This window comes from Paraburkholderia sp. J10-1 (assembly GCF_905220165.1).
Lineage (GTDB): Bacteria > Pseudomonadota > Gammaproteobacteria > Burkholderiales > Burkholderiaceae > Paraburkholderia.
The window spans coordinates 57,672-113,795 of the sequence record NZ_CAJMYW010000015.1 but is presented as its reverse complement, the minus strand read 5'-3'; the positions used below and the strand labels follow the sequence as shown (position 1 = coordinate 113,795).

The 56,124-nt window shown below is 63.0% G+C and carries 54 protein-coding genes (2 of these 54 running past the window's edge); 22 read left to right on the top strand and 32 right to left on the bottom strand.

Annotation, left to right across the window (positions count from 1 at the left end):
- The 4 genes in view from U5A65_RS32550 to U5A65_RS32535 are tightly spaced (at most 55 nt apart) and all read right to left on the bottom strand, a layout consistent with a single transcriptional unit that may run on beyond the window.
- On the bottom strand, positions 1 to 787 hold the 5' portion of the coding sequence (locus tag U5A65_RS32550) for an NAD(P)/FAD-dependent oxidoreductase (RefSeq protein WP_321948920.1). 470 nt of this gene lie to the left of the window's left edge; only the first 787 of its 1,257 coding nucleotides appear in the window; the start codon lies at positions 785 to 787; its stop codon lies beyond the left edge, outside the window.
- A gap of 17 nt (positions 788 to 804) precedes the next feature.
- Positions 805 to 1,839 carry a sugar ABC transporter substrate-binding protein gene (locus tag U5A65_RS32545; protein ID WP_415766015.1) on the bottom strand — a complete coding sequence of 345 codons (1,035 nt, stop codon included), beginning with the start codon at positions 1,837 to 1,839 and terminating at the stop codon, positions 805 to 807.
- A 55-nt stretch (positions 1,840 to 1,894) separates the two neighbouring features.
- Positions 1,895 to 2,218 (bottom strand): non-heme iron oxygenase ferredoxin subunit, encoded by a 324-nt coding sequence (locus tag U5A65_RS32540; RefSeq protein ID WP_321914982.1) that lies wholly within the window; start codon positions 2,216 to 2,218, stop codon positions 1,895 to 1,897.
- Positions 2,219 to 2,254: 36 nt separating this feature from the next.
- Positions 2,255 to 3,313, bottom strand: coding sequence for a fatty acid desaturase (locus U5A65_RS32535; protein WP_321939160.1), 1,059 nt, complete (start codon positions 3,311 to 3,313; stop codon positions 2,255 to 2,257).
- 251 nt (positions 3,314 to 3,564) lie between these two features.
- Here U5A65_RS32535 and U5A65_RS32530 point away from each other — a divergent pair, with 251 nt between their 5' ends.
- From U5A65_RS32530 to U5A65_RS32515, 4 genes are all read left to right on the top strand, one after another.
- Positions 3,565 to 4,596, top strand: a complete 1,032-nt coding sequence (locus U5A65_RS32530) for a LacI family DNA-binding transcriptional regulator (protein ID WP_321948919.1) — start codon at positions 3,565 to 3,567, stop codon at positions 4,594 to 4,596.
- A gap of 129 nt (positions 4,597 to 4,725) precedes the next feature.
- Positions 4,726 to 5,517, top strand: a complete 792-nt coding sequence (locus tag U5A65_RS32525; RefSeq protein WP_321948918.1) for a DeoR/GlpR family DNA-binding transcription regulator — start codon at positions 4,726 to 4,728, stop codon at positions 5,515 to 5,517.
- Entirely contained in the window at positions 5,514 to 6,728 is a 1,215-nt protein-coding gene (locus U5A65_RS32520; protein ID WP_321948917.1) for an MFS transporter, read from the top strand. Before U5A65_RS32525 ends, U5A65_RS32520 begins: the two co-directional genes overlap by 4 nt.
- A gap of 125 nt (positions 6,729 to 6,853) precedes the next feature.
- Positions 6,854 to 8,149, top strand: a complete 1,296-nt coding sequence (locus U5A65_RS32515; RefSeq protein ID WP_321948916.1) for an MFS transporter — start codon at positions 6,854 to 6,856, stop codon at positions 8,147 to 8,149.
- 25 nt (positions 8,150 to 8,174) lie between these two features.
- On the opposite strand, the gene U5A65_RS32510 is transcribed toward U5A65_RS32515, so the two are convergent.
- Both U5A65_RS32510 and U5A65_RS32505 read right to left on the bottom strand, forming a co-directional pair.
- Entirely contained in the window at positions 8,175 to 9,272 is a 1,098-nt protein-coding gene (locus U5A65_RS32510; protein ID WP_321948915.1) for a lactonase family protein, read from the bottom strand.
- Positions 9,273 to 9,325: 53 nt separating this feature from the next.
- Positions 9,326 to 10,885, bottom strand: a complete 1,560-nt coding sequence (locus tag U5A65_RS32505) for a methyl-accepting chemotaxis protein (protein ID WP_321914991.1) — start codon at positions 10,883 to 10,885, stop codon at positions 9,326 to 9,328.
- 423 nt (positions 10,886 to 11,308) lie between these two features.
- On the opposite strand from U5A65_RS32505, the gene U5A65_RS32500 reads away from it, so the two are divergent.
- On the top strand, positions 11,309 to 12,664 hold the full coding sequence (locus U5A65_RS32500) for an MFS transporter (RefSeq protein ID WP_321914992.1): 1,356 nt from the start codon (positions 11,309 to 11,311) through the stop codon (positions 12,662 to 12,664).
- 12 nt (positions 12,665 to 12,676) lie between these two features.
- On the opposite strand, the gene U5A65_RS32495 is transcribed toward U5A65_RS32500, so the two are convergent.
- The 3 genes from U5A65_RS32495 to U5A65_RS32485 form a co-directional block, all read right to left on the bottom strand.
- Entirely contained in the window at positions 12,677 to 13,900 is a 1,224-nt protein-coding gene (locus tag U5A65_RS32495) for an MFS transporter (RefSeq protein ID WP_321948914.1), read from the bottom strand.
- A gap of 14 nt (positions 13,901 to 13,914) precedes the next feature.
- The gene (locus U5A65_RS32490; RefSeq protein WP_321948913.1) at positions 13,915 to 14,367 is read right to left on the bottom strand and encodes a MarR family winged helix-turn-helix transcriptional regulator; all 453 of its coding nucleotides are present in this window, start codon (positions 14,365 to 14,367) and stop codon (positions 13,915 to 13,917) included.
- 108 nt (positions 14,368 to 14,475) lie between these two features.
- A complete protein-coding gene (locus tag U5A65_RS32485; protein ID WP_321948912.1) occupies positions 14,476 to 14,640 on the bottom strand; it encodes a hypothetical protein in 165 nt (54 codons plus the stop codon).
- 370 nt (positions 14,641 to 15,010) lie between these two features.
- On the opposite strand from U5A65_RS32485, the gene U5A65_RS32480 reads away from it, so the two are divergent.
- The 5 genes from U5A65_RS32480 (at position 15,011) to U5A65_RS32465 (ending at position 18,623) form a co-directional block, all read left to right on the top strand.
- The gene (locus U5A65_RS32480; RefSeq protein WP_415766029.1) at positions 15,011 to 16,072 is read left to right on the top strand and encodes a porin; all 1,062 of its coding nucleotides are present in this window, start codon (positions 15,011 to 15,013) and stop codon (positions 16,070 to 16,072) included.
- Positions 16,073 to 16,777: 705 nt separating this feature from the next.
- Positions 16,778 to 17,284: a 2,4'-dihydroxyacetophenone dioxygenase family protein gene (locus U5A65_RS32475; RefSeq protein ID WP_321914998.1), complete on the top strand. Its 507-nt coding sequence runs from the start codon at positions 16,778 to 16,780 to the stop codon at positions 17,282 to 17,284.
- Positions 17,285 to 17,314: 30 nt separating this feature from the next.
- Positions 17,315 to 17,467 carry a hypothetical protein gene (locus tag U5A65_RS32470; RefSeq protein ID WP_321948910.1) on the top strand — a complete coding sequence of 51 codons (153 nt, stop codon included), beginning with the start codon at positions 17,315 to 17,317 and terminating at the stop codon, positions 17,465 to 17,467.
- Positions 17,468 to 17,473: 6 nt separating this feature from the next.
- Complete coding sequence (locus U5A65_RS41010; protein ID WP_415766027.1) at positions 17,474 to 17,722, top strand: alpha/beta fold hydrolase; 249 nt, start codon at positions 17,474 to 17,476, stop codon at positions 17,720 to 17,722.
- The gene (locus U5A65_RS32465; protein ID WP_321948909.1) at positions 17,697 to 18,623 is read left to right on the top strand and encodes a 3-hydroxyacyl-CoA dehydrogenase; all 927 of its coding nucleotides are present in this window, start codon (positions 17,697 to 17,699) and stop codon (positions 18,621 to 18,623) included. The genes U5A65_RS41010 and U5A65_RS32465 overlap by 26 nt, the downstream gene beginning before the upstream one ends.
- Before the next feature lie 17 nt (positions 18,624 to 18,640).
- Here U5A65_RS32465 and U5A65_RS32460 read toward each other — a convergent pair whose 3' ends face one another.
- Together U5A65_RS32460 and U5A65_RS32455 are read right to left on the bottom strand one after the other, a co-directional pair.
- Complete coding sequence (locus U5A65_RS32460; protein WP_321948908.1) at positions 18,641 to 19,666, bottom strand: AraC family transcriptional regulator; 1,026 nt, start codon at positions 19,664 to 19,666, stop codon at positions 18,641 to 18,643.
- 297 nt (positions 19,667 to 19,963) lie between these two features.
- Positions 19,964 to 20,344 carry a DUF4148 domain-containing protein gene (locus tag U5A65_RS32455; protein WP_321915003.1) on the bottom strand — a complete coding sequence of 127 codons (381 nt, stop codon included), beginning with the start codon at positions 20,342 to 20,344 and terminating at the stop codon, positions 19,964 to 19,966.
- Positions 20,345 to 20,852: 508 nt separating this feature from the next.
- On the opposite strand from U5A65_RS32455, the gene U5A65_RS32450 reads away from it, so the two are divergent.
- Positions 20,853 to 21,389, top strand: a complete 537-nt coding sequence (locus U5A65_RS32450; RefSeq protein WP_321915004.1) for a sigma-70 family RNA polymerase sigma factor — start codon at positions 20,853 to 20,855, stop codon at positions 21,387 to 21,389.
- Positions 21,386 to 22,174: an anti-sigma factor gene (locus tag U5A65_RS32445; protein ID WP_321948907.1), complete on the top strand. Its 789-nt coding sequence runs from the start codon at positions 21,386 to 21,388 to the stop codon at positions 22,172 to 22,174. Before U5A65_RS32450 ends, U5A65_RS32445 begins: the two co-directional genes overlap by 4 nt.
- A 158-nt stretch (positions 22,175 to 22,332) precedes the next feature.
- Here U5A65_RS32445 and U5A65_RS32440 read toward each other — a convergent pair whose 3' ends face one another.
- Positions 22,333 to 22,653: a DUF4148 domain-containing protein gene (locus U5A65_RS32440; protein ID WP_321948906.1), complete on the bottom strand. Its 321-nt coding sequence runs from the start codon at positions 22,651 to 22,653 to the stop codon at positions 22,333 to 22,335.
- A 296-nt stretch (positions 22,654 to 22,949) separates the two neighbouring features.
- Here U5A65_RS32440 and U5A65_RS32435 point away from each other — a divergent pair, with 296 nt between their 5' ends.
- Positions 22,950 to 25,622 carry an excinuclease ABC subunit UvrA gene (locus U5A65_RS32435; RefSeq protein ID WP_321948905.1) on the top strand — a complete coding sequence of 891 codons (2,673 nt, stop codon included), beginning with the start codon at positions 22,950 to 22,952 and terminating at the stop codon, positions 25,620 to 25,622.
- A gap of 92 nt (positions 25,623 to 25,714) precedes the next feature.
- Here U5A65_RS32435 and U5A65_RS32430 read toward each other — a convergent pair whose 3' ends face one another.
- Positions 25,715 to 25,918 carry a DUF2970 domain-containing protein gene (locus tag U5A65_RS32430; RefSeq protein ID WP_110382942.1) on the bottom strand — a complete coding sequence of 68 codons (204 nt, stop codon included), beginning with the start codon at positions 25,916 to 25,918 and terminating at the stop codon, positions 25,715 to 25,717.
- Positions 25,919 to 26,325: 407 nt separating this feature from the next.
- Between U5A65_RS32430 and U5A65_RS32425 the strand changes: the two genes are divergently transcribed.
- Positions 26,326 to 27,747: a PLP-dependent aminotransferase family protein gene (locus U5A65_RS32425; RefSeq protein ID WP_321948940.1), complete on the top strand. Its 1,422-nt coding sequence runs from the start codon at positions 26,326 to 26,328 to the stop codon at positions 27,745 to 27,747.
- Here the strand turns inward: U5A65_RS32425 and U5A65_RS32420 are convergent.
- The 4 genes from U5A65_RS32420 to U5A65_RS32405 form a co-directional block, all read right to left on the bottom strand.
- Complete coding sequence (locus tag U5A65_RS32420; RefSeq protein WP_321915008.1) at positions 27,720 to 29,033, bottom strand: HlyD family efflux transporter periplasmic adaptor subunit; 1,314 nt, start codon at positions 29,031 to 29,033, stop codon at positions 27,720 to 27,722. The genes U5A65_RS32425 and U5A65_RS32420 overlap by 28 nt on opposite strands.
- Positions 29,034 to 29,067: 34 nt before the next feature.
- The gene (locus tag U5A65_RS32415) at positions 29,068 to 30,591 is read right to left on the bottom strand and encodes an efflux transporter outer membrane subunit (protein ID WP_321948904.1); all 1,524 of its coding nucleotides are present in this window, start codon (positions 30,589 to 30,591) and stop codon (positions 29,068 to 29,070) included.
- 56 nt (positions 30,592 to 30,647) lie between these two features.
- On the bottom strand, positions 30,648 to 31,085 hold the full coding sequence (locus tag U5A65_RS32410) for a MarR family transcriptional regulator (protein ID WP_321948903.1): 438 nt from the start codon (positions 31,083 to 31,085) through the stop codon (positions 30,648 to 30,650).
- A 105-nt stretch (positions 31,086 to 31,190) separates the two neighbouring features.
- On the bottom strand, positions 31,191 to 32,753 hold the full coding sequence (locus tag U5A65_RS32405; RefSeq protein WP_321915011.1) for a DHA2 family efflux MFS transporter permease subunit: 1,563 nt from the start codon (positions 32,751 to 32,753) through the stop codon (positions 31,191 to 31,193).
- 469 nt (positions 32,754 to 33,222) lie between these two features.
- Here U5A65_RS32405 and U5A65_RS32400 point away from each other — a divergent pair, with 469 nt between their 5' ends.
- From U5A65_RS32400 to U5A65_RS32390, 3 genes are all read left to right on the top strand, one after another.
- On the top strand, positions 33,223 to 33,645 hold the full coding sequence (locus U5A65_RS32400) for a VOC family protein (protein ID WP_321915012.1): 423 nt from the start codon (positions 33,223 to 33,225) through the stop codon (positions 33,643 to 33,645).
- Positions 33,646 to 33,959: 314 nt separating this feature from the next.
- The gene (locus tag U5A65_RS32395; protein WP_321915013.1) at positions 33,960 to 34,670 is read left to right on the top strand and encodes an SDR family oxidoreductase; all 711 of its coding nucleotides are present in this window, start codon (positions 33,960 to 33,962) and stop codon (positions 34,668 to 34,670) included.
- A gap of 81 nt (positions 34,671 to 34,751) precedes the next feature.
- Positions 34,752 to 34,985: a 4-oxalocrotonate tautomerase family protein gene (locus tag U5A65_RS32390; protein WP_321915014.1), complete on the top strand. Its 234-nt coding sequence runs from the start codon at positions 34,752 to 34,754 to the stop codon at positions 34,983 to 34,985.
- Positions 34,986 to 35,120: 135 nt separating this feature from the next.
- Here the strand turns inward: U5A65_RS32390 and U5A65_RS32385 are convergent, their stop codons facing one another.
- Positions 35,121 to 36,374 carry a serine hydrolase domain-containing protein gene (locus U5A65_RS32385; RefSeq protein ID WP_321948902.1) on the bottom strand — a complete coding sequence of 418 codons (1,254 nt, stop codon included), beginning with the start codon at positions 36,372 to 36,374 and terminating at the stop codon, positions 35,121 to 35,123.
- 267 nt (positions 36,375 to 36,641) lie between these two features.
- Between U5A65_RS32385 and U5A65_RS32380 the strand changes: the two genes are divergently transcribed.
- Positions 36,642 to 37,718 carry a GGDEF domain-containing protein gene (locus tag U5A65_RS32380; RefSeq protein ID WP_321948901.1) on the top strand — a complete coding sequence of 359 codons (1,077 nt, stop codon included), beginning with the start codon at positions 36,642 to 36,644 and terminating at the stop codon, positions 37,716 to 37,718.
- A 191-nt stretch (positions 37,719 to 37,909) separates the two neighbouring features.
- Positions 37,910 to 38,176 carry a DUF4148 domain-containing protein gene (locus U5A65_RS32375; RefSeq protein WP_321915017.1) on the top strand — a complete coding sequence of 89 codons (267 nt, stop codon included), beginning with the start codon at positions 37,910 to 37,912 and terminating at the stop codon, positions 38,174 to 38,176.
- Between the two features lie 77 nt (positions 38,177 to 38,253).
- Here U5A65_RS32375 and yicI read toward each other — a convergent pair whose 3' ends face one another.
- From yicI to U5A65_RS32315, 12 genes are all read right to left on the bottom strand, one after another.
- Positions 38,254 to 40,584, bottom strand: a complete 2,331-nt coding sequence (gene yicI, locus U5A65_RS32370; RefSeq protein ID WP_321948900.1) for an alpha-xylosidase — start codon at positions 40,582 to 40,584, stop codon at positions 38,254 to 38,256.
- 54 nt (positions 40,585 to 40,638) lie between these two features.
- Positions 40,639 to 41,718 (bottom strand): sn-glycerol-3-phosphate ABC transporter ATP-binding protein UgpC, encoded by a 1,080-nt coding sequence (locus tag U5A65_RS32365; RefSeq protein WP_321948899.1) that lies wholly within the window; start codon positions 41,716 to 41,718, stop codon positions 40,639 to 40,641.
- An 18-nt stretch (positions 41,719 to 41,736) separates the two neighbouring features.
- Positions 41,737 to 42,549 (bottom strand): carbohydrate ABC transporter permease, encoded by an 813-nt coding sequence (locus U5A65_RS32360; protein WP_321948898.1) that lies wholly within the window; start codon positions 42,547 to 42,549, stop codon positions 41,737 to 41,739.
- Between the two features lie 84 nt (positions 42,550 to 42,633).
- A complete protein-coding gene (locus tag U5A65_RS32355; RefSeq protein ID WP_321915021.1) occupies positions 42,634 to 43,572 on the bottom strand; it encodes a sugar ABC transporter permease in 939 nt (312 codons plus the stop codon).
- Positions 43,573 to 43,659: 87 nt separating this feature from the next.
- A complete protein-coding gene (locus tag U5A65_RS32350; RefSeq protein WP_321948897.1) occupies positions 43,660 to 44,871 on the bottom strand; it encodes a sugar ABC transporter substrate-binding protein in 1,212 nt (403 codons plus the stop codon).
- Between the two features lie 262 nt (positions 44,872 to 45,133).
- Entirely contained in the window at positions 45,134 to 46,180 is a 1,047-nt protein-coding gene (locus U5A65_RS32345; protein ID WP_321915023.1) for a substrate-binding domain-containing protein, read from the bottom strand.
- A gap of 167 nt (positions 46,181 to 46,347) precedes the next feature.
- Positions 46,348 to 47,493: a hypothetical protein gene (locus U5A65_RS32340; RefSeq protein ID WP_321938899.1), complete on the bottom strand. Its 1,146-nt coding sequence runs from the start codon at positions 47,491 to 47,493 to the stop codon at positions 46,348 to 46,350.
- A 645-nt stretch (positions 47,494 to 48,138) separates the two neighbouring features.
- Positions 48,139 to 48,531, bottom strand: coding sequence for a hypothetical protein (locus U5A65_RS32335; RefSeq protein ID WP_321948896.1), 393 nt, complete (start codon positions 48,529 to 48,531; stop codon positions 48,139 to 48,141).
- Between the two features lie 82 nt (positions 48,532 to 48,613).
- Positions 48,614 to 49,297, bottom strand: coding sequence for an RraA family protein (locus U5A65_RS32330; RefSeq protein WP_321938897.1), 684 nt, complete (start codon positions 49,295 to 49,297; stop codon positions 48,614 to 48,616).
- Positions 49,294 to 50,334: an amidohydrolase family protein gene (locus tag U5A65_RS32325; RefSeq protein ID WP_321915027.1), complete on the bottom strand. Its 1,041-nt coding sequence runs from the start codon at positions 50,332 to 50,334 to the stop codon at positions 49,294 to 49,296. Before U5A65_RS32325 ends, U5A65_RS32330 begins: the two co-directional genes overlap by 4 nt.
- Before the next feature lie 34 nt (positions 50,335 to 50,368).
- Positions 50,369 to 51,697 carry an MFS transporter gene (locus U5A65_RS32320; RefSeq protein ID WP_321948895.1) on the bottom strand — a complete coding sequence of 443 codons (1,329 nt, stop codon included), beginning with the start codon at positions 51,695 to 51,697 and terminating at the stop codon, positions 50,369 to 50,371.
- 169 nt (positions 51,698 to 51,866) lie between these two features.
- Complete coding sequence (locus U5A65_RS32315) at positions 51,867 to 52,766, bottom strand: LysR family transcriptional regulator (RefSeq protein ID WP_321915029.1); 900 nt, start codon at positions 52,764 to 52,766, stop codon at positions 51,867 to 51,869.
- A gap of 347 nt (positions 52,767 to 53,113) precedes the next feature.
- Between U5A65_RS32315 and U5A65_RS32310 the strand changes: the two genes are divergently transcribed.
- A complete protein-coding gene (locus U5A65_RS32310) occupies positions 53,114 to 53,500 on the top strand; it encodes a hypothetical protein (RefSeq protein ID WP_321915030.1) in 387 nt (128 codons plus the stop codon).
- A 253-nt stretch (positions 53,501 to 53,753) separates the two neighbouring features.
- Positions 53,754 to 53,966: a hypothetical protein gene (locus U5A65_RS32305; protein ID WP_321915031.1), complete on the top strand. Its 213-nt coding sequence runs from the start codon at positions 53,754 to 53,756 to the stop codon at positions 53,964 to 53,966.
- Between the two features lie 116 nt (positions 53,967 to 54,082).
- Here the strand turns inward: U5A65_RS32305 and U5A65_RS32300 are convergent, their stop codons facing one another.
- Entirely contained in the window at positions 54,083 to 54,373 is a 291-nt protein-coding gene (locus tag U5A65_RS32300; RefSeq protein ID WP_321938889.1) for a hypothetical protein, read from the bottom strand.
- Positions 54,374 to 54,686: 313 nt separating this feature from the next.
- On the opposite strand from U5A65_RS32300, the gene U5A65_RS32295 reads away from it, so the two are divergent.
- Entirely contained in the window at positions 54,687 to 55,682 is a 996-nt protein-coding gene (locus U5A65_RS32295; RefSeq protein ID WP_321948894.1) for a GlxA family transcriptional regulator, read from the top strand.
- A gap of 6 nt (positions 55,683 to 55,688) precedes the next feature.
- Here the strand turns inward: U5A65_RS32295 and U5A65_RS32290 are convergent, their stop codons facing one another.
- Positions 55,689 to 56,124, bottom strand: the 3' end of a protein-coding gene (locus U5A65_RS32290) for a GlxA family transcriptional regulator (protein WP_321915034.1). It continues 518 nt past the right edge of the window; 436 of the gene's 954 nt are visible here — the last part of the coding sequence; the start codon falls outside the window, past its right edge — the gene reads right to left on this strand; it ends in the stop codon at positions 55,689 to 55,691.

The window sequence follows — 56,124 nt, the reverse complement described above, 5'->3', positions numbered from 1 at the left end:
CGACGGCAATGCCGTTGTCGATCGCGAGGCCTGCTTCCTGCGCCAGCGCCACGCGCGGCGCCACGCCAATGCCGACCACGGCTGCGTCGCAAGGCACGACAGTGCCATCGCCGAGCACGACGCCATTGACGCGCCCTTCGCCCTCGAAGCGCCGCACCTGCACGTCAAAACGCACGTCCACGCCTCGTTCGCGATGCAGGTCCACGAGGCACTGCGCCACCTCCGCGGGCACCGCGCGCATCAACGCGCGCGGCGCCGCTTCAAACACGGTGACTTCGCAACCGCGCTGTCTGGCCGAAGCCGCGACTTCAAGTCCGATGAAGCCCGCGCCAATCACCGCAATGCGCCGTCCGGACCCAAGCTCGGCTGCGATGGCGAGCGCGTCGCCGGCATTGCGCAACACATGCACGCCCGCGAGGTCTGCGCCGGGCACGCTCATGCGGCGAGGCTCCGCGCCGGTCGCGATCAGCAGGCGATGGTAGGAAAGCGTTTCGCCATGCGCGAGCGTAACCGTCTGCGCGGCGCAGTCGATCGCGCGCGCGGCGCAGCCGCTGCGCAGATCGACGCGCTGCTCGCGATAAAACGTCTCGCGATGTATCGCGCCCTGCTCCGGCGTGCGCTCGCCCACCAGCACCGCCTTCGAAAGCGGCGGCCGCTCGTACGGTTGTGCGGATTCATCGGCGATCAGCGTAATCGCGCCTTCCCAGCCGCCTTCGCGCAAAACTTGCACGGCACGTGCGCCGCACTGCCCGCCGCCGATCACCACCATGGCATCGTCCGCATTCATTTCGACTCCTTGCGCGCTCAACGATACTGCCCCGCGAGCGCAGACACCTGCTGGATATTCTGCGGCGTGATGAAGCCCGGCCCGGAGCTGATATTGCGCGCCTCATACACGGGCTTGAGCCCATAGTCCTTCAGGCGCTGCTGGAATTTCGGGTTCTGCTCGAGCACGGTGCGCGCCTGCAGCACGTCGTTGCTGTGGTTCTGGTGCATGATCGCCAGCAGCGCAACCGGGATATAACCCTGCAAATACGGCTGCTGATCGGTGCAGAACTTGATCGTGCCGTCCTTGATGCCCTTTGCGACGTCCGTGTCGATATCGAAGGTCGCAAACCAGATCTTGCCCGCAAGGCCGAGACTCTTCACCGCGCGTATCGTCGGGTCGGCCGAGGTCGGGCCGAGCGTGAGCACGGCCTGCGTGTTCGGGTGGTTGCGCAGATACGCGCTCACCTTCGATTCTATGCCTGTGGGGTCCGTGCCTGCATCGAGCACCGAAGTTTTCATGTTTGCGCCGATCGCGTCGGCAAAGCCTCGGCAGCGTTCGAACGAGAGCGGGTTCGTCGCGTAGTGGTTCACGCACAGGAAGGTCTTCACGCCGTCTGCTTTCGCGCGCAGCCCCGCTTCCTTGCCGGCGAGATATTCGGGCTGGCCCACGTGCATGAGCGCGCCAAGCTCTGCGCTCTGCTGCTCCGTGCCCGTATTCGCGGTGATAAAGGGAATGTTCTTCGACTTCAGGCGCGACACGGCGCCCTTGAGCAGATCGAAATCCGCTATGGTCGTGACCACGCCGTCGTAATTGCGCGCCGCCGCCTGATTCACGAGCTGCACCATATCGGCGATATCGCCATTGGGCGGATTACGGTAGTCGGTCTGAACATTGAAGTCATCATCGGCCTGCTTGATGCCGTTCTTGACGGTGTTCCACCATGCGTCCGAATCGGGCGCGTGCGAAATGAAGTCGAAATGGGCGACGGGGTCCGCGTGCGCCGCTGGGCTCAGCGCGAGTGCAAACAGCGTAGCCGCCAGCGGCAACACCTTCAGGAAAGGAACATTCACGGCTGTCTCCTAAGTTTCGTCGTTATCGTGCTGAATCATCGATTCGCATGCCGAATCATTCTGCGGCGAGTCCGAGATAAATCGTGCCGCCCTCGACCTTCACCGGATGTGTTGCGAGATTCACGCAGACCGGCGCTCCCTTGGCCGCGCCCGAGGGAATATGGAAGCGCCCCATATGCATCGGACATTCGATGATGTCGCCGAACACGAGACCTTGCGAGAGACGCGCCGTTTCGTGCGTGCAGACCCCTGCGGAAGCGTAATAACCCGTGGGCGTGTGATAGATCGCGTAAAGCTCGCCTTCGTGCTCGAACTCCATCACGTCCTCTTCTTCGAGTTCGTCGCTCGCGCACACTTCGTGCCATTGAAGAATGTTCATCGTCGTCTCCACCATCTGTTAGCGGGTAACCGAGCGTCATTGCGTATCGGCGGCAAAAGCCTTTGAAACCGCGTCCTCACGCATCACGCCCGCCGTCTTGCCGGGCACCTGCGGCGTGATCATGTAGTCCGGATCGTGGCGCTGCATGCGCAATACGTGCAGGATCTCGGCCCAAGCATCGAACACACCGTCATAGGCGGGCGGCAAGTCAGCCTCGATCGCCTTGCGCAATTTAGGCAGCGCATGAAACGGCACGTTGGGGAACATATGGTGTTCGACGTGATAGTTCATGTTCCAGTAGAGGAACTGCAGCACGGGGTTCAACCGCAGCGTGCGGGTGGAAAAGCGGTGATCGAGTTCGTTCTCGCGCAGCCCGGTGTGCTGCGTAATGGCCAGCAGTTCATGCAACCAGGCGCCGTATGCGCGAGGCAAAAGCAGGAACACCACCGGCAGCCCGCTATGCGCAACAAAAGCCCACACGCCAACGCCCACGTAGAGCGCGAGCATGACCCGCGAATTGCGGCGCATCGCCCGATATTCGACCACGGGCACCACGGCCTTCGCGCTCCTCGTGACGATGCCGAGGCTGTGCAACACGATGTTGCCGAGATGATGGATGCCGTGCGAAATACGCAGGAAATCGGTGGCGAGCTTGAGGTAATTGGGCGGGCGCTTGACGGCAATTTCAGCGTCGGCGGGCACCGTGGCCGTGAGGTGCGTATAGGTGTGATGCTGCGCATGCGACCAGCGGCTATAGATCTGCTCGCGCCACGTCATGAAGCAGATGACCCAGTGCACACTCTCGTTGAGCCACTCGCTCCTGAACGGCGTGCGATGACGCAACTCGTGTTCCATCGCCTCGGCGAACGCGTAGAACGTGCCGTAAAGCAGCAAGGCCGGAATGCACCAGAGCGTACCCAAGGAAAACCAGGCGAGCGCGCCGGTGGCGAGCACGAGCGCCATGAAGCCGCCGAAATACATCAGGGCAACCCTGTCGTTGCGCCGCGTGACCTCCTTGAGCACCTTGCGGTCCAGCGGACAACGGTACCAGTCGTCCATCGTGATGACCTGTGGCGAGCCTTGCTGTGCGGACATGAATCGAACTCCCGTGCATGACGTTGAACGCTGATGAGCCGCTTTGAATTCGCTCATCGTTGAGGCGAATTACAGGCTCTAAATGAGCCATCGTCAAAGGCTAAAGTGACTCATTTTGAGCATTAAAGGGTTTTCACCTAACACGTTGACGCGTGAAAACGTTCTCCACGTGGAGATAGAATTCAAATATTCGCATTTGATGACTCATTTTGAGGCAAAATGCGGTCATGCTCACCCGCCGCGGAGATCCGATGAAAAACCGCCCCACGCTGAAGCAGTTGATGGAACTCACGCAACTGAGCCGCGCGACCATCGACCGGGCGCTCAACGACCGGCCCGGCGTGCACCCGCGTACGCGCAGCGCTGTGGAAGCGGCACTCAGGCAACTGGGCGCGGGTGACGATCAGGCGTTGCCCGTGGCCTCGCGTGCAGGGCCCAATGCGCTGCGCGTGCGCCTGCTCCTGCAGGCCGGCGACGCGTTCACCGCAGAGCTCACGCGCACGGCAGCGAGCCTCGAAGCCGAGTTCGCCGCAGCGGGCGTCACGCTCGACGTGGTCAACTGCGTAGGCGCCAGCGACGAGGACGTCGCGCTGCGTGTGCGTGAAGCCGGGCAAGGGGCGGACGCCATCGGCATCATCTGCACGAACACGCCGCCCATTACGTCGGCGTTGCGCGCATGTATGGCGCGCGGCCTTGGCGTGGTGACGCTCATCACCGACGTCGACGCCGACGCGCGCCACACCTACGTGGGCGTGAACAACCGCGCCGCGGGCCAGTCGGCTGCGTTCCTCGTTGGCCGCCACCTGGAAGGGCGGCCCTCGCCTTCCGTGGCCGTTGTGGTCGCAACGTTCTCGTACACCTGTCACGAAGACCGCGAGATCGGCTTTCGCTCGCTGTTGCGCCAGCGCTTTCCCCACGTGAATGTCGTCGAAGTGATCAAGGGCGCCGACTCGGGCGCGGCGACCTACGAGGCCACGCGGCGCTGCATGGAAATGCACGGCGCGCTCGACGGCATCTACAACGTGGCGGGTGGCAACGAAGGACTCGCGGCGGCGCTGCGCGAGCGCGGACTTGCGGGCCGCACGCTCTATGTCACGCATGAGGTGAACGCCGTGACGGAGCCGCTGTTGCGCGCAGACGTGATCGACTATCTGCTCTCGCAAGATTTGCGTTTGCTGCTGCGCACAGCCGTCGAACAGATGCGCCAGGCGGTGGCGGGCGGCACGCCCCCTGCGCAGGCGCTCGTGCCAATCGAAACGTATTCGCGCTATTCGCTCCCCTGAAACAGCCGCACCGCGCACACTGCGCCGCCTGTTGCACGTCTTGTCCGTTTACGATACTTTATGCTCGTTTTTGCTCGATTAAAAAGGGCAAAAGCGAGCAAGCCGACACACAAACGGGAGCCGAACCCTATGCAACGAACTCGCCAGGCGGCCATTGAAAGCCTGCTCCCCGACGAGCGCGAGCGCCTGATCCTCGAAAAACTGCGCGCCGAGGGCCGCGTGCTGGCCGCCGAACTCGCCGCGCAACTCGACACCTCTGAGCACACGATCCGGCGCCATTTGCGCGATCTGGCCGAGGCGGGCCACTGCAAGCGCGTGTACGGCGGGGCGCTGCTCACCTCACCCTCCAACAAGCCCGCCTCCGTGCGCATGCGCGAGCAGTTGCCGGCCAAGGCGCGCCTTGCGCGCGCCGCCGCCGCGCTCGTCAAGCCCAACCAGGTGATTCTGCTCGACGCAGGCTCGACCAACGTCGAGATCGCGGCGGCGCTGCCCGAACATGCCGGCCTCACGGTCATCACGACTTCGCCGCAGGCCTGCGTGCGCCTGCTCGAGCGCCCGGGCATTGAGGTCATCCTGATCGGCGGGCGCGTGAGCGCGCAGGCCGCGGGCGCGCTGGGAGCGGCGGCCCTCGTGCAAGTTCAGAGAATCAAGGCCGATCTCTGCTTTCTCGGCGCATGCGCGCTCGACCCTCAGGAAGGCGTCGCCGCATTCAATGCAGAGGATGCCGAAATGAAGCGCGCCATGGTCGCGGCAAGCGGCCAGATCGCGGCGGCGGTCACCACCGAAAAGCTGATGACGTCGGCGCCGTTCGTCATCGCGCCCTGTGCTTCGCTCGACTATCTGGTCGTCGATGCCGATGTGCCGAAACTCCATCTGAAGCAGCTAAAAGCCGCATGCGGCGACGTGACGGTGGCGCGATGAGACCGCTGCGCGAACGTTACGCCACCACCGCCGTCTTTCTGGCGAACGGATTCGGCATTGGCGCGTGGGCCGTCGAGGTGCCGCGCGTGAAGGACAAACTGCTCCTTGGCGACTCGCTGCTCGGCGTCGCGCTCTTCGCCTTCGCGCTGGGCGCGATCGTCGCCATGCCGCTTGCGGGGCGGCTCGCGCCGAAGTTCGGCAGCGGCCGCGCGACGGCCCTGCTCGGCGTGCTGTTCGTCGCCGCGTTCCCGCTACCCGCGCTCGCGCCCAATGCGCCGCTGCTGTGCGCCGCGTTGCTGCTGCTCGGCGCGCTCAATGGCGCACTCGACGTTTCCATGAACGGCCACGCCAGCGCTATCGAAAAAGTGTGGAGCGCACCGATCATGTCGTCGTTCCATGCTGCGTGGAGCGCGGGCGGTCTGGCGGGCGCGGCAGTGGGCACGGTGCTGCAGAAGGCAGGCTTCGGCGTCCTAAGCGGTCTCGCGCTGCCCGCTATTCCCATCGCCGTGCTGATCGTCGGCGCGGCGCTGTTCTCGCTGCGCGACGTGGGCACGCGCCCCAAGGCTGCGTCCGGCAGCGGCTTCGCGCTGCCGCAGGGGAGCGTCGTGAAGCTCGCCGCGCTGGCGTTCCTTTGCATGGTGACCGAGGGAGCTATCGCCGACTGGAGCGCCGTGTACCTGCGTTCTGCCTTGCCCGCTCATGCCGATAGCGCGGGCATTGGTTATACAGCGTTCGCGTTCGCCATGGCGGCCTGCCGCATGGTGGGCGACGCGTTCGTGCGGCGCCTCGGCGCGGTGCGCGTGGTCGCGCTGGGCGGCCTGCTCTCGGCTGCGGGACTCGCGGCTGTGCTCGCCGCGCCTGCGCTCGCTACGGCGGTTGTGGGGTTCATCTGCGTCGGCATTGGGCTCGCCAATGTGGTGCCGGTGATTTTCAGCGCCGCCGGGCGCACCACCGATCCGCCCGTTACCGGTGTTTCGATGGCGGCCACCGCCGGGTACGCGGGCTTTCTCGTGGGGCCGCCGATCATCGGCTTTGGCGCGGGGCTCGTCGGGTTGCAGCTAGCGCTTGGCGTGCTGGTGCTCGCTACGCTCGCGGTGTGCTTTGCGGGCAGCCGTGCGGTTCGCGATGTGGATATGTCGCGCGGCAAATCTGCAAAGCATGCGCAGATGAACAGCAATGCGCGTGACGCGGACCGCATTGAGGCGGAGTGACCTGCGCGCATCGAATTTCAGCACAAGATCCGGATATCCCCAGCCAACCGCCCTACGTAGACTCGATCCCGAAGTTCAAACCACCGCATCCAGCCGATAACGGATCGATCTTCGGGACATCTACGATGGGCAGCACGCCGGAAAACGCCACCTCACAGCACGTCGTCGTCAATCTTTCGCATGCGAGTCTCGCAGCGCAATTCAGCGAGCAGATGGCCATTGCGGTCATCCCCATCGTCGCCGTGGTGGCGCTAGGCGCTTCCGCACAGCAAAGCGCCTCGCTGCAGGCCATCAATACGCTGCCGTTCCTGCTGCTCTCGCTGCCCGCCGGCCTCGTTGCCGATCGCAGCCGGCGCAAGCCGCTCATGATCGCAAGCGAACTGCTGCGCGCCGCCGCCCTTTTCGTGCTGTTCGCGTTGTTCCATGCGCGCGTGCTTTCGCTCTACACGCTCGGCACACTGGGCTTCGCCATCGCGACGGGCACCGTCGTGTTCAGCGTGAGCGCGCCCTCGCTCGTCGCAACCATGGTCGAAACGGGCGACCTGCTCACCGCCAACCGGCGGCTCGAGATCGCGCGCAGCATCGCCTATACGGCGGGGCCAGCCGTGGGCGGTATCTTTGCGGGCTGGGCGTCGGGCGTGTTCGCGTTTCTCGCGGCGTTCGCGCTGTCGCTCGCCAGCGCATGGTTTCTCGTGCGCCTGCCCACCGAGGCGCCGCGCCCGCGTTCGCGACGCGCGCTCACACACGAGTTATTCGACGGCGTGCGGTTCATCGCGCGCAGCACGCATCTGCGGCCGATCGTGGCGACGGCCTTCGTCTTCAATACGTCGTGGTATCTGTTGCTCGCCGTGTTCGCCTGGTACGCGATACACCGGCTCGCGTTCGCGCCATCGGCCGTGGGTGTTGCGCTTGGCGTGTACGGCTTCGGCATGGTGGGCGGCGCGTTTCTCTACAAGCTCATCGCAAAGCGTCTCGTCTTCGGAAGGCAAATTCTGCTCGGCCCGCTGAGCGCCGCGCTTGCCTCGCTGCTGATGGCAAGCACCGCGCTCACGCATTCGCGCGCCACCGTGTTTCTAGCTTTCTTTCTGTTTGGCTTCGGGCCGATCGTCTGGACCATCTCGACCACGGCGTTGCGCCAGGTCGTCACGCCGCGCGATCTGATCGCGCGCGTCTCGTCGGTCATCATGACGGCGACATTCGGCGCGCGCCCGCTTGGCGCCCTGCTCGGCGCGTTCCTGAGCACGCGGCTTGGCATGACCAGTTGCCTCGTGGGCGCGGCGTGCGGATTCGCCATGCAACTCGCGATCATCGCGTTCTCCGCGCCCGCGCGGCTGCGCTCGATCGAAGGTCTCGACGCAGCGCACGCAGACACGCGCGAAGCGAAGGCAATGACCTTCGCGACTGAGAACCATCAACAATAAGGCGGCCGAAGCCGCCCCTTATGCCTTACTCGTTCGAACCGTCGAAGTCCACCACTTCGACCCAGTTCGCGCCCTTGCCCACCGGGTACTTGCCAAGCTCGTGCAGCGCGCCGCTCTTCGCATCGATACGGTAAGCGCTCAGCGTGGGCGAGAGCTGGCCCACGGCAAAGAGGTATTGGCCCGAAGGATCGATATTGAAGCCGCGCGGCTGCTTTTCCGTGGCATACGTGCCAATGCGCGTGAGCTTGCCCGTTTCCTTGTTCACGCGATACGCGCCCAGCGTGCTCGACGTGCGCTCCGAGATATACAGGTGGCGGCCGTCGGGCGTGAGGTGCACGTCGGCGCCCCACGGCTTGTCGCCGGAAAAGTCGGCGGGCAGGATCGAGATCGTCTGGATCGGCTTGACCGTATTGTTCGCCGCGTTGAACGCGAGCACGTGCAGTTTGCCGTCGAGCTCATCGATCAGATAGACGAAACGCTGGTCCGGCGAAAACTGGAAGTGGCGCGGGCCGGAATCCTTGGGCAGCGAGTAGGCGGGCTGCGCGTCTTCGGTGAGCGCGCCCGTCGCGGCGTCGAACTTCAGGCGCAGCCATGCGTCTGCGCCGAGCACCGAGGCGAACGCATAACGGTTGTCCGGCGAGGTGCGAATGATGTGCGCCATCGGGCCCGTCTTCACGGTTTGCAGCACGTCGCCCGCCACGCCGTTTTCGGCGATGCGGTTCACCGCCAGCAGATTGCCGCCGTACGAAGCGGAAAGCAGATAACGGCCCGTGCCGTCGGTGGACACATAGGCCATGCTCTCCGCGAGCGGCGCGCGCCCGAGTTCGACGAGGCGGCCATCGAGCGGATTCACCGCGAAGCTCACCACGCGATACGGCTTCGAGCGCAGCGCCGCATACAGGCGATGATGATCGGGCGAGAACGCCATCGGCATGACCGTGCCGCCCACCGGCACGGTTTCGACCGAGGCCAGCGCGCCGCTTTGCGCGTCGAGCCGGAACACCGAAATGTCCTGGCTATCGGCGTTCGACACGTACACGTAGTTAGCCGCGTGCACGGCCACCGATGCCGCGAGCCCGAAAACAGCACCCACCACGCCGCGCAAGATTGCGTTCTTCTTCATCAACTCTTTTTCCGTTTGTTAGTTCTATTAATCAGCTTCGCACTCGCCTGCCTTCACGCAAGCGCGCCAACGCGAAACACCGAAACCGCTTCCTTCATCGATTGCGCCTGGTGCTCCAGCGCGCTCGCCGCGGCGGCCGCCTGCTCCACGAGCGCGGCGTTTTGCTGCGTGACCTGATCCATCTGGCTCACCGCCATGCCGACCTGCTGGATACCCGTGCTCTGCTCGGCGGTGGCCGTCGTGATCTCGGCCATGATGGTGGCGACGTTGCGCACCGAGTTCACGATCTCGTTCATCGTCTCGCCTGCCTGCGCGACGAGCGCGTTGCCATTGCGCACGTCTTCCATCGAGGCGCCGATCAGTTCCTTGATCTCGCGGGCGGCGCCCGCGCTGCGTTGCGCGAGCGTGCGCACCTCGCCCGCGACCACGGCGAAGCCGCGCCCCTGCTCGCCCGCGCGCGCCGATTCCACGGCGGCGTTGAGCGCGAGAATATTGGTCTGGAACGCGATGCTGTCGATCAAGCCGGTGATCTCGGCGATCTTCTGCGAGCTGGCGCTGATGTCCTGCATGGTCTGCACGGCGCGCCCCACCACGTCGCCGCCGCGCTGCGCAAGATCGGCCGCGCCCGTTGCGAGCGTGCTGGCCTCGGAGGCGTTCGAGGAGTTCTGCTTCACGGTGGAGGTGAGTTCCTCCATGCTCGCGGCCGTTTCTTCGAGCGAGGCGGATTGCTCTTCCGTGCGGCTCGACAGATCGAGGTTGCCCGCCGCGATTTCGCGCGCGGCCGTGTGGATTGCATCGCAACTGTCGCGCACGCCGGCCACGGTGCGCGAAAGCCCTGCCTGCATCCGGCGCATTGCCGCGAACAGCAGGCCAATTTCGTTGCGGCCCGCTTCGGGCACGCGCACCGTGAGATCGTTCGACGCGATGCGGTCGAGCACCGCCGCCGCTTCGGCGAGCGGGCGCGACACGATGCGCTGCAACGCGAAATGCGTCACGACGACGAGCGCCAGCGCGATCGCCACACCGACGCCCACGAGACTCACGATCCACGCGTAGCGCGCGTTGCCGTCTTCGAGCGTTGCCTCGGCGAGCGCGTTGGCGAGCTTCTGGAACTTCTCCACGTTCACGGAATAGGCCGCGCCCGCTGCGGTGATGTCGGTGTCGTTGACCGCCACATAGGCCGCTGTGTCGCCGTTGCGCAGCGCGTCGGTCGCGCGCGTGAGCGTGTTGGAAAGCTGTGCGGCGGAGTCGAGCAACTGACGTTTGAGGTCCGCGTCCATGCCGTCGAACGCCGGGGCGTTGGCGAAGGCCTGCGTTTCGCTCACCGAAAGCTCGAAGCTTTTGGCAGCACTGGTCAGCGCGGAGTCGCGCGTGGCCGTGTCGTTGCGTTCCTTGAGCGCGCTATAGCCGCGCACGAGCGCCGAGCGCGTGCGCGTGGTGTCTTTGTAGGCGTCGTTGACCAGAATGGTCTGGCGCGCGATTTCGTGCAGGCGCTGGGCGCTGGCGTTCGACTCCCGCAGCGAAAACACGCCCGCGAAGCCGCCGATCAGGATCATCACGCCAAAGATCACCAGCACTGCAAGGAGGCTGGCTCGTACCGTCGTGTTGCGCATGTTGCTTCAATCCCCGGTTTCCATGGTGTTCTTCTTTACGGCTCAAACGCCGGAGTCTTGAGGGTGTGCCCGCCATGTTGTCCAACAACTTTGGCATATCATCCCATCATCACGCGCTTATCCTGAAATTCGAGTTTACCCTGAGACCCACTGAAGAGGCACACAGTTCGGTTGCCTCGGCTTCCTGGGCAATGTACGATTGGCTCTGACAACCAGCCACGATGTCAAACAACTTGCTGACAACTGGCTGAACAGGCCGCGGAGCAGGTCCGCACCCGGAACGCGCTTGACGTAAGTTCAGCGCGTTCCTGCATAAGTAGATGCGGCGCGCATGAGGCGCGCCGTCAGGAGACAGCAGATTCAGGCCGCCGCCTCGCTCACGTTGCGCGGCCCGGGTCTCGCGCACGATAGAGGTCGATCCACATGTCGTTGAGCCGCACCGCCACGCAGTCCTATGTCGCCAGGCGCACCAGGGTGCGCTACCTGATCCTCTCGCTGATCTTCATCATCACCACGCTCAACTACGCTGACCGCGCCACGCTCTCGGTCACGGGTTCGGCCATGCGCGCCGAGTTCGGTCTCGACGCCATCCACATGGGCTACATCTTCTCGGCGTTCAGCTGGGCGTATGTGCTCGCGCAGGTGCCCGCGGGCTGGGTGCTCGACCGCTTCGGCGCGCGCCGCGTGTACGCGGGCAGCATCTTCCTGTGGTCGCTCTTCACGCTGCTGCAAAGCTCGATTGGCCTGCTCGGCAGCGCGAGCGCCGCCATCGCAGGCCTCTTCGCCCTGCGCTTCGCGATGGGCGCGGCCGAAGCGCCCGCCTTCCCCGCCAACGCGAAAGTGGTGGCGAGCTGGTTCCCGGCGAAGGAGCGCGGCACGGCCTCGGCCATCTTCAATTCGGCGCAGTATTTCGCGGCCGTGGTGTTCACGCCGCTCATGGCGTGGCTCACGCACGCGTACGGCTGGCATCACGTGTATATCGTGATGGGCGTGGGCGGCCTCGTGCTGGCCTTTGCGTGGATCAGGTTCATGAAGAACCCCGCCGATCATCCGGGCGTGAACCAGCAGGAACTCGAATACATCGAGGCGGGCGGCGGCATCGTGAACGGGCATCAACGCACGGCGCGCGCGGAACGCAAGGCACGCAAGGGCGCGAACTGGGCGGTCATCCGCCAGCTGTTGGGCAACCGCATGCTGCTGGGCATCTACCTCGCGCAGTATTGCATCAACGTGCTCACGTACTTTTTCCTCACGTGGTTCCCGATCTACCTCGTGCAGGCACGCCACATGACCATCCTGAAGGCGGGGCTCGTTGCTTCGCTGCCCGCCATCTGCGGGTTCCTCGGCGGCGTGCTGGGCGGTGTGGCGTCGGACGCTTTGATTCGCTCGGGCCGCTCGCTCACTGTGGCGCGCAAGGCGCCGATCGTCGGCGGCATGATGCTCTCGTGCTGTATCGTCGGCTGCAACTACGTGAACAGCGACTGGATCGTGGTCGCGCTCATGTCGCTCGCATTCTTCGGCAAGGGGCTGGGTGCGCTCGGCTGGGCCGTGATCGCCGATACCGCACCGCGCGAAGCCATCGGCCTCTCGGGCTCGATCTTCAACATGTTCGGCAATGTGGCCGGCATCGTCACGCCGATCGTGATCGGCTATGTGCTGGCCGAAACCGGTTCGTTCAACGGCGCGCTCGCCTTTGTCGGCGTGAACGCGCTCGTCACGGTGATCAGCTATCTCGTGATCGTGAAGGACATCAAGCGCGTGGAATTGAAGGCCGCCTGAAGCGGCGGCGCGTTATGGCTGCTCGTGGGCCCGCCGCGCCAGCGCGCGGGCTGCGACAATAGCGGCCGCGAAGCCGGAAGCCGCGCCCACCAGCAAGGCCCAGCGCGGCCCCCAGTGGTCGGCGATCCATCCCACGATCGGCGCGCCGATGGGCGTGCCACCGAGCGCCACGGCCAGGCGGATCGCCAGCACGCGGCCGCGCATGCCAGGTTCCGTGGAAAGCTGCATGAGGCTGTTGGTTTCGGTCGTGAACGTGAGCGCCGCGATGCCGATCATGACGAGCGCGCCGCCGAACCACCAGTACCCGGGCGCAACAGATGCCAGCACACAGCCCACCCCGAACGCCGCCGCCGCGAACAACAGCGAGACGAAACGCGGCTGGCTGCGGCCCGCGCCGAAGAACGCGCCGCTCATGGTGCCCACCGCCATCAGGGAAGAAAGGAGTCCGTAGCGTCCCGCGTCGGCGTGGAAGACGTTCACGGCCATCGTCGAGATGAAGATCGGAAAGTTCAGCCCGAAGGTGCCGATCAGGAACAGCATGACGAGGATCGCCCGCAGGTCGGGGCGCGCCCACACGTAGCGGAATCCCGCGGCAATCCCGCCCTTCGCGGGCTGCTTGCGCTTCGCTGAACGCAGTTCGTCCACGCGCAGACGTGTAAGCGAGATCAGCACGGCGACGAACGAAAGGCCGTTGAGCAGGAAGGCCCAGCCCACGCCCACCGATGCGATGACGAGCCCCGCCACCGCCGGCCCGATCATGCGCGCGGCGTTGAACGAGGTGGAATTGAGCGCGACGGCGTTGGAGAGATCGGCGTCGCCGACCAGTTCCGAGACGAAGGTTTGCCGCACCGGCGAATCGAATGCCGTTGTGCAGCCGAACAGGAACGCGAACACATAAACCTGCCAGAGCTGCACGAGCCCCGTGACCGTGAGCACGCCTAGTGCAATGGCCAAAGCGCCTAGCAACGCCTGCGTGAGCATCAGCAGCTTGCGCTGGTCGAAGTGGTCGGCGGCGAAGCCCGACCACAGCATGAACAGCATTTGCGGGCCGAACTGCAAGCCCATCACGATGCCCACCGCCGCCGCGCTGTGATGCGTGAGGCCGGTGAGCACGAGCCAGTCTTGCGCCGTGCGCTGCATCCACGTGCCGACGTTCGAGACGAGCGCACCCGCCGACCACACGCGATAGTTGTAACTCTTGAGCGAGCGAAAGAACCCCGAAGCAGGAGCGCCCATGCGAGCCCCTCGCCTTAGTCGGCCACGAGCCGCTTGAGCAGGTCGACTGCGGCGGCTAGCTGCTGTTGCTCGGCGCCGGAAAGGCGCGTGTCGATCCTGCGCGAGAGCCAGTCCTGACGCGCGGCCCGCCCTTGCTTGAGCCACTCGCGAAAGGCGTGGGTGAGCGACCAGAGCGTTTGGCGCCCGTCGTTGGGGTCCGGTGCGCCGCTGATATGCCCCGCCGCCTCGAGCGGCGCGATGAGCGTGCCCATCGACTGCGGGCGCATACCCTCCGCGCGCGCGAGGCTCGACACCGTGGCCGGCCCTTCGCGTTCGAGCCGCAGCAGCACGGCCATCTGCGACGGCGTGAATTCGCCGAGGATCGCCTGCTCGCGAAAACGGCGGCGCAGTTGCCCGACGAGGGCGCGCAGGTCGCCGGCAAGCGACGCGGCGAGGTCGGGAGGGGGAGTTTTGGCGCGATCGGTCATCCCCGCATTCTAGGAGATATGAAGGTAAACTGCAAAGATAACCTTCATATCTCCGAGTCGAGGCTGCAGCGAGGTTGGTTTGGGGGATGCCTGGCGGGGTGTATTGCTTTACGTCACCTGAGAAACGTTGACTCGACCTGTGTCGTCGGTTGCGTTCGGCCACGGGCAACTGAATTCATTCATTTCGCCGAGTTCGTGCTTCCGCTCGACGGTGACATGCGAGGAATCGCCGGATACATAGAGGTCTTTTCTGGCGATCGTTTTTCCGGCCATGCAACGAAGCCGTGCTCCGCATTGTCGAGTATCTGAACACGCTCATGCGCACCACCAACGCTGCTGGGCGCGCAACCGTTTTCAAGTTTTGCAGATCGTTGGGGCATATTTCCGGAAGTGGTTCATATCGTTATCCTTATTAATTAAATCACACAAAGGCATTCGTGCTGGGAGTTGCTCGCCAGGCACGGCAACGCACATGTTGTCGTCATTGCGACACCGCGCTGAGTTTGAATTGGCGGGAAATGTACAAATTCAGGCGGCATAGGTCAAGTTTCGATGCGTGTAATGCGAGTAAATACAGGGAGGAGACCGCATAGCCTTTCAAGGAGACACCCGCATGACGAAGTGCAATCCAACCTGGCGTGCCATTCGAAGCGCCGCCATCAGCACCTGCGCACTCGCCGCTGTATCCGTTGCACATGCCCAAAGTAGCGTCACACTGTACGGCATTGCCGACGCCCAGATTCTCTACACGAACAAGACTTTCAATCTCGCCACGGGTGCCAGTGAAGGTCATCAGTTTTCCCTTCAGAGCGGCGGCGAAAGCGCGACTCGCTTTGGCGTAAAAGGGACTGAAAATCTTGGTGGCGGGCTCGCAGCCATTTTCAACCTCGAAAGCGGCATCGATATTGCCAACGGTGGACTGGGTGACTCTAACGGCGAGTTCTTCGGCCGCCAGGCGTGGGTTGGCCTGGTCGGCGGCTTCGGCACAGTCACCGCCGGTCTTCAATACTCTCCGTTCCTGCTTTCGATCTTTGCGACCGATCCACGGGACTTCAAATATTTTGGCAGCGGACTCGTCAACTACGTTGACAACGTCGTCGTTACTGGCCTCTTCAACGCCAATTCAATCATGTACGCGTCACCCGAGATTGCGGGCGTCCAGGGCCGTGCCATGTACGCCTTTGGTGGCTCTCCTGGCGACTTCAAGGCAGGTCAGCAGTATTCCTTCGGGCTTTCCTGGCATGCTAGCGGCTTGCTGCTAAGCGCCGCGATGTATAACGGCAACTCAGGCGGGACCGCAGCCACCATACCGAACCCAAGTACCGTCGCTTTCGTCGGCCGGAACATCGGAGCAACTTATTACTTCGACCGCCTGTCTATCAAAGCCTCATACACGCTCTACAAAGTCTCTGGCTCCTTCGACAACCGAGTGATCGCCGGCGGCCTTGCGTATACGCTCACGCCCTCCCTCTCCATCGACGGGGGTGCCTGGTATACCCGCGACGGCAATGACTCAAGCAATCATTCAATCCTCGGCTCGCTCGGCGTTGACTACTCTCTCTCCAGGCGCACAACTCTTTATACGCAGGTCGCTTACGCTAACAATCACGGGCGCATGAATACAGGATTAGCAATCAACGGGGCGCTCTTTGGCGTAACAGGGTCACAGTTCGGCGCCGATGTTGGCATTCGACACCTGTTTTAGTTTTCGATTTCTCACGCTGCTGCGGCCTTACCCCGAGGCTTCCCAACTTGAGCCTGCCATGCCCTACGCGCGCCATGCGTCGGGCAGGCTTCGCCGTGGCGCCCGCTATTATCGCCAGTCTGCTGATGCGCCGACGTAACCGGCCAAACACGCTGGCCGCCGATGACCGGTGCGCGGCACTCTCATGCTGACGCGCCGTGCATCGATGCAGTGATTCCGCGAATCGCTGTAAAGCCGATACCGAACCGCATACGCTCTGGTATTCCTCGCGGCCAATCCTGCCATCGAGGATGACGGTCAATCCCGACGCGCGGGCCATGTCGATGATGTCCATTTTGATCTCCTGTTTAGGTGCCTTTCCTGTCATACCGCGGGCAGGCGTCGGTTATTCCCCATCCGTACAGGAAAACGACCATCACTTGTGCAGCAGCAGTCGATTCATCGAATCACGCCCACGTTATAAACAGGAATCCTTTTCGACCGGATTCTTCACATGCATGCCTTGACGGCCAGCCGACACGATCTTTGGCTGGCGTCCTCTTTGCCGGTCTTCCAGCACGAGGAAAAACTGGCGCGTAAAGTACAAATTTGGGCGGCGCCGGTCAAGTTCCGGCGGCGAAACTGCGATGGAATAGTCACCAGAGATTGCACATCGGCTTGTCTCGATGCCAATCCTGTTCCTCATCCCCACTGGAGACACTTTCCATGAACGCAGAAGTCGCACAAGCCCTCAATGATGTTTCCGCAATTGACACGGTGCATATCGGCGGACAATCCACGCCGTGGCTCCCCTTTGCTCCGATCAACGACAAGATTCACCTCAAGTATTTCCGGATCAACCCTGTCACGGGCGAAGTGGTCTTGCTTATGAAGGCGGCCAAAGGCGAAGGCGCGCATATCCACCGGCATACCGGCACGGTGATGGTCTACACGCTCAGCGGCCGCTGGAAATATGACCAGCACGACTGGATCGCAGAAGCCGGTGACTTTGTGTTCGAGCCCTCGGAGTCGTCGCACTCGTTCACGAACCTCTCCGACGACGACAACGGCATGGCGCTCGTCGTCTCGACCGGAGAACTCCACTTCCTGGATGAACAGGGCAATGTCACGCACGTCGAGACGTGGCGGACCGCTTTGAACCGCTACCAGGCCTATTGCAGGAGCCATGGGTTGCCTGAAGTTGACCTGATCGGCTGTCAGGGCAGCCGCTAAGCAGCACGCCTTCTCACGGAGGTTGCGCCTATGGCTCACCTCGCACCCTCCGCGCCGGCCGAATCCATTGAAGCCCTGACGCTGACCAGTGGACCGTATGTCGATACCGCGCTGGCTGCGGGGCCGCGCAGCGGAGAGTGCGTCCTGCTGCTCCATGACTGGCCGGAAATCGCCGATTGCTAGCGCGACATACTGGCCGCTCTCGGCGCTGCGGGATACCGGGCCGTCGCAGTGGACCCGCGCGGCCGCGCTGAAAACGCCAGGTCCACGACTATCGCGCTCTACACCGCGGCTCATCTCGAGTCGGACGCACTTGCGTTCACTGATCAAATCGGGGCGACACCGTTCCATCTGATCGCGCACGACTGGGGCCGCTCTCCTCTCTATACGTTACATCCATCACCTGTCATTCATGTCTTCTCACTCCCTGAACGATAGCCAGCCGATTGCTCGCGTCATGGTGGCCGGCACTGGCGTACTCGGCGCGCAGATCGCCTTTCAATGCGCTTTCTCCGGCGTCGATGTTGTTACCTACGATGTTGACACTGGCTGCCTCGAACGCGCGAACACGAGATTTGATCAGCTCGGACACATTTACGCTGCGGAGCTCGGCGCCACACGCGCACAAATCGAAGCCGCACGGGCTCGCATCGTGGGCAATATCAATCTTGGTTCTGCCGCGGCGCACGCCGATCTTGTCATCGAAGCCATCCCCGAAGATCTCGCGACCAAACAGTCGTTCTACCGCGCGCTGTCTGCCTGCGCGCCGGCCGCCACCATCTTCGCGACTAACTCGTCGACGCTCGTGCCGAGCCAGCTTGTCAGCGTCACGGACCGCCCCGAGCGCCTGCTGACGCTGCATTTCGCCCACGACGTATGGAAGCACAACATCGCGGAGATCATGGGCCACGCGGGCACCGACCCTGCCGTATTTGGGCGCGTGGTGCAGTTTTCCCGCCGTATTGGCATGGTGCCGTTGCCGCTGCGCAAGGAGCAACCGGGTTACCTGCTGAATACCATGCTTATTCCGATGCTATTGGCGGCACTCGGCCTGCTCGTCAACGATGTCGCCGACATACAGACGATCGACAAAGCGTGGATGGTTGCGAAAGGAGACTGCATCGGACCTTTCGGCATTCTCGACGGAATCGGCATGACGACCGTGTACAACGTCACCCGCGCGCTCGCTGAACGCACCGGCGATTCCACTCATCGTCGTATTGCGGAGTACGTGAAGACGCATTTCATCGAGACGGGCAATCTTGGTGAGTCAACGGGGCGCGGGTTCTATCGGTATCCTGATCCTGACTTTCTGGATCCCGCGTTCGTCTCAGCTTGAACTGCCAGCCAGGATCGCTATTCGTCGGCGCGTTCGCGGTCGGTCCCGCGGCACGTTGCGCGCAGCTGTCGGGGCGTCATGCCCCGCAGCCGCTTGAATGCACGGCTAAAGGCACTCTGCTGGGAATAACCCAGCATTTCGGATATCTCCGCAAGTGGCAGGCTGGATTGCTGCACATACTTGACCGCGAGGTCTTCACGAACTTCGTCCCGAATTTCATCGAAGCTCGTCCCGGCTTCCGAGAGGCGGCGTTGCAGAGTCCGCGGGGAAATTGCAAGCGCTCGTGCAATCGCATTCAGCGAACTGTCCGTGAACGGCAAAAGTGCCCGAATCACCGCTTGCGTGCGCACAACCCAGAGCGCCTCGATTTGCGCCCTTTCTCGCCGCAAATGTGCTTCGAGCACGCGATGTGCGTTACGCCGAAACTGCGTAATCGGGCGCGTCATCGTGTCATGGTCCAAAACAATCGCGTTTCTATCCTGGTCGAATCTCAGGGATGGTCCAAACGTACGCAAGTGCATCGAGCAGTCCGCCGGCGCAGCATGACGAAACTGCACGACTTCCGGCTTCCAGTCTGTGCCACAAATCGTCCGCAAATACCGCACACCGTTGGCAAGCCCCAATTCGATTGCCTGCACCTCTCCAGACCCAGCCGCATTCTCAATGTCGTAAGTCAATACCATTCCTTGTTCATCGCGAACTGCCCTTACCGATGACATTGACGTATGGAGCACATAAAACTCGGCAAGCGCTTCCATGGCCTCGCCAACGGTACGCATGCCCTGCATCATGACGAGTATCGGCCCCAGGACCGCCAGGCCCTGGTACTCGGAGAGCCTCAGTCCGAAGTCCCGGCATTGTGTGATTTCAGCAGCGAGCGAAAGGAAGCGCAGTACCTGTGCGCCTCGAATTGGCACATCAGTGGAACGCAGCGCAAGCTCCGGCAAATCCGCTCGAGTCACCACCAACTCGGGTCGGACGCCGAGCGCTTCGAGTAGAGCGGCAGCGCCCGTCAACACGACACTTGGTAGGTAGCCTTGCATTCTATGTACAGGTAGTCACTTGCGACGGGGCACTGTGGGAAGAGGTTCATATGCGGGTCGCGAAGACCGGCTTTGATTTTGGTATTTTCCCTCAAACGCACCACGCGCGGAACATGCCTGGCAGTAGCCCGCAGCCGTGGTCACAAAACGCCAGCGCCCCGGCATTAACGGGGCGCTGGCGCAGTGCTTGTGGAAACGTTCATCCGGGCAAGCGGTGTCGCGTATCAATTGTCTGGCGCGATGGGTCGTTGCAGCGCCGGATCACCTTGAAACTCGCGAAGCACCGTGACGGTTGGCTCAAGAGCCGAAGAAGATAGTGCAAAAGCTGACCGGTCCGACGCAGGTCGACGGATCGGACGGCGTCTTTTCTTTTTTGATGTGGCCCGCGTCGCTCGTGCCTGTCATGGCGGCACCCATGCCGCTGTTGCTGTTCTGCTGCTGGGGCTCGGCGGCTTGCCGTTCAGCGTCCTGGGCGGCAGCCTTCGCCTGCGCCGCCTGGATGTCGTCCGGATAGTTCGCGTCGTCGCCAGCCGACGGATTGTATCCGGCCTGTTCGAGCCTGATGAGATCGGCGCGCACCTGCGCTCGGGTGAGCGGCACGGACGCGGACTGCGCAAAAGTCACGGTGGAGCTGACGAGCGCGCAAAGCGCCAAAGCCAGCAGGGCGAGCTTTTTCATGGTCAGAACTCCTTCCCAAAGCGTGCAGAAACTGGCAGGTCCGACGCAGGTCGACCGTTAGCCTGCGCGTCGATTGCAACGCCAGATTCAGAAAAAATTATCAGGGAAACATTCATGGTTCGCTTATTCAATTTGGACTCCGATTTAAATAAGGTGAAGTGACCAATCCAATGGCCCAGAACGTCAGACACTGTGGCGTCCGTTTCTCCGCTCACTTTCAGATGAGAGGACTGAAACGCTGCAGTCGTCATCGGGCTTGCCCACGCCAAGGTATACCGGGAACAGGTACCGCTTATTCCCACAGCTGACACAGGTGCGAGAGAAAAATTTATTGGCGAGTGCGTCGCCTTCGTTCGCCCAAACGCGGTACGTCGTTGGAATAAACCAGCCCGCTCTCCGGTATTGCTGTTGGACGCCAGCTTTGCCCAGGTGCGGAATAAAAGTTGTGCGCCGACGGTTAAACCTCTCGACGGGCGCGGATGCGTCACAGCGACAATTCGGGTCCGGAATGAACGATCTGACTCCTCTCAGGCGCTTTGAAACCCTGGTAATACCTCACATGAATTCCGCGTACAGCGTCGCAAGGTGGCTGACCCACAACGACCAGGATGCACAGGATGTCGTTCAGGAAGCGTACATCAAGGCATTCCGGTTTATTGGCAGCTTTCAGGGTACGGATGCGCGCGCCTGGCTGCTGACCATCGTCCGCAATTCGTTCTACACGTGGTATCAGCACAACAAGAGCCGGGCCTTCGAATCGCAGGTATTCGAGGAGGCCGCGTATGAATCGGAGCCAGACGACGAAGGTATCGAAAGTCCAGAGGTTCTGGTCATGCGCGATCAGGACCGCAAGCAGGTCATCAAGGCGCTGAGCATGCTGAGCCTCGAACATCGGGAGATCATCGTGCTGCGGGAGATCGAGGAAATGACCTACAAGGAGATTGCGGGCATTGTCGGCATTCCAATGGGCACGGTCATGTCCCGTCTTGGACGGGGGCGTCAACAGCTTGCCGCGGTCCTTGCAGGAATGGGCCAGGAGGCATGATGGATCACGGGAAAGCGTTCGAACTGCTACCGGGTTACATCGACAACGAGCTCACCCTTGGTGAAACGGTAGAGTTCGAGCATCATCTTTCCGGCTGTGCCGTGTGTCACTGTGTGCTGGCTTCGCAGCGGCGGGTAAGTACGTTATTGAAAACGTCCAAGCTCCAGTTCACCGCGCCGGCCGAACTGCGAGCGCGCATCAAGAAGGAACTGAATCCGCGCGAGTCCCTTTTCCAGCGTCTTGTGGATTGGCTGCCTTCGTGGAAAGAAGGCGGCAGGTCTGGCCGGGCCGCAACTGGTGTAATGATCATCAGCGCAGCGGCATTCATGGGAAGCGGGATGCTTTATCTGGCTGCCCCCTCCTCCGACGTCCGGCTTAGTCAGGAGTTTGTCGACAACCATGTGCGCTCGCTACAACTGAATCACCTTATCGATGTCATTTCCACGGATCGACATACGGTCAAGCCATGGTTCGAAGGGAAGATCGATTTTGCGCCACCCGTACTGAATCTGGCGCAGGATGGCTATCCTCTTGTTGGCGGGCGTCTCGATTATCTCGACGGCCGCACTGTGGCGGTCATGGTCTACCGCTACAAGCTTCATGCAATCAATCTCTACGTGTGGCCCGGCCACGACGCGGGAGACAGTGCGAAGGTTCATGAGCAGCAGGGCTACCATATCGCTCACTGGACCGATGGACGGATGAACTATTGGGCCATTACGGACGCCGGAAAGAACGAACTGTACGGATTCGTCAAAAGCCTGAGGGCGCAAGCTGGTTCGTGAACGGAACCCCCGAGACCGTGAGCATCGATGAAGCGGTGCGAAAAAGACGGCATAAGCGTCGCGCTGCTCACTGAGGGCCTGACTGGCGGCTCGAACAACTGATTGAACGCCTGATTGAATCCGCCAGCAGCCCCTGTACAACACCCCATCTCTCGCAATCAAGGCGTGCTTTCAACCTCGACCGCCTTGTGACCGGCCATTGACGCGGTCACCTGCGCTTGCCGTTTTGCCTCAACGCGTTGCTCCGCAGCCTGGATGTCGCCCGGGTAATACGGATTGTTACCCACAGGTTGGTGATAGCCGACCGACGCCAGCTCATTCAGTTCATGCCTCACTTCCGCGCGCGTAATCTGATGCACGTCTGGGTTCAATGCGGCTTGCGCAAACGTACCGGACGACAGTACTAGTAGCGCTGCGCTCACGAGCGGCGGGCGCAACAATTTCAGGATCTCACGGCGATCCGACCGGCTTGATTTCATGTCGACACTCCTTGGTCAATGAGCGTTGAAGCCCCGCCGTCTGCGAGTTCTGGCGGGAGAACGCTCTACATGACTAGACCGTCGTACAACCCTTCTTATTCCATGAGCGCGAGTGCCGGCCCGAGTGCGGCACCCGGCCCCGATGCGCGTGCACACGATTGTCGATATGCTGAAGGCCTGTTTGGCCGAAGCGCGGGGCATAGACAGATAGTGAATATCGGAAGTTTCGCGTTGGCACGTACAGTGCAATCGTCTATCTTGAACGGGCGCGCAGCCCATCAAACGGTGAGTGCGAAGTGTCCAAAAAGCCCTCCAGTGAGTTGTCCCCTCATGCTTCGGTCAGCGGCTTCGTGGAAGTGCGCGGTGCTCGCGAGCATAACCTCAAGGATGTGGACGTCTCCATTCCGCGCGACGCGCTCGTCGTGTTCTCGGGCGTCTCCGGCTCAGGCAAGTCCTCACTTGCCTTCGGCACCCTCTATGCCGAGGCGCAGCGGCGCTACTTCGAGTCGGTCGCACCGTATGCGCGGCGCCTGATCGACCAGGTGGGCGTACCTGACGTAGATGCCATTGACGGCCTGCCGCCCGCGGTGGCGCTGCAGCAGCAACGCGGCGCCAGCAATGCACGCTCGTCCGTAGGCAGCGTGACTACCCTGTCCAGTCTCGTGCGAATGATGTATTCGCGCGCTGGCGCCTACCCGGCGAACCAGCCGATGCTGTATGCCGAAGACTTCTCGCCTAACACGCCGCAGGGCGCGTGCGCGACCTGTCATGGCCTGGGCCGTGTGTATGAGGTGACCGAAGCCACCATGGTGCCGGACCCATCGTTGAGCATCCGCGAGCGGGCCATCGCCTCCTGGCCGCCCGCCTGGCATGGGCAGAACCTGCGCGACATTCTGGTGACCCTGGGCTATGACGTCGACCGGCCCTGGAAGGACCTGCCGAGGAAAGACCGCGACTGGATCCTGTTCACCGAGGAAACACCCACGGTGCCGGTGTATGCGGGCCTCACACCCGCGCAAACCCGCGCAGCGCTCAAGCGCAAGCAGGAGCCGAGCTACATGGGGACCTTCACCGGCGCGCGGCGTTATGTGCTGCATACCTTCGCCAACACGCAAAGCGCGCTGATGAGAAAGCGCGTGTCGCGCTTCATGGAAGGGATGTTATGCCCCGCTTGCCACGGCAAGCGGCTCAAACCCGAGGCACTGTCGGTGACCTTTGCTGGTGTGGACATTGGCGAACTCACGCAAATGCCGCTGGACCGGTTGGCCAGCCTGCTCGAACCCATAGCCCATGGCGATTTCCACGCTCATTGCGCCGGAGCAGGCACCGACAAGGAAGCGACCCAGCGCGACCGCGCCGAACGCGCCACAGCGGGCCGCGCCACGCATGCGATCACTCCGGACGTGCGCCGCACTTCCGCATTGTCGGAGGAGAAGCGCATGGCTGCCCAGCGCCTCGCCGAAGGCATGGTTGCGCGATTGCATCAGTTGCGCGGGCTGGGCCTCGGTTATCTGACGCTGGATCGCGCTACGCCAACGCTTTCAGCGGGTGAGCTTCAGCGGCTTCGGCTGGCCACGCAATTGAGCTCGATGCTATTCGGCGTCGTGTACGTACTCGACGAGCCCTCGGCGGGCTTGCACCCTTCGGACAGCCATGCCCTCTATGACGCACTCGACAAGCTGCGTGATGCGGGCAATTCGGTGTTCGTGGTCGAGCACGACCTCGATCTGATGCGCCGCGCGCAATGGCTGGTAGACGTGGGACCGGATGCCGGGGAGCGTGGCGGCCGCGTGCTCTACAGCGGCGCGCCCGAAGGCCTGCGCGCGATTGCTGAGTCCCGCACCGCACGCTATCTGTTCGACGAGATTCCCGCGCTACCCAGCCGCAAACGCGCCCCCAGTGGATGGCTCGAGCTGCATGGGATTCAACGCCACAATCTGCACGGCGTGGACGCACGCATTCCGTTAGGTGTGTTGACTGCGGTCACGGGTATCTCGGGCTCCGGCAAATCCAGCCTCTTCGCACAAGCACTGCCCGAACTGGTGCTCCTGCGTCTGGGCCACGAACCCGAGGACGATTCGGCCGAAGCCACGAGCGAGGGTCCAACAGTCATCGAAACCACTGGCGGCCACCTGGCCGGTGATGTGGATGCCGTGCAGCGCGTGGTGCAGGTGGACCAGAAACCCATCGGCCGAACGCCACGCTCGAACCTGGCCACTTATACCGGCCTGTTCGATCACGTGCGCAAGCTATTTGCCGCTACGCCGGACGCACGCCGCCGCCGCTTCGACGCGGGCCGGTTTTCATTCAACGTGCCCAAGGGGCGCTGCGAAACCTGCGAGGGAGAAGGCTTCGTGAGCGTGGAGCTGCTGTTCATGCCGAGCGTGTATGCGCCCTGCCCGACTTGCCACGGCGCACGCTACAACGAAGCCACACTGAAGGTCCGCTGGAACGAGCGCAACATCGCCGAGGTGCTCCAGATGAGCGTGGACGAAGCCCGCGACTTTTTCGCCCACGAGGACGTGGTAGCGCGCCCGCTGCAATTGCTGCGAGAGATCGGGCTGGGATACCTGCGCCTGGGACAGCCGGCCACCGAGCTCTCCGGGGGCGAAGCGCAGCGCATCAAGCTGGCCACGGAGCTGCAGCGCAGCCAGCGCGGCCGCAACCTGTACGTGCTCGACGAGCCGACTACGGGGCTGCATGCGGCGGACGCCGATAGATTGCTGGTGCAGTTGCAGCGTCTGGTCGACGCGGGCAATACGGTCGTCATGATCGAGCATGACATGCGTGCCGTGACACAAGCCGATTGGGTGATCGATGTGGGACCGGGCGCGGGCGATGCGGGTGGCCGCGTGGTGGCGACCGGCACGCCGCAACAGGTGGCGCGAGCGTCCGGCAGCCGAAGCGCACATTTTATTGCGCAGGAGCTGGCGCGTGCCACACCGACCGCACCGCACCGGCATCGCTAACCAATAAGCTCGCCATATCGCAAACGCCGCTCCCTCCGAACAACCCTTTCAAATACCTTTAATCGCAAGCCTGTTTGAACAATCGCAAACCGTTAGAACCCCTGTGCGGTTCCTGTCGAATGCGCGACCAGCAGCACGACGCCCAAAATGCAAGCGCCGATCAACGCGGCCAGCCCAACGGCCACGAACGGGAGCCAGCTGAAGTTGATATTGGCCAGATCGGCTTCGTGCGACGCGCTCTTGCGCACGCCAAAGAAGCTCCACAGGACCATGCGCACCATGCGTACGAGTTCCATCACGCTCTCCATCGGGTTCGATTCGATGGGTCTATGTTCGGACTTCACGGGCGGCGAAAAAAGGAGCAGTTGCGAACAATCTGAGCGATGCAGAATCGTCCCGCCGGATAAAGAAAACGCCCCGGTACTCGCGCACCGGGGCGAAAGGCTTGCCACGCTACAGGCAAAAAGAGCCGCAAGCTCTGCGGGTTTAGGTGATGATCCAGGCACTCGCGCAGTAATCCCGGCGCATCCCGGGAGAACAGACCCGGACTGCGATGCGCGCTGGCCGCAATGATCCGCGCTTCGGGGAAGGCCGTATAGAAGCAGCCGACGCATAATTGAGCGCAGCAGATCGGAATCCCCTTCCTGCACGCCAAAAGAAACGTACGAATCGACCCATGACCGCACTGGAACAGCCTGAACGCATGACACGCTATGAACGCCTCGCGCAGAGCATGGCCGCCGAGATTCGCTCGGGCAACCTGAAGCCGGGCTCTCGCATGCCGTCGCTGCGGCAGATCATCGCGCAGCACGGCGTGAGCCAGTCCACGGCGGCGCGCGCTTACTACGTGCTCGAACAGTGGGGCCTCGTGCGCGCCGAAGAGCGTTCGGGCTATTACGTCGCGCCACCTTCGAAGGCCAGCCACGCGGACTCGCGCGCAACGGCAGGCGAAACCGCCACCGTCGATATCAGCGAACTCGTGTTTTCGGTGCTCGACGCCGCGAAGCGCCCCGGCATCGTGCCGCTCGGCTCCGCGTTCCCTTCCCCGCTGCTCTTTCCGCTGTCGCGGCTGGCGAAATCGCTTGGCCAGGCCGCGCGCAGCGTGAGTCCGTGGAGCACGGTGGTCGATCTGCCGCCGGGCAACGAGAACCTGCGGCGGCAAATCGCGTTGCGCTATATGCGGGTTGGCATCTCGCAGCCGGCCGAGGACATCATCATCACGAACGGCGCGCTGGAAGCGCTCAATCTTTGCCTGATGGCCGTCACGCAGCCCGGCGATATCGTCGCGGTCGAGTCGCCGGGCTTTTACGCCGCGCTGCAGGCGATCGAGCGTCTTGGCCTGCGCGCGGTCGAAATTCCCGTCGATACGGCCACGGGGCTCGACCTCGACGCGCTCGCGCAAGCGCTGGAGAAGCACCCCATCCGCGCCTGCTGGTTCATGACGAATTTCCAGAACCCCACGGGCGTCACGTTGTCGGCGGCGAAGAAAGAAGCGCTAGTCGAGCTGCTCGCGAAACACGAAGTCCCGCTCATCGAAGACGATGTGTACGGCGAACTGCACTACGCGCCGAACTATCCGCCGCCGGCCATCGCGTTCGACCGGCGCGGCCTCGTCATGCATTGCAGCTCGTTTTCGAAGAACCTCGCGCCCGGCTATCGCGTGGGCTGGGCGAGCGCCGGGCGCTTCGCCGAGCGCGTGCAGCGCCTCAAGCTCATGACGACGATCTCGGCGAGTATTCCGGCACAGGCCGGCATTGCAGATTATCTCGAGCACGGCGGCTACGAGCGTCATCTGAAGAAGATCCGGCTAGCCATGCAAACGCAGCGCGACGCGATGATCGAGGCGATCCGCCGTTGGCTGCCCGAAGGCACGCAGTACACGCGACCCGAGGGCGGCTATTTCCTGTGGCTGACCTTCCGCGAGCGCATCGACGCCATGGCGCTCCATCGTCTCGCGGTCGAACGCGGCATCAGCGTTGCGCCTGGCCCGCTCTTTTCCGCGTCGCATGGCTTCGAAAACTGCATCCGGCTCAATTACGGTCATCCGTGGTCGCAGCGCATCGACGAAGCGATTCGCACGCTCGGCGAACTGCTCGTTCATCCCGATGTGTGCGCTCGATTGTGATCGCGCGACGCCACACGTTGCGGCGAGGGTTGTGAAGCGGTCTCGGGCGTAGAGGAAGATGCAGCCATTTCGTTCTGCTTGATGATCTTTTCGATCTCGCCGTTGGCTTGCGCATCGTACTGTGCAAACACATCGGTGCGATAGCGCGTATTGTGCGCCGCGCCGAGCTGCGAGCCGGCATCGTCGCGCGTATCGGTATCCACCGTCATCGAGAGGCCAATGCGCAACGGCCGCGCCGCGAGTTCGTGCGGATCGAGTGCGATGCGCACCGGCAGGCGCTGGACGATCTTGATCCAGTTGCCCGTAGCGTTCTGCGCCGGCAGCGTCGCGAATGCGCTTCCCGTCCCCGCCGAGAACCCCTCGATACGGCCGTGATACTTCACGCCCGAGCCATAGACATCCGCAGTGAGCGTTACCGGCTGGCCAATGCGCATGTGCTTGAGCTGCACTTCCTTGAAGTTCGCGTCCACCCACACGCCGTCGAGCGGCACGATCGCCATGAGCGGCGTGCCGGGCGACACGCGCTCGCCAACCTGCACCTGACGCTGCGCCACATAGCCCGTGACCGGCGCCGGCAAGGTGTCGCGCGCGTACGCGAGCCACGCGGCGCGCACTTTCGAGGCGGCCGCCTGCACGTCCGGATGCTGTTCGACCGACGTGCGATCGGTCAGCGCATGGTTCGCCGCGCCTTGCTGGCGTGCTGCGTCGAGCGCGGCTTGCGCGGCCTGCACGGCGTCGCGGGCGTGGGCGACATCCTCGGCGGAAACGGCGCCCGAGTCCGCGACGGCCACGCGCCGGCGCAGATCGTCATTGGCGCGCGCCAGGTCCGACTCGCGTTGCGCCACGTTGGCCGCATAGAAGTCGTTGTTGACGTACAGGCCGCTCACACGGCGCACGGTCTGGCCGAGCGACGCTTCGGCATCGGCCAGCGCGATTCTTGCGTCCGCCGGATCCAGCGTCACGACTGGGTCGCCCTCCTTCACGATCTGCGTGTCGTCGGCATTGACGGCCACCACCGTGCCCGTGACCTGCGGCGTGAGCTGCACGAGATTGCCGTTCACATAGGCGTCGTCGGTCGACTCGTGAAAGCGGCCTTCCGTGAAGTAGTACGCCCCATACGCCGCGCCCGCAATCAGGGTGACGGCGCCGAGCAGCGCGATCAGGCGCTTGCGGCGGCCGGGGGGCGTGGGCGCTTTGTCCTCGTGCGCCGGGGCCGCTTGCGCGCCGCCTTTCTTCTCGTCGCGTTGATCCACCGCCTCGCGGTCGGTCGTGATCGTTTCGCTCATTTCAGTTCTCCTGACGGGTTTGCAAACATGCCGTTCAACGTGCGGCGGCAATAACGGAATGGGCTTGGGGAGCAGGTTGGGCGGCAACGTCCGTGTGGTGGCCGGTATCGGCTGAGGTATCGACATAGCCGCCCCCCAGATCCGAAGCCAGCGCGATCTGCTCGTCGCGACGATCCATCTTCAGATTGGCGATGGCTTCGTCGGCGTTCAGCGCCGTGACGTCGGCATTGAGCACCGTGAGCTGATTGGTCAGTCCGCCCTTGTACTGCAGGATCGCGAGCTGGTCGGCGTCGCGCGCCGCCTGCTGCGCGGTTTGTGCATCGGCGAGCTGCGCGTCGTTCGAGCGGATCTGCGCGAGCTGCGTGGCCACGCCGCTGAGCGCCCCAATGAGCGTCTGGTCGTACGCGGCCACCGCATAGTCGAACTCCGCGTAGCGGCCCTTCAACTGCGCACGCAGTTCGCCACCGTCGAAGATCGGCAGATGGATCGCTGAACCCACCGACGCTGTGCGGCTCGCGGCAGTCAGGAAGCGGCCGAAACCGAACGCGTCGAGGCCCAGCGCGGCGCTCAGGTTGATGTCCGGATAGAACTCGGCCTTCGCTTCTTTCACCTCGTGCGTGATCGCATCCACGCGCCAGCGCGCCGCGACGATATCGGGGCGGCGGCTCACGAGGTCGGCGGGCAGGTTGTCCGGCAAACGCACTTCGTCGCCCACCCCAAGCGTTGGCCGCGCGATCGCGAGTCCGCGGTCGGGGCCCTTGCCCATCAACGCTGCCAGCTGGTAGCGCGTGGTCAGAATGCTGCCGTCCAGCGCACTCACGCGCGAGCGGCTTGTCGCCAGGTTTGCCTGCGCGGTCTTGCGCTCCACTTGCGTGTCGAGGCCCGTGGCGATTCGGCCCGCCGTGATGCGGTCGATCTGCTCGCGGCGCGTGACTTCTTCCTGCGCGATATCGCGCAACGCGTAGAGCCGCGCCAGCTGGTTGTAGGTGCGCGCGATCGAGGTATCCAGCGTGAGCTTGACCATCTCCTCGTCGGCCTCGCTCGCAGCGGTCTGCGAAACGGCGGCCCGCAGCGCCTCGCGGTTCTTGCCCCACAGATCGAGATCGTAGGATGCGGTGAGCAGGCCCTTGTTTTCGGTCTGCCACGAGCCGGCGTACGGCGGCGGAATCAGCGCCGTGCTGCTGTACTGCTGGCGCGAGAGCGAGTAGCTGGCGTCGACGCGCGGCAACGTATTCGCCTTCGCGGTTTCGCTATAGGCTTGTGCCTGCGCCACACGCGCCTTGGCCTGCTCGACCGTCGGGCTGCCCTGCAGCGCTTCGGCAATCAGCGCCTTCAACTGCGCGTCGCCAAACTGGTCGACCCAGTCGGCGGACGGCCAGTGGCCCTCTTCTTGCGGCAGGCTCTGCGCCGTTTCGAACTGTTGTGGCTTGGCCATCTGCGCATCGCTGTGGATGCCCGCATAGTTTGCGCACGCCGCCAGCGCGGCCATGGCGATTGCCGATACACCCAGCTTCAGCGTACGGGCACCGATGCTTGATCTATAAGTCTGCGTTTTCATTTTCTGACAAATCAGATTAATGATCGAAAAAAAGCGCGGCACAACGGCCGCACCGTTCAGTCGTCTGTGAACTTGCGAAGCAGGCGGTTCAGCTCGGCAAACTCCGCCTTCGTGAATTTGCGCAGGCGGGCGTTCAACACATGCGGCGCGACTTCCGGAATCTGCGCCGCCGTTGCCTGCCCCTTTACCGTGAGGTGCAGATTGACCACGCGGCGGTCGTCTGCGTCGCGCGAACGCTCCAGCAGACCTTTGGTTTCCAGCTTGTCCAGCATGCGCGTCATGAGGCCCGTATCGATACCGAGCAGTTTCGACAGTTCGAACGGCGTGGTCGCCACACCCTGCTTCAGCGAAAGCAGAATACCCATTTGCTGGCCCGTGATGTCGAGGTCCTTGAGCGCCGCGTCCATTTCCGCGACGACCAGATTGCGCGCCTTGACGATCCTGAAGCCGACACTTTCCGTGAGCATGAAATTTCTCGTGGTGTAGTGGTCCATCGCGACATCCTCCGTGTTACAGATTACAATATCTGCATTATCAGATATTGTCAAGAAAAACACACGAGACGGGACTGCCATCGGGACCGGGTTCAACTGCACTATTCAATGTCCGCCAGCCGCTGCCGCGCCCGCGCCACCGCCCTTGACCGGTCTCGTCACCCAGATCAGCGGGATGATGACGATGAAGATCACCGCCGATATCCAGAAGATGTCGTTCAACCCCAGCATGGTGGCCTGCGCGTTGAGCGAACTTTCGTAAAAGGCCGTGGCCTTCGGAACGCCGCCGCCCAGCGTCGCCTGCAGGTGCGCAATCGCGCTGGTGAAAGCGGGATTGTTCACGCTCGTTTGCTCGGTGAGCCGGGCGTGATGGAGGATCGTGCGGTCGTTCCAGGCATTGCTCATGAGCGACGTGCCTACGGCGCCCGCGAAAATGCGCGCGAAATTGGACAGGCCCGCGGCTGCCGGAATCTCGTCGGGCCGCAGCCCCGAGAGGATGATGCCGGTGAGCGGCGTAAAGAACAGCGCCGTTGGTATGCCTTGCAGCAGCGTCGGCAGAACGAGCGTCCAGGCATCGACGCCAGTCGTGTAGTTCGAGCGCATGAAGAACACGGCGGCGAAACCCACGAACGCCAGCGTGGCGAGCACCCGCAGGTCGGAGCGCGGCATGACCTTGCCCATGACGGGGGCGAGGATCACGGCGAAAATCCCCAATGGCGCGGTCACCAGCCCCGCATCCACCGCGCGGTAGCCGAGAAAGCCCTGGATCCACTGCGGCAGGATCACGAGGTTTGCAAAGAAGATCGCATACGCAACCGAGATCGCAATCGTGCCGCCAAGGAAGTTGCGTTTGGCGAACAGCCGCAAGTTGACGATCGGCTTTTCCTCAGTCAACTCCCAGATCAGGAAGAACACGAAGCTGACTGCGGCGACGATGGTGAGCGCCCAGATAACCGGCGAGCTGAACCAGTCGAGATCCTTGCCCTTGTCGAGCATGATCTGCAGCGGCGCCACCCAGGCGATGAGCGAGATCAGCCCGACCTTGTCGATTGGCAGTTTGCGGGCCGGGGTCTCGCGGTCGCGGTAGATCGCCCATATCGCGCCAGCGGCGAAGAGGCCAACGGGCACGTTGATGTAAAAGATCCATGACCAGCTGTAGCTGTCGGTGATCCAGCCGCCGAGCGCCGGGCCCGCAATCGGTCCCACGGTTGCTGTCATCGCCCACAACGCCAGCGCGTTCGAACTCTTTTCCTTCGGAAACGAAGCGAGCAGCAAGGCCTGCGAGAGCGGCACCAGCGGCCCCGCCACCGCGCCCTGAACGATACGGGCCACGAGCAGCGTGAGCAGGTTCGGCGCCAGACCACATGCTGCCGACGAGAGCACGAACAGCAGGATCGCCCAGACGAACAGCTTGACCTGGCCTACGCGCTGCGTGAGCCACCCGGTCAACGGAATGGACACGGCATTGGCCGCGGCAAACAGCGTGATGACCCAGGTGCCTTCGTCAATCGACACGCCGAGATTGCCGGAGAGCGTGGGAATCGCAACGTTTGCGATCGACGAGTCCAGCACGTTCATGAAAGTGGCGAGCGCCACGGCGAAGGTGCCCAGTGCGAACTTCAGGCCAGTCAGCTGGGCGAGCCCGCCTGGGTTGGTCGATGGGTTCATGTTAGGTTCTCTCGTCTGGATGCGAATGTCCCGTCAAGCTCGGGCCGTTATCTGACATGTCTGATAATTGGGTAAAAAAAAGCCGCCTTAGCCATGGAGCAATCTGGAAAGCAGCGTTTGGCGCCTCGTCGACGTTTCGTCGACGCGCGAGGGCCGCTCGGTCGCGGCCCGCAACTCATATGTTGCCCCGGGGAATCTTCATTGACGGGATCGTTCATCGATTGCCCTCCTCGATATCTGATTCGGAATATATCTGACATTGCAGATTAATGCAACCAAGTTCCCGGAGCCGTACGCGACGAGTCAGCGCCTCGAACTGGCGCGGCCCCCCCCTCCGCGCGCGACGCGATACACCGTGTAAAAACTGATGTGAGCGGCAAGCGACTATCGACGCCGTACTTCACAGCTATATTGTTTCGGCAGAGATTTGCCCCGGATCGTCACCCTCTTTCCTCAGGAGAATCGAAGCATGACTGACAAACCGCTTACGCTGGGCATCGATCATGTCGGGTTGACCGTACGCGACCTGAACCTCACCCGCGACTTTTTCGTGGATTGTCTGGGCTGGAAACAGGTTGGCGAAAGGCCCAGCTATCCTGCTGCGTTCGTCTCGGACGGGCACGTCATGTTGACGCTCTGGCAAGTGACCGACCCGAGCCGCCTTGTCGAATTCGACCGCAAGACGCACGTGGGCCTGCATCATCTCGCCTTGCGTGTAGGCAGCGAAGAAGCGCTCAACGAGGTCTTCTCGCGCGTTTCTGCGTGGCCCGGCGTGAAAATTGAGTTTGCGCCGGAAAACCTCGGGCCGGGCCCAAAACGCCACACCATGGTGTACGAACCGGGCGGGATCAGGCTCGAATTCGACCACGATCCACGCTCGCAAGCCTCCTGAACCTCGCACCCACTCGCCAGCGGCCAGACGGTCGCTGCGCACCCCACCTTTCCCCTTATCCAGATTGACCCGCACGTGTGCATTCACGCGTCGCGGTCGCCGCTATTTAATCAGTAATCCGTAGTTAATAAAGCGCCAATCCGATGACTTTTCCGCGTGACGTCATTGTGCCCGGCTTGTACCCATTTGTTCCTGCGACTCACAACTGTTTGTCCGCCCTCTGTGTTCAAAACAGGAGCGCCGGTGCGTAAATTGATCGACATCGGAGCAGCAAGCCCGATCAGATAGAGAGTCCAACTTACTTCGAGGTTGATATGAGCCAATCCCCCAAAGTCGTCGTGATCACAGGTGCATCACAAGGTATCGGTGCCGAAACGGCCAAGGCATTCCGTGCACTCGGCCACAACGTGGTCGCGACGTCGCGCAACATCAAACAGACTGACGATAGCAATCTCGTCGCAGTGGCCGGCGACATCGCCGACCCGGCCACGGCTCGCCGTGTCATCGAAACGGCCGTCTCGCGTTTTGGCCGCGTCGATACGCTCATCAACAATGCGGGCATTTTCCTGGCGAAGCCGTTCACGCAATACACAGCGGAAGACTACGCCGCGATCACGGGCATCAACCTCGGCGGTTTCTTCCATATCACGCAGCTCGCGATTGCAGAGATGGAAAAGCACGAGAGCGGTCATGTTCTCAGTGTCACGACGACACTCGTCGATCACGCAATCGACGGCGTACCGTCGGTGCTGGCCTCGCTGACCAAGGGCGGTCTCGCCGCCGCCACGCGCTCGCTCGCTATCGAGTATGCAAAGCGCGGCATTCGCGCGAACGCCGTGTCGCCCGGCATCATCAAGTCGCCGATGCACGCGCCCGAAACCCACGCGGCGCTTGGCGCACTGCACCCGATGGGTCATATGGGCGAGATGAGCGACATCGTGAACGCCATCCTCTATCTCGACTCGGCCCCGTTCGTGACGGGTGAGATCCTTCACGTAGACGGCGGCCAGATCGCCGGCCACTAAGCCGCGCCGGGCATCACCGATGCCAACGAGGAGCGCCGCGCGCCGGCGCTCCTTCCACGGATCATCATCAAGGAGAGCGAAATGCCGATCGTCACCATTCAAGTCACACGCGAGGGTACCAAGCCCGGCACGGATTCCGTCACGGCGGACGAAAAGGCCCAGCTCATCAAGGGCGTGAGCCAGCTATTGCTCGACGTGTTGAACAAGCCGCTCGAGGCGACCTTTGTCGTCATCGAAGAGGTGCCAACGGAAAACTGGGGATGGGGCGGCCTGCCCACCGACGTCTACCGGCGACAGAAGGGACTCATCAAGTAAAGGTGCGCGGCCTGCCCGAGAACAGGCTTCGCGCACAAATGCACCGGACGCATAGTGGGTGGTCACGCCTTCAATCGATGTCCATCGTTCAGCAGGGAAAGCATCTCGGAAAGCGGGTCCATTGCGGTGCGACTCTCAGGTTCCGCACTCCGTAATCGCGCTGTAAACGAGCGTGCGCAACTGGCGGCGAATCGGGTACGCAGTCGAAGGCAGGAGTTGCGTGAGAAACAGCACGATCATGTCCTCGCGCGGATCGACCCAGAAGAAGGTGCTGGCCGCGCCGCCCCAGAAAAAGTCGCCCGCGCTGCCCGGAATCAGTGTGGATGCGGGCGCAATCGTCGTGGCGAAGCCCAGCCCGAAACCCACGCCTTCGTAGGCCGCTTCGGTGAACATCGAGCGCGAGAGGCGCGGCAGGTCGACACCGCCTGGCAGATGGTTGGCGGTCATCAGCTGGACGGTCTTCGGCCCGAGCAAGCGCACGCCGTCCAGCTCGCCGCCGCCCAGCAGCATGCGCGCGAAGCGCATGTAGTCCGCCGCCGTGGAAACCAGGCCGCCGCCGCCCGAAACGAACGAAGGCGGCTCGCGATACGGGCTCGTATGAGGATCGTCCTGCAGCGTCGGCCCCCGATCGGAGACGACCTTCGAGCCGAGCGCGCCGATGGCATAGCACGCGCAGAAGCGGGACACTTTCTCTTGCGGCACGTAAAAGGCCGTATCGAACATGCCGAGCGGGTCGAAGATGCGCGCTTTCAGAAAGTCCTCAAAGGCCATGCCGCTGACCTTGCCGACGAGATAGCCGAGTACGTCCGTGGAAACCGAATAGTTCCACGCTTCGCCCGGCGAGAATTCCAGCGGCAGCGTGGCCAGCTTCTCGATCATTTCGTCGAGCGTGCCTGCGGTTGCCAGCTCACCCACCTTGAGCTTGCGATACGCCGCGTCAACGTTGGTGTTTTGCTGGAAGCCGTAGGTCAGGCCCGAGGTATGGCGCAACAGGTCGACCACGCGCATCGGGCGCGCGCCCGCACGCGTCTGGAAGCTCTCCATGAAGCCGCCCGCGTACACGCCAAGCTTTTCCCATGACGGGATGTACTTGCTCACGGGGTCGTCGAGCGCGATCTTGCACTCCTCGACCAGCATCATGATCGCCACCGACGTAATGGGCTTGGTCATCGAGTAGATGCGGAAGATCGAGTCCTCGGCCATGCGCGTCTCTCGTTCGCGATCCGCGAGACCCAGCACCGAGTTCAGCGCGAGTTCGCCACGCCGCCACACCTGGGTGACGGTGCCGGCGAGCGTGCCGGCGGCGACGTAGTTCTCGTCGAGAAAACGTTCGATTCGCGCGAGCCGCTCACACGACATACCCTGCTTTTCCAGACCTTCCCTACCCATGACTTCTCCTTTACCGGGTTGACCGAGCCAATTCCGAATGGATGGATTACATGCGATGCGCGCCACAGTATCGGTCATTCGGCGCGAAGTTGCGCAGCGCTGCATTGCGTTGTCCAGCACGACGCCACATTGTGGCGCTCGCGGCGCATGCAAACCGCATCGATCCAAAGCACGATTGAAATTCGTTTTTTTCGCGCCTCGACACGCAATATGTGTGGGGTACACTACCGGGCGACAAAATACAGAACGACAGCGGGGGTGGCAGCCATGGGCGAAACGGAAATACATTCCTGGCCCGGGAAAGCGTTGTTTCGCGCATTTCCAAAGGACCCTGAAAAAGAGCAGGCCGTACTGCGCATTACGCTCGGTTCCGTCGTGCTGCTCGCCTACCTGCTTGCCTGCTCGATCTATCGCTCGACGCATGTCTACGCAACGCTTCTTGCGGTCACCGCTTATGTGGCGTTCGGCGTCATCACATATGTGGCGGTAACCGTCGCGCCGGCGCGCTCGCTCGTGCGCCTCGCGCTCTCCACGTTCGCCGATCAGGCCATCGTCACCGCCGCGCTGGCCGTGGGCGGCACGGCCGCGCTGCCGCTGCTGTGGGTGGCCTTCTGGTTTCTGGTTGGCTCGGGCTGCCGCTATGGCCAGCGCATGCTGGGCCTTTCCTGTGTCGTCGCGCTCGTCGGCATCATGGGACTCATGCACTGGCAGCCGTGGTGGCACGCCAACATCGCGGCCGGGCTCGGCATCGCGCTCAGCCTCGTGGCGACGTCCATTTATCTGGCGGTGCTCGTGCACCGGCTGGAACGCCAGGCGTCGACCGATCCGCTCACCGGGCTCTACAACCGCGTGCGGCTCGAGCAGGCCATTGGGCGCACGCTCTTTACGCGCGTCGGCGAAGTCGATCGCACCGCCATGCTGCTCGTCGATCTCGACGGCTTCAAGGAAGTGAACGACTCCTTCGGGCACGCGGTAGGCGATGAACTGCTGCGCAACTTCGCCGCGGCTTTGGAGCGCCGCATGCGGCGCGGCGACACGCTCGCGCGCCTGGGCGGCGACGAATTCGTGGTGCTGGCCCGCCACGTCTACGACAAGAACGACGCGCTCACGGTCGCCAACAGCATCCACGCGATTCTCGCCAACATGCGCACCGTGAGCGGCTATCCGGTCACGGTGTCGTGCAGCATTGGCGTGTGCCTGCTCACGGAAGGCACCGGCAGCCGCTCGCTCGACGCGCGAACCTTGATGCGCGCCGTGGACAGCGCCATGTACCGGGCCAAGTCGCGCGGCATGGGGAAGACGGAGTTCGTCGATCCGGTCGGCGTGGTGCCCAGCGCGGTCTGACCCCACTGACTCCCGCCACGTTCGGAAATAAACGGCTTGCGCCGTGCCCGTGCCCGGATTGTTCTTGCCGCGGAAACAGTGAATTCGTTTCTTAGGTATTTACCCTAGTCCCTGACCCTCCTACACTGCCTCCATCGCTGCAGACATCCCCGTCGGCAGCTCAAGAAGAAAGTAAATCTGGAGGTTATGTCATGAAATCGCTCGTCCAAGCCGTTGTTATCGCTGCCGCCCTCGCCGCTCCCGTTGCCGTGTTCGCCCAGTCGAACCAGCCCGTGACCCGCGCACAAGTCCGTGCAGACATGATCCAGGTCGAAAAGGCCGGCTTCAATCCGGCACGTTCGAACCCCAATGAATATCCGGCGAACGTTCAAGCCGCTGAAGCTCGCGTGGCTGCGCAAAATAGCGCAGTCGGCGGCGTGAACAACGGTTCGTCGCAAGCCGGTCAAGCCGCGCAGTAAGCTGTAAGGCTGAATAAGCCACGCTTTAAGGTTGTTGCCTTCTGGCCCGCCATTGCGGGCCAGTCGCATTTCTGGCCTTACGCCGGGACGCGCAACACCACTTCTCCCTCACCTGCCGGCAACTGCACGACTACGCCTGATTCCCCGGCGAGCGACTTCAGTCCTCCGGCGTCGCGCAGTTCGGGCCATTGCCGCAGCGTCATCGGCAACGGCGATTTCACGCCGTCGTAACACACAGTCAGCGTGTCGCCGCGCCGGGTCACGCTCACGTGAGTGACGCTTGCGCCGCGCTCGTCGCGCAGCGTCGCTGCCGCGCTCGCGCCATCGGCCAGCTCGAACAGATGCAGTTCGCTTCGCGACGCGTAGTCGTAATCGGGACGCTGGTCCTCGGTCCCGATCGCGAGCAGCGTATTCGGCCGCACGTACACCGGCAGACTGAGAAACCCGTGCCGCTCGCGCAGCCACCGGCCGCCCTCCACCTGCCGGCCCGTGAACAGATGCGTCCAGCGCCCCGCCGGCAGCCAGAAGTCCACGTCGCCCACGGCATTGAACACCGGCGCCACCAGCAGCGAGTCGCCGAGCAGATATTGGCGGTCCAGATGATCGCAGGCCGGGTCCTCCGGAAACTCCAGCAGCATGGCGCGCAACACGGGCGTGCCGTGATCGACCGCCTGTTGCGCGGCGTCGAACAGGTACGGCATGAGGCGCGACTTCCATTCGGTGAAATGGCGCACCACGTCCACGGCTTCGTCGTCGAACAGCCATGGAACGCGATACGACTTGCTGCCGTGCAGGCGGCTATGGCTCGACAGCAGTCCGAACGCGCACCAGCGCTTGTAGACGTCGGCGGGCGCCGTGTGCTCGAAACCGCCGATATCGTGGCTCCAGAAGCCGAAGCCGCTCAAGCCCAGCGAGAGGCCGCCGCGCAACGTCTCGGCCATCGATTCGTAGGTCGCGCTGCAATCGCCGCCCCAATGCACGGGCAACTGCTGGCTGCCCACGGTGCCGGAGCGCGCGAACACCACCGCCTCGCCCTCGCCGCGCACTTCGCGCAGCACGTCGAACACCACCTTGTTGTAGAGGTAGCTGTAGTAGTTGTGCATCTTTTGCGGATCGGAGCCGTCGTGATAGACCACGTCGGTGGGAATGCGCTCGCCGAAATCCGTCTTGAAGCAATCCACGCCCATTTCCAGCAAGCGACGCAAATGGCCCGCATACCACTGCGCCGCAGCGGGATTCGTGAAGTCGACAATGCCCTGGCCAGGCTGCCAGCGGTCCCACTGCCACACGTCGCCGTTGGGCTTGCGCAGCAGGTAGCCTTTCGCCATGCCCTCGGCGAAAAGCGGCGACGGTTGCGCGATATACGGATTGATCCACACGCAGATCTTCAGCCCGCGTGCCTTGAGCCGCGCGAGCATGCCCTGCGGATCGGGAAAGGTCTCGCGGTTCCACTCGAAATCGCACCAGTGGAAGGCTTTCATCCAGAAGCAGTCGAAGTGGAACACATGCAGCGGGATACCGCGCTCCGCCATGCCGTCGATGAAGTGGTTCACCGTGGCTTCGTCGTAATTCGTCGTGAACGAGGTGGTGAGCCACAGGCCGAACGACCACGCGGGCGGCAGCGCGGGCCGGCCGGTGAGTTGCGTGAAGCGCTCCAGCACGGTTTTCGGCGTGGGGCCGTCGATCACGTAGTATTCGAGCCGCTCGCCTGCCACGCTGAACTGCACCTTCGCGACTTTCTCGCTGGCCACTTCGAACGAAACGTTTTCCGGATGATTCACCAGCACGCCGTAGCCGCGGTTGGTCAGATAGAACGGCACGTTCTTGTACGCCTGCTCGGTGCCCGTTCCGCCGTCGCGATTCCAGCTTTCGACCACCTGACCGTTCTTCACGAACGCGGTGAAGCGCTCGCCGAGGCCATAGACATTCTCGCCAACGCCGAGATCGAGGCGCTCGAACATGAATGCGGCGCCCTGCTGGCTGGCGTCGTGAACCTGGCCGCTCGCGCGAAAGCCGCTGCCGGTGATGCGCTCGCCGTCGCGCAGGAAATCCACCGACCAGTCGCCCGACTTCACGATACGCACGGTGAGCGAGCCGCTTGTCAGGCACGCCTCTTCTTCGGTGTTCTGCGTAACGATGTCCGTGCTCGCATGCTTGAGCGCGAAATGCGGTCCGCGATCGACCACGCCCGCGAAATGCTCGACGCGCACGCCAATCACGCCGCTTTGCGGCGAAAAGAAGCGCCACGTAAAGAGGCCCGTGTCGAGTTGCCGCTCGCGGTTCGAAACGTCGCGCGGCGCGACGTGCACGAGCAGTTCGTCGCCGACGATCTCCACGCTGTGCGGCGACGCTGAGTACGAGACGTTCAGACCGTCCCGGATCAACCAGTTGCCATCGCTGATTTTCATTTAGATGTACTCATAGCTTATTGAACAGCTTGTCCAGATTCACTTGCGGTTTGGCTACAGCGCCCGCTCGGTCTTCCTGTCGAACACGTGAATGTGCTCGCCCGAAATGTCGAGCCCGAGCGCTTCGCCGCTGCGCATGGCGCATACGCCGGCCTGCGCGATCATCACGGGCGCCGCGACGCCATCGAGCTTCGCCGCGATGAAGTTCATGGAGCCGGTGGTCTCCACGGTGTCGATCACGCCGCGCAGGCCGCGGGCCTCGCGGTGCAACGTCAAATGTTCGGGACGCAAACCGATCCAGACTTCCGCGCCCGCTGGCAGCGAACGCCCAAGGTCCAGCGTCTGCAGGCTCGCGCCTTGTGTGCCGCCGAACTGTGCGCTGCGCCCGTCCGGCCCGATCACGGCCTCGATGAAGTTCATCGAAGGCGAACCGATGAAGCCCGCAACAAAGCGGTTGGCAGGCTGGTGATACAGCGTGAGCGGCGCGCCCTGCTGCTCCACTTGGCCTGCGCGCATCACGACCACGTGATCGGCCATCGTCATCGCCTCGATCTGGTCGTGCGTGACATACACCGAAGTCGCGGAAAGACGCTGGTGCAGCTTGCGGATTTCCGTGCGCATATGCACGCGCAGCGCCGCATCGAGATTCGAGAGCGGTTCGTCGAACAGAAATACCTTTGGGTTGCGTACGATTGCGCGCCCCATCGCCACGCGCTGGCGCTGACCGCCCGAAAGCTGTCGCGGCATGCGCCCGAGCAGCTGGTCGAGGCCCAGCGTGCGCGCCACGCCGTCTATGCTTTCGCGAATGACCTGAGGTGCAGCGCGCCGCAGCCGCAGCGAGTACGACATGTTCTTTTCGATGTTCATGTGCGGGTAGAGCGCGTAGCTCTGGAACACCATCGCCACGTCGCGCTTGCGCGGCGGCACGTCGTTGACGACCTGGCCGTCGATACGCAGCGTGCCGCCCGTAATCTGCTCGAGCCCGGCAATGGTGCGCAGCAAGGTGGACTTGCCGCAGCCCGAAGGCCCGACCAGCGCGACGAAACACCCTTCGGGCACACTAATGTCGATGTCCTTCAACACCTGCACGGCTCCGTAGCTCTTGCTCAGGCGCTCGATCTGTATGCGATCCACAGCGATTCTCCGTATGCGTTACTTGAGCGCGCCGGCCGTCAGCCCGGCGACGATCTTGCGTTGCAGCAGCATGAACGCCACGAGGATAGGCGTGACGAAAATGGCCGAGTAGGTCATGATGCCGATCCAGTCGACCTTGGTCGCGCCGACGAATGCCGAAAGGCCCACCGTGGCGGTCTGATACTGGTCGTCGAGAATCAGCGAGCGGGCGTACACGTACTCGCCGAACGATTGCAGGAACACGAGAATCGCCGAGACGAGAATGCCGTTGACCGCGAGCGGCAGAATCACGCCGAAGAACGCGCGCGCCGGCGTGGCGCCGTCCACGAGCGCCGCGTCGCGCAACTCGCGCGGCACCTGCACGAAGCTCGGGCGGCACAACACGATATAGAACGGCAGCGTCTTGGTGATCTGCGCGAGCACGACGGCCAGACGCGGCGTATCGAGCAGGCCGAGGCTCTTGAACGCCGTGAAGATCGGCGTGACCATGAGGCTCGAAGGCAGCGCCTGGAGCACCAGCACCGCGAAGATCGCGAAACGGGTCCAGCGGTTCTGCACGAACGCGAGCGCGTAGGCCGCGCCGGTGCCGACGAACACGGTCACCGCCACCGTGCCGCATGCGGTCACGAACGAGTTCCACAAGAAGCGGCCCATGCCGCTGCTGCTGAACACCTGCCACAGATGCGATTGCAGATGTTGCGGCCAGAACGTGGGCGGATACTGGAACATTTCGCTCGCGTTCTTGAACGCGGTGATGTACATCCAGTACAGCGGGAACAGATAAACCACCGTGACACACAGCGCGATGGCGAACAGCACATAGCGCTTCATGCCAGCCTCCGCAGGGCCGCCCCAAGGAGGCTGGCCGCCCCCCTGGGGGGCCGTGAGCGCAGGGAGCGTGGGGGCTGTTTCATCTCACACCATCCTTTCATTGCGAGTGGAGCGCACATAGATCACCGCGACGATCAGCACGAGCACCAGCATGACCGTGGCCACCGCGGAGCCCGCCGACACCTCGAAGGTCTGCAGGGAAAGCTGCCAGGACCAGTACTGCGCCACGAGCGATGAATTGGCCGGACCGCCTTGCGTGAGCGCCGCGATCAGGTCGAACTGCTGCATTGTCAGGATCGCGCCCAACGCGATCACGGCGCCGAGCGTGGCTTTCATCATCGGCAACGTGATGCCGACGAAGCGTTGCAGCGCATTCGCGCCGTCGAGTTCAGCCGCTTCATAAAGGTCGGCCGGAATGGCTGCGAGTCCGACCGAGAGCAGCAGCATGTTGAACGGCACGCCAAGCCACACGTTCGCGGCGATCACCGCATAGAGCGACCAGTGCGGGTCGGAGAGCCAGAAGATTTTCTCTTGCAGGATGTGCGTTTGCATCAGCACGTGATTGAGCACGCCATAATCGCCCGCGAAAATCAGCTTCCAGATCACGCCGACCACGAGGCCCGGCATGATCCAGCCCGCGAGAAAGAGGCCGCGCATGAGGCTCGAAAACGGAAAGTCCTGCGCGAACAACAACGCCAGCAGAAAGCCGATCACCACCTGAAAGACGAGCGACAGCCCAACGAACAGCACCGTGTTCACGATCACCTGGTGCATCTCGGGACGGCTGAACACATCGCGATAGTTCGCGAGCCCGACAAACGGCCGCAACAGCGTGGCAGGCGCCATCAAGTCGACCTGCTGAAACGACAGCACGATGTTGTAGATCAGCGGCAAGCCCGCAAACACCAGCAGATACAGCAACGCGAACACCGCCAGCGAAATCTCGAAGGCATGGGCGCGCGGAAAGCGGCGCAGCAGCCCCGCTGCAGGGTCGCGCGGAGCACGGCGCAAAAGTGTGTTCATGGCGGTCATTGCTCAAAGGCGGGCCAGCGCCCGAAGCACAGCTGTCCCTCGGGCGGCAACCTCAATGCCATACTTCATTCGGAATGCTTATTTAGCCGCGGCTTGAACCGTCTGTGCGTCCGCCGCCATTGCCTGTTGCGGCGTGGCCTGATGCGTGAGCACGGACTGGACCGCGTCGGAGATCGACTTCGAGATTTTCGGCCAGTTCGGGTTCGGACCGCGCGGACGGGCGTACTGCATCTGCTCGTTGAACACCTTGTATGCCTGCGGCCACTTCGGGTCCGGCGTCACGGTGTCTTTCGAAGGCGGCAGCATGCCGAATTCGTTCCAGTCGCGGCCGCGCTGCGCATACATGTACTCGAGGAACTGGAACGCCACGTCCGGGTTCTTCGCGCCGCGCAGGATCGCATGATTCTGCTCGCCGAGCGCCGAGGCGCGCGGGCCGCCCGCCTTCTCTACCGGCAGGAGCGCCACGCCCCACTTGAACTTCGCGCCCTTGTCCACGGCGCCCAGTTCCCACGGACCGTCGATGTCCATCGCGGCATTGCCGTTGATGAACGTGGCCGCCGCCTCCGACTGGCTATGCGTGAGCGTGTCCGGCGAGGCCACCTTGCTGTCCAGCAGTTTCTGCCAGAAGGCCGCCGCGCGCACCGCGCCCGGGTCGCTCATGCGGTCCCAGTCGGCGCCCGCGGCCTGCACGAACGGCAGGAACTGGAACACGCCCTCTTCCGTGTTGATGGCGGAAAACGCGAGACCGTACACGCCTTTCTTTGCGTCGGTGAGCTTTTGCGCGTCGGTATAGAGTTCGTCCCACGTTTGCGGCGCACGCTCGGGATCGAGCCCGGCGGCCTTGAACATGTCCTTGTTGTAGTACAGCGCGAGCGTGTTCGTGCCGCGCGGAATGGCGTACACCTTGCCATTCCACGTGGCGTTTTTCAGCGGGCCGGGGAAGATCTGTTTCGCGTCGATCACCTTCGACTTCGCGAGGTACGGACCAAGATCGAGCAGTGCGTTCTTCGAAGCGAACATCGCCGTGTTCGGGTTGTCGACCGGCACGACGTCCGGCATGTTGCCGGACATCACGGCGCGCATGGTTTCGTCGTTGAGCGCTGCAAAACCCACCTTGCGGATCTGCACCTGGACATCGGGATGCAGCTTCCCGAATTCCTGCGCCATTTTCGCGGTGTAGTCGTCCGGCTCGTCCACGGCCCAGACCGAGAGCGTCGCGGCGTGCAGCGACGCACAGGAAAGCGAGAATGCCAAACCAATGGCCGCGGATGCGGCAAGTAGCTTCTTCATGCTGTCTCCGTTTTCGCGCGTTGGGAATCGCGCTTTGTTTCAGGCTCTTTTCTGTGGCGGTGCGGGAGCCGTCTCGTTCGGTTCGCGTTATCAGGCCTCGGTCTCATGACTTCGTGCCGCGGGAACCGCGTTTTCCGGAAACGTTTCCGGAAACAGGCAAATAGTTGCTTGTGAGGCAGGCGCTGTCAAGACAGCCAAGCGAAAATCACAATGTCGATTCGCGGAAACCGCAATACTTTGCGCGGCGTTGCCGGGCTGGCCATTAGCGTTGAACGGCCTCGGGCGTCACGATGTCGTCGTCGCGCTCGCGCAGCGTGAGCGGCCACAGCAGCGGCTCGCGCGCAGCGCGGTAGGCGTCGCCGATATCCGGGAACTGCGCGAGCAGCGCCTGCGCGAGACGCTGTCCGAGGCCATACGCGTCGAGTGTGAAGCCGGAGAGGCGCGGAGCCAGGTATTCCGACACTTCGCCCGCCAGCACGCCGCCCGAAATCGCCAGATCGCGGCCCGGCGCCCTGCCCGTTTCGTGCAGCTTGCGGTACGCGCCAATCGCCATGCAGTCGCTCTGGAACATCAGCGCGTCCGGCGGCACGTCCAGGTTGAGCAACGCTTCGGTCGCGAGATAGCCACCGCGCTCGGAGAGTTCATTGCGCTGCACGAAGCCTTCGGGCACCGGCAGCCCGTGCTTCTTCATCGCTTTCTTCCATGCGCGCAGGTAGATATGCGCCTGCATGGCGTCGCCGCCGGGAATGGCAAGGGCAATACGCCGATGCCCTTGCGCCACGAGCCGCTCGACGCCCTCTGTCACGGCCGCCTCGAAGTCCAGATCGACCCATGCATGCTCGCCGCCCGACTCGCTGCGGCCGAGCGCCACGAACGGAAAATGGCGGCTCGCGACATAATCGAGCCGCTCGTCGTGCTTGCGCGTGCCCGCGAGAATTACGCCGTCCACATGCCGGCGATCGACAATGCGCCGCAACCGCGCGAACTCGTCGTCCCACGACTCGCTCGAGTACATGACAAGATCCATGCCGTGGCGCGACAACACCGACTGCAGACCGTCCGCCAGCTTCATGAAAATGCCGAGCGTGTAGGTCTCTTCTTCGCGCCGCACCGGCAGCATCAGGCCGACGATGTCGAGCCGCCCCCGGCGCAAGCTAGCGGCCGATTTGCTGGGTGCGTAGCCATGCTCGAGCGCGGCGGCACGCACGCGCTCGCGCGTTTCGGCGCTCACCTCGTCGCTGTCGTTCAAGGCGCGCGACACGGTCGAAACAGACAGCTTCAGTACTTTGGCGAGTTCCCGAATACCCATGCGCTGGTGTAATGATGATTGGAATCAGTCCGGGCTCGCGGAGCCGGCACGGTGCGAAACATCATAACCGTAAGTGACCGAAGGGCCGAAGCAGCCGAAGAAACAAAAACAGCCAGCGGACGATTTTCACGTCCGCTGGCTGTTGGCTATGACTTCATGCTTCCCGGCTACTGCGTCGAGAACACCGATATCCCGCCATTCGGAAATGCCGATGCACCGGGCTGGTATGGCACGAAGACTTCGCCCAGGCTGCTGTCGATGCCAACCGAGTGCGCGCCCGTTCCCACCGCCACGGTATAAATGAGCTTGCGCGTCGCGCCGTCGATGACACCCATGGTCGGCGTGAAGCCCGACGCCGCCGCGGTGCCGCTCGTGACGTAGTGGCGCGCTGGCAGGAAATAGCGGTTCGACGAGGGATCGTATGCCACCTGATCCACGCCGCCAAATGGCACCGACGCGAGTTGCGCGCCAGTATTGCGATCGAGTATCAGCGTGATGAGCGGGTCACCCGCCGAAGGATCGCAGCCAATCAGCACGTCGCTGTTTGGACCGAGCGCGATGCCTGCAGGCCCGCATTTGCCGAGCGGAAACGACTTGCTGACTGCTGGCGTGCCCGATGCGACCGAACTGGCGGTAATCACGTCGAGTTCGCCATCGGGGTTAGCGGCCGTTCCGTCGTTGTTGATGAGGAAGTTCTTCGACACCGGGTCGTATGCGCAGGCTTCGAGACCGGATGAGCCGTTAAAGACCAGCTTGTTCACGACGGTCTGCGTCGTGGTCGAGATGAAGGTCACGTAGGGCGGCGTGTCGCCAGGGCTCGCAAACATGATCAGATGGTCGTCGGGATCGTAGCAGCCTTCGTCCACGCGCGAGCCGGACGTGCTGATGGGGATCGTCTTGACCGTTTGCATCGCGGACGTATCGACGACTTTCACGTTATCGACGTCGCCCACATACAGCGTATGCGTTCCCGTCACGCCCACGATGCCATCCGGCCCGGAGGCATCGGTATTCGCGCCCACGCCAGTGAAGTTGCCGGAAATCTGCGCAATAAGCGCGTGCGATTTGGTGTCGACGACATCGACAGACTTGTTGTTACGATCGGCCAGATAATACTTGCCCGCCTCCACATAGCCGATGTCGAAGCTGAACGCAGGGCTCGTGGTATTGGGCACGGCAATGTTCGTGAGCAGTTTGGGCGCGGACGGTGTGGCCGCGGCCGAAGTCGGGTTCGAACTGGAACTGTCTCCTCCGCCGCAACCGGCAACGGCTACGGTGGCTATCAATAGAAAGGCCAATAACGGTTTATTCATCAGTCGGCTCCTTTGAGTAGCAGAACAAGTGGGTCAACACGAATGCCTCACGGAATCTGCGGGAGCACATCGATGACTTGTCATCGCACTGCGGCTCACGTCATCCATGTCCTTGAAGCGGCCAAATGGCAGGGCTTCGATCTGGACGTAAGAATGCGCAAGGAACGGTAATCATGCACAACAAAGAAATTGATCGTTTCCATATAAAGGCATCTATGAATGTATGGCTGCGGAAATTTTTCGACCAATGAATTACGCGAACTTAGTAAGTTTTAATTCACGCATTTGATTTTGAGAACAAAACTCAGAATTGATCAGAGGGGGAAGATAATCGGCGCGTGCTGCGTCGCGCCATCTCCCGCATCGCACTGCAGCAAGGGAGTCTGGGCGCGAGCTTCAACTCGCCTTTGAGGATTTGATGCGCGGGCACATCGATAGGCCCGGCTCGACACACGCGCGCGTTGCGCAGCGCGACCTGTGCGCTCATGTAAGGCGCGGTTGTGAATTCGAAAGCGCTATAGGCAGTCAGTCGAATGTCATGCCGAGAGAAATGAAAGAGAGGCCAGGGAAAAGCCTGGCCTCTGGATGATTCACGACGAATATAAGCGCGAACGAATCAGAAGTTATTCGCCAATCTAGCCGTACTCAAAGCGGCACATCCTCGATCAACTGCGCTTTCAACGCACGGATGCGCTGATCGACGAAATAGCCGCCGCCTTCCGTATAGCGAAGGTAAAGGCGTCCGCACAGTGTGCACTTCCAGACACCGCAACGGTTATACGGAAAGTACCGGGGCGCGATCGGCGCGCTCTCCGACCAGTAGCCGGTTTCCCCCGGCAGATGTTCGGCAAAGGTCGGCTCGGCTTCGTCGGCGCATACGAGCGTGCCGATCTGTTCCAGTTGCCGCTCGTCGAGCGAAAGCGGTTGCGATTGCCAGCCATCGAGCGGCGTTTTCGTGCAGGTGCACGGCGGCGGGTCGGTTCGCTCCGCGTGTTCGGCGAGTTCGCGCAGCGCGGCAGCGTCAAGGTATCGGGTCATGGAGCAAGAATGGATCTGCGGTTGAGCCAGGGAGCGCACAGGCTCCAGCGCGCATCTTAACGCCTGGCGCCACGAGAGATCGTCAAACCCCGCTTCTCATGCGTTCGATATGCGGCATCACCCAAGCGCGGTCGAAGCGGCCTTCGGCTATCGCCTGCAATGCGGCGGCCTCCTTTTCGCCCTGCTTGCGCGCGCCCGCAATCACGGTTTCCACATCTTCGGGGGCGATGGCGAGCAAACCGTCCTCGTCGCCGACGATGATGTCGCCCGGGTTGACGACCATTCTGCCGATGGTCACGGGCACGTTGATTTCGCCGGGTCCGTTCTTGTAGGGGCCGCGATGCGTCACGCCGCGCGCATAAACAGGAAAGTCGCGCTGCCGAAGTGCGCCAACGTCGCGGATCGCGCCGTCGATCACGAGTCCCTGTACGCCAAGGCTTTCTGCATAGCTCGACATGATGTCGCCCATCAGCGCCTGGGTCACTTCGCCTGCGCCGTCGATCACGAGCACGTCGCCCGGCCGGCAGAAGTCGAAGGCGCGATGAATGGCGAGATTGTCGCCGGGCCGCGTGCGCACGGTAACGGCCGTGCCCGCCATCGGCTTGGCCTTGTGGAACGGCTGCAAGCCGAGAATGCCGCTCGAGCGCGCCATGTTATCGCTCAGGAGCGACACGGCCAGTTCGCGCAACACGGCGAGCGTAGCTTCGCTGGCCTGGGGAGCGGATGCGTTTTCGCGCCAGCCGATCGGGTTTGCATTGTGATTCATTTCGTCATCCCTTCCAGTGCGGTTTGTCGTTCGATCTGCGCGGAAAGGCGGCTGTACACCGCGCGCGCGTTGCCTTCGTAAATGCGTTGCCGGTCGGCGTCGCTCAGCCATTCGATCGCGTCGATATAGCGGCGCGTGTCGTCGTAGTAGTGCCCGGTTTCCGGGTCGATGCCCTGCACCGCGCCGATCGTCTCCGAGGCGAACAGGATGTTCTCGACCGGAATCACCTTGGCGAGCAGGTCGGAGCCCGGCTGGTGGTACACGCAGGTATCGAAAAAGACGTTCTTGAGGAGATAGTCCTTCAGGAGCGGGCGTTTCATGTCCTGCGCCAGGCCGCGATAACGCCCCCAGTGATACGGCACCGCGCCGCCGCCATGCGGAATGATGAAGCGCAACGTCGGGAAGTCGGCGAAGAGGTCGCCCTGCAAGAGCTGCATGAATACCGAGGTGTCGCCGTTGATGTAGTGCGCGCCCGTGGCATGAAAGTTAGGATTGCATGACGACGAAACGTGAATCATGGCGGGCACATCGAGTTCGACCATGGCCTCGTAAAGCGGATACCACGAGCGGTCCGTGACCGGCGGCCCGGACCAGTGCCCGCCCGATGGATCGGGATTCAGGTTGCAGCCCACGAAACCCAGTTCCTCCACGCAACGCCGCAACTCGGGAATGCAGTTCTCCGGCGACACGCCCGGCGCCTGCGGTAGCTGGCAAACGCCCACGAAATGCTGCGGGAACAGCGAGCACACGCGGTGCACGAGGTCATTGCATTCGCTGGACCAGTGCGCATTGGCCGCTTCGCCCGCCTGGTGGTGCCCCATGCCGGCGGCGCGCGGGGAGAAGATCGTCAGGTCCGTGCCGCGCTCGCGCTGAATGCGGCGCTGGCCGTTTTCGATGCTCTCGCGAATCTCGTCGTCGGTGATCGACGGGCGCGGCGGCACCGGCGTGCCGTCCTTGAGCGCGGCAATCTGTTGCGCGCGCCAGGCTTCGTGCTGGGGCGGCGAGGTCGTGTAGTGACCGTGGCAGTCAATGATCATGTAGCAATTCCATCAGGGGTACGGACGATTGAAGTCAGCTTTCCGTCGCTTCATCGCGGCCAACGAGCGCGCGGTTCGAAGCGGCGTTCTCGGCAGGCTTCACGCGCATCACAATGGCAATGAGCGTGGCGACTACGAGGAAAGCGGCGATGGTGAGCAGCGCGAGCTTGAAGTTGCCGGTGGCGTGACGCACGAGACCAATGCTCCACGGCCCCACTACGCCGCCGAACTGCGCGATCGTATTGATGAGCGCAATCGTCGCCGCGCCCGCCGCGCCGGTTCTGAACGAAGCGGCCAGACTCCAGAACAGCGGGTTGCCCGAATAAATGAAGAGGCCTGTCACGCAAAGCAGCGCATATGCAAGCAGCGGATTCGGCGCATATGCGCTGCCTGCAATCGCGAGCGCGCTCATACCATAGACAAAGGCGAGGTGGTACTTGCGGTCGCCGCTGCGGTCCGAACTGCGGCTCACGAGGAAGGTGCCCAGCACGCCCAGGAGCGGCGGAGCGGCGGAGAGGAAGCCCACTTCGATATTGTTGAGATGGCCGAGGCTCTTCACGATCTGCGGCAGCCACAGGAAAAGCCCGTAAATGCCGACCAGCGCGCAGCCGAACAGACAGGCAAGGCTCCATACTCGAATGTCGCTTGCCACCTTCAGCAGCGGGAAATGCCGATGGCCGCCAAGCGCCTCGCGCTCCGTGGCGAGCGTGGACTCGAGCCATTGCTTCTCTTGCGCTGAAAGCCAGTCCGCGTCCGCGGGGCGCTCGGTCATGACGCGCAGCGTAATGAGGCCGAGCAGCATGGCGGGCACGCCTTCGAGAATGAACATCCACTGCCAGCCGTGCATGCCGAGCAGGCCGTTCGCATAGGTCATGAGCGTGGTCGAGAGCGGGCCGCCCAGCACGGCCGAGAACGACCCCGCGATGATGTACCCGCCTACGGCGCGGGCGCGGTAGCGCTCCGGAAACCAGTAGGTCAGATAGACCGCAATACCTGGCAGAAAGCCCGCTTCCATCACGCCAAGCAAAAAGCGCAGCACGTAGAAGCTCGAGGCGTTGAACACAAAAGCCGTTGCGGCCGCAACGGCGCCCCACGTGAGCAGAATGCGCGCGATCCAGCGGCGCGCGCCGAAGCGGTGCAGCAGCAGATTGCTGGGCACTTCCAGCAGCATGTAGCCGATAAAGAAAATGCTGCCCGCGAAGCCGAACACGGCCGGGTCGAAGCCCATGTCCGAGTTCATGTCGAGCGCGGCGAAACCGATATTGATACGGTCCAGATAATTGAAAAACATCATGCAGAAAAGCAGCGGCACAAGCCGCTTGTAAACCTTTCGCATGGTTGCTGCTTCGTCGATGTGACTCATGCTGTCTCCGCCTCATGGCGACGGGCGGTGCCGTCGCTGCATCGTTATCGGCCGGGAGCGTTGATCGCTGCCGGCGGCACCTCACGAGACCGGGCGCCTGAGTTTCGATAATAAGAAGCGGGGAGCGTCGAGTCCAAGACGCGATACTTATGCTTCTATAAGCGTGCGCTTATAGTGTGGCTGCAAGCGGCGGCGGCAGGCATTCGAGAAACGCGCGCAGATGCGGCGAGGCGTCGTCGCTGCGGAACGTCGCCGCCAGCACGGTGCGCTGCGCAGCGCCGGGGCCGTCGAGGTGGCGCGCCACGACGTCGGCGCGGCCATTTCGCGCCACCGACTCGCCCACCACGGTCACGCCAAGCCCCGCCGCCACGAGCGCGATGGCGGTCTGGATCTCGTAGGCCTGGTGCGCGACGAAGGGCGTCACGCCCGCGTCGCGGTAGAGCGCCTGCACCGTGCGCTTGAACTGCGCGTTCTGATGCTTCGGATAGAGGATCAACGGCGTATCGGCAAGTTCGTCGATGCGCACCTTCTTTCGTTTGGCGAGCGGGTGATCGGACGCCATCAACACCACGAGCCGCTCGCGCAGCAGCGGCAAGGTCGTGTAGCCGGGCACGGGCACCGGCTGCCGCCCGATGCCGATATGGATGCGCATGTCGCGCAAGGCGTCGGTTTGCTCGTCGGTCAGCATTTCGAACAGCTTGAGTTCGACTTGCGGATACGCCTGATGAAACGCCTTGAGCGCGGGCGGCAGGACGCTGTACATCGACGAGCGCGTGAAGCCGACACTGAGCCAACCGCGCCGGCCAACGCCGATCTCCAGCGCGCCGTGTGTCACCTCGGCGAGCGAACCGAGAATCTGCCGCGCTTCGGTGGCAAGGTACTGGCCGGCTTCGGTCAGCCGCAGCGGGCGGCGCGTGCGATCGATCAGCTGCGTGCCCACGCGGTCCTCCAGGGCGCGTATCTGCTGGCTCAACGCCGGCTGCGCGATATGCAGACGTTCCGCGGCGCGGCTGAAGTTCAGTTCTTCGGCGAGTGTCACGAAACACTGCAGGCCCCGAAGCTCGTTCATCTCGTCGTCTCCGTGTCGCTTAGAGGGTGTTAAGCATTTAAGGTCAGGGTTGACATCCTGGCAGTATGCCAAAACGTAAGCCCTACCCAACGGATGCATCGGATGAAGCGTGGTATTTCACCGCTCCGCTCCTGACCTTGATGAACAAGCGCCTCGCGGTTCCCGAGAGACGTCACGGTATGTCACGCTGCGCGTGCCGCCTCGAATTGTGGGCCCCGCCAAAATCGATAGTGAGGGGTTATAGCAGTCACCATGGCCGTGAAGTCTCTAGATGTTGACGGAGCACAGACCGCGCACTTTGGGTTAGCGCTAGCTTTGCGATTTCCTTAATCCATGGAGATTCGCCGATGGCCGGCACACATACTCACTCGCACCGCCCGATCAAACACCAGAAGCATCCGTGGTCGGAGAAGTCCGTCAGCATCGTCCCACTGACGTCACAACTCGCCCTTCGCGACGCAATGGCCAAAGAAGGCATTTCATTGGCGGATTACAACGATCTTCTATGGATCATGGCACAGGAATCGGCGGGCGTTGTCGACGCGCGTAACGGTGCTTCGACGGCGCGCGGCCTCTTCCAGCTGCTCCATGCACAGTATGATTTGAATCCGCGCGGCGAGGCATCATTCGGAAACGCAGTTGAGGAATGCCAGGGCGGAATCCGCTACATCTATGGGCGTTATCACACGGCGCGCCGGGCGCGCGATTTCTGGCAAAGTCACCACTGGTATTGAGGCCATGCGTACGCAATCAATAACCGTTACGTTGCTATTCCTGTGTGCGTTCCCATTTATTGCCCACGCTCAGCAACCGCCCAGGTTTGAAGACTGTCCCGCAACGATCCAGGCGAAGCGCGCACCCGCGCGCCTCACGTTCGATGCACGGTCGCGCCAGTACCGCAGCGCAATCCAGAATGCCGCCAGAGGACCGGTCAATTTCGCTGGGCGCTATATCCTCGCGCAATGGGGCTGTGGAGCCGGTTGTGTCATGGCCGCCGCGATCGATACGAAAACCGGTCGCGTTACGTCCTTGCCGTTCACGGTGTCGGACTGGCCGCTCGATGTGACGGAGCCGCTAACGTACCGCTCGGATAGCTGCATGCTGGTTGTGCGAGGAAGCCGCAATGAACGCGAGGAACAAGGCACATACTGGTACGCCTTCGACGGCAAGGCGTTCCGGTTACATGCAACGGTTCCTTAATCGGGCGACGAGGCAAGTTGCGAGAGTGGCGCGCGCCTGAACGCGCCCGCCTGAGCCGCGCCGCCCGTGTTGCCGTAAGGTGCGCTGACCCGCTGCGCGTTGACTACATCCTTATGTCACGCCTGCCTTTTAGGCGGCAGCGGCTGGTCGAGGCCGGGCTCGACCGGCGTGGGCACCGCGTCGCCTAGCGGCCTCGAAATATCGTTGTGCGGCGCACGATCTTTCTCGTCAGGGCTCTCCGCCTCCTCCTCGGCAGTCGGCAAATCGTGCGTCTTTGGCGGTAAAGGCTGATCGAGACCCGGCTCGGTGGGTGCGGGCACAGCGTCCCCAAATGGCTTGGGCAGATCCGTGCCGCGCGGCTCCGGTGCGTCTTGGGGCTGTTCGGGCTTGTCGGTCTGGTGGCTCATCGTTTCGACCTCCCTTTGCGATGGATATCGCATGGTCCATACACATCACGCACGGAACATGCCAGCAAACGGCGTGTACCAACTTCAGTAGAATGAGGGACACTCCGCGCCGAATCTGGCCGCAGACGAAGAATCACGCCCCGGAACACGCCTGATGCTGCACGCCCTCGATCGCCGCACCGCCATCGCATTCCTTGTGGCCGCAACGTTCTTCATGGAGAACCTCGACGCAACGGTCATCACCACCGCGCTGCCCATCGTCGCGCGACGCTAGCGAGCCTCCGACCCCTGACTCCCATCTTCGTCCACACCGATGCTTACTGTTGCGCTTCTCGTGTTCCCAGGCGTCCAGGCCCTCGACGTATTCGGGCCCACCGACGTTTTCTCGGAGGCCAATCGGCTGCTCGCTCCCGAGGAGCAATACCGGCTCGAGCTGATCGCAACGGAACGCGACACCGTGCGCTGCTCGAGCGGTGTGCGCATCGGCGCGGACCACCACTTCGACGAGGCACGCGGCCACTACGATCTGCTGCTCGTCGCAGGCGGGCCCTCGCTAGTGGAGCAACCGCTTCCCGATGCGGCGCATGTATGGCTGCGTGAAGCCAGCGCGCGCGCCCGCCGCTTCGGATCGATCTGCAACGGCGCGCTCACGCTCGGGCGCGCAGGCTTGCTCGACGCGCGCACCGTCACCACGCACTGGAACGACGCCGCCGCCCTCGCCGCGATGTGCCCCACCGCGAACGTCGAATTCGACCGCATCTTCATTCAGGACGGCAATCTCTATACCTCGGCGGGCGTGACGGCGGGCATCGATCTTTCGCTGTATCTGCTCGCGCAGGACCACGGTCCGGAAGTCGCGTTGCAGGTGGCGCGCCGGCTGGTGGTGTTTGTGCAGCGCGCGGGCGGCCAGTCGCAGTTCAGCCCGTATCTCACGCCTTATGCGGAGGCGTCGTCGCCGATTGCCCAGGTGCAGCAGTATGTGCTCGGGCATTTGAACGAGGATCTGGGCGTGGAAGTGCTCGCCGCCATAGCGAAGATGAGCAAGCGAAACTTCGCGAGAATCTTCGTGCGCGACACCCACGTGACGCCCGCCGAATTCGTCGAGAGCGCACGCGTCGACGCGGCGCGCGTCATGCTGGAAAACAGCACCGCGCCGTTAAAAACCGTGGCCTTCCGCTGCGGCATGCGCGACGCCGATCATTTGCGCCTGGCATTCAAGCGCAAGCTGGGCACCACGCCGCAGCAATATCGCGCGCACTTCGGCGCGGTTACGGGGAAGGGCAAACGCGCGAGCAAAGCGGATTCGTAGAAGAACCTACGCCCCCGCGCGCATCTCGCGCCGCACCGCCTGTGGCGGCACGCCAAAGCCACGCACGAACGCCTCGCGCATGTGCCGGCGGTCGCGAAAACCGGTCTCGCGCGCGATGACGTCGAGCGGATGCGTGCTCTGCTCGATCATGAGCCGCGCCGCCTCGAGGCGCAGCCCCTCCACGGCCCGCGCGGGCGACTGCCCCGTTTCTGCCGTGAATACGCGGCTAAACTGGCGCGGACTCAGATGCACGGCTTCGGCGAGTTGCTCCACCGTGAGCGCGCTGCTGAGGTTGCGGCGCGCGTAGTCGAGCGCGTTCTGGATGCGGTCGGATTTGGGCGCGAGCGCGAGCATTTCCGAATGCTGCGACTGGCCGCCCGAGCGACGCTGATACATGACGAGCTTGTGCGCGACCGAGCGCGCCACTTCCGCGCCAAGGTCG

Coding starts and splice junctions, on each gene's coding strand:
- U5A65_RS32385 (WP_321948902.1), bottom strand. CDS start 36,374: ATGGGTAGGGAAGGTCTGGAAAAGCAGGGTATGTCGTGTGAGCGGCTC.
- U5A65_RS32360 (WP_321948898.1), bottom strand. CDS start 42,549: ATGAAGCGCTATGTGCTGTTCGCCATCGCGCTGTGTGTCACGGTGGTT.
- U5A65_RS32405 (WP_321915011.1), bottom strand. CDS start 32,753: ATGAACCCATCGACCAACCCAGGCGGGCTCGCCCAGCTGACTGGCCTG.
- U5A65_RS32340 (WP_321938899.1), bottom strand. CDS start 47,493: ATGAATAAACCGTTATTGGCCTTTCTATTGATAGCCACCGTAGCCGTT.
- U5A65_RS32410 (WP_321948903.1), bottom strand. CDS start 31,085: ATGGACCACTACACCACGAGAAATTTCATGCTCACGGAAAGTGTCGGC.
- U5A65_RS32400 (WP_321915012.1), top strand. CDS start 33,223: ATGACTGACAAACCGCTTACGCTGGGCATCGATCATGTCGGGTTGACC.
- U5A65_RS32455 (WP_321915003.1), bottom strand. CDS start 20,344: ATGAAAAAGCTCGCCCTGCTGGCTTTGGCGCTTTGCGCGCTCGTCAGC.
- U5A65_RS32300 (WP_321938889.1), bottom strand. CDS start 54,373: ATGAGCCACCAGACCGACAAGCCCGAACAGCCCCAAGACGCACCGGAG.
- U5A65_RS32445 (WP_321948907.1), top strand. CDS start 21,386: ATGATGGATCACGGGAAAGCGTTCGAACTGCTACCGGGTTACATCGAC.
- U5A65_RS32390 (WP_321915014.1), top strand. CDS start 34,752: ATGCCGATCGTCACCATTCAAGTCACACGCGAGGGTACCAAGCCCGGC.
- U5A65_RS32535 (WP_321939160.1), bottom strand. CDS start 3,313: ATGTCCGCACAGCAAGGCTCGCCACAGGTCATCACGATGGACGACTGG.
- U5A65_RS32540 (WP_321914982.1), bottom strand. CDS start 2,218: ATGAACATTCTTCAATGGCACGAAGTGTGCGCGAGCGACGAACTCGAA.
- U5A65_RS32510 (WP_321948915.1), bottom strand. CDS start 9,272: ATGAAGAAGAACGCAATCTTGCGCGGCGTGGTGGGTGCTGTTTTCGGG.
- U5A65_RS32525 (WP_321948918.1), top strand. CDS start 4,726: ATGCAACGAACTCGCCAGGCGGCCATTGAAAGCCTGCTCCCCGACGAG.
- U5A65_RS32295 (WP_321948894.1), top strand. CDS start 54,687: ATGCTTACTGTTGCGCTTCTCGTGTTCCCAGGCGTCCAGGCCCTCGAC.
- yicI (WP_321948900.1), bottom strand. CDS start 40,584: ATGAAAATCAGCGATGGCAACTGGTTGATCCGGGACGGTCTGAACGTC.
- U5A65_RS32345 (WP_321915023.1), bottom strand. CDS start 46,180: ATGGGTATTCGGGAACTCGCCAAAGTACTGAAGCTGTCTGTTTCGACC.
- U5A65_RS32475 (WP_321914998.1), top strand. CDS start 16,778: ATGAACGCAGAAGTCGCACAAGCCCTCAATGATGTTTCCGCAATTGAC.
- U5A65_RS32320 (WP_321948895.1), bottom strand. CDS start 51,697: ATGAGTCACATCGACGAAGCAGCAACCATGCGAAAGGTTTACAAGCGG.
- U5A65_RS32350 (WP_321948897.1), bottom strand. CDS start 44,871: ATGAAGAAGCTACTTGCCGCATCCGCGGCCATTGGTTTGGCATTCTCG.
- U5A65_RS32500 (WP_321914992.1), top strand. CDS start 11,309: ATGTCGTTGAGCCGCACCGCCACGCAGTCCTATGTCGCCAGGCGCACC.
- U5A65_RS32450 (WP_321915004.1), top strand. CDS start 20,853: ATGAACGATCTGACTCCTCTCAGGCGCTTTGAAACCCTGGTAATACCT.
- U5A65_RS32465 (WP_321948909.1), top strand. CDS start 17,697: ATGTCTTCTCACTCCCTGAACGATAGCCAGCCGATTGCTCGCGTCATG.
- U5A65_RS32495 (WP_321948914.1), bottom strand. CDS start 13,900: ATGGGCGCTCCTGCTTCGGGGTTCTTTCGCTCGCTCAAGAGTTACAAC.
- U5A65_RS32440 (WP_321948906.1), bottom strand. CDS start 22,653: ATGAAATCAAGCCGGTCGGATCGCCGTGAGATCCTGAAATTGTTGCGC.
- U5A65_RS32375 (WP_321915017.1), top strand. CDS start 37,910: ATGAAATCGCTCGTCCAAGCCGTTGTTATCGCTGCCGCCCTCGCCGCT.
- U5A65_RS32325 (WP_321915027.1), bottom strand. CDS start 50,334: ATGATCATTGACTGCCACGGTCACTACACGACCTCGCCGCCCCAGCAC.
- U5A65_RS32485 (WP_321948912.1), bottom strand. CDS start 14,640: ATGGCCGGAAAAACGATCGCCAGAAAAGACCTCTATGTATCCGGCGAT.
- U5A65_RS32425 (WP_321948940.1), top strand. CDS start 26,326: ATGACACGCTATGAACGCCTCGCGCAGAGCATGGCCGCCGAGATTCGC.
- U5A65_RS32330 (WP_321938897.1), bottom strand. CDS start 49,297: ATGAATCACAATGCAAACCCGATCGGCTGGCGCGAAAACGCATCCGCT.
- U5A65_RS32515 (WP_321948916.1), top strand. CDS start 6,854: ATGGGCAGCACGCCGGAAAACGCCACCTCACAGCACGTCGTCGTCAAT.
- U5A65_RS32315 (WP_321915029.1), bottom strand. CDS start 52,766: ATGAACGAGCTTCGGGGCCTGCAGTGTTTCGTGACACTCGCCGAAGAA.
- U5A65_RS32305 (WP_321915031.1), top strand. CDS start 53,754: ATGGCCGCCGCGATCGATACGAAAACCGGTCGCGTTACGTCCTTGCCG.
- U5A65_RS32530 (WP_321948919.1), top strand. CDS start 3,565: ATGAAAAACCGCCCCACGCTGAAGCAGTTGATGGAACTCACGCAACTG.
- U5A65_RS32355 (WP_321915021.1), bottom strand. CDS start 43,572: ATGAACACACTTTTGCGCCGTGCTCCGCGCGACCCTGCAGCGGGGCTG.
- U5A65_RS32395 (WP_321915013.1), top strand. CDS start 33,960: ATGAGCCAATCCCCCAAAGTCGTCGTGATCACAGGTGCATCACAAGGT.
- U5A65_RS32460 (WP_321948908.1), bottom strand. CDS start 19,666: ATGCAAGGCTACCTACCAAGTGTCGTGTTGACGGGCGCTGCCGCTCTA.
- U5A65_RS32420 (WP_321915008.1), bottom strand. CDS start 29,033: ATGAGCGAAACGATCACGACCGACCGCGAGGCGGTGGATCAACGCGAC.
- U5A65_RS32520 (WP_321948917.1), top strand. CDS start 5,514: ATGAGACCGCTGCGCGAACGTTACGCCACCACCGCCGTCTTTCTGGCG.
- U5A65_RS32335 (WP_321948896.1), bottom strand. CDS start 48,531: ATGACCCGATACCTTGACGCTGCCGCGCTGCGCGAACTCGCCGAACAC.
- U5A65_RS32415 (WP_321948904.1), bottom strand. CDS start 30,591: ATGAAAACGCAGACTTATAGATCAAGCATCGGTGCCCGTACGCTGAAG.
- U5A65_RS32380 (WP_321948901.1), top strand. CDS start 36,642: ATGGGCGAAACGGAAATACATTCCTGGCCCGGGAAAGCGTTGTTTCGC.
- U5A65_RS32505 (WP_321914991.1), bottom strand. CDS start 10,885: ATGCGCAACACGACGGTACGAGCCAGCCTCCTTGCAGTGCTGGTGATC.
- U5A65_RS32310 (WP_321915030.1), top strand. CDS start 53,114: ATGGCCGGCACACATACTCACTCGCACCGCCCGATCAAACACCAGAAG.
- U5A65_RS32470 (WP_321948910.1), top strand. CDS start 17,315: ATGGCTCACCTCGCACCCTCCGCGCCGGCCGAATCCATTGAAGCCCTG.
- U5A65_RS32430 (WP_110382942.1), bottom strand. CDS start 25,918: ATGGAACTCGTACGCATGGTGCGCATGGTCCTGTGGAGCTTCTTTGGC.
- U5A65_RS32490 (WP_321948913.1), bottom strand. CDS start 14,367: ATGACCGATCGCGCCAAAACTCCCCCTCCCGACCTCGCCGCGTCGCTT.